General features: G+C 36.5%; 56 protein-coding genes and 5 tRNA genes (1 of these 61 only partly in view). 15 read left to right on the top strand and 46 right to left on the bottom strand.

Features of this window, described 5'->3' with window-relative positions; genetic code table 11:
• The 4 genes in view from C1634_RS03200 to C1634_RS03185 are tightly spaced (at most 1 nt apart) and all read left to right on the top strand, a layout consistent with a single transcriptional unit that may run on beyond the window.
• Positions 1 to 457: the 3' portion of a lanthionine synthetase LanC family protein gene (locus tag C1634_RS03200; protein ID WP_103231565.1), read on the top strand. It extends 701 nt beyond the left edge of the window; the window shows 457 of its 1158 coding nt (coding positions 702–1158); its start codon lies beyond the left edge, outside the window; its stop codon occupies positions 455 to 457.
• Position 458: 1 nt separating this feature from the next.
• Positions 459 to 1406, top strand: coding sequence for an LLM class flavin-dependent oxidoreductase (locus C1634_RS03195; RefSeq protein WP_103231566.1), 948 nt, complete (start codon positions 459 to 461; stop codon positions 1404 to 1406).
• A complete protein-coding gene (locus C1634_RS03190; RefSeq protein WP_103231567.1) occupies positions 1387 to 4488 on the top strand; it encodes a lantibiotic dehydratase in 3102 nt (1033 codons plus the stop codon). Before C1634_RS03195 ends, C1634_RS03190 begins: the two co-directional genes overlap by 20 nt.
• Positions 4485 to 6689, top strand: a complete 2205-nt coding sequence (locus tag C1634_RS03185; RefSeq protein ID WP_109737879.1) for a peptidase domain-containing ABC transporter — start codon at positions 4485 to 4487, stop codon at positions 6687 to 6689. Before C1634_RS03190 ends, C1634_RS03185 begins: the two co-directional genes overlap by 4 nt.
• Before the next feature lie 129 nt (positions 6690 to 6818).
• Here the strand turns inward: C1634_RS03185 and C1634_RS03180 are convergent.
• From C1634_RS03180 to C1634_RS03160, 5 genes are all read right to left on the bottom strand, one after another.
• Positions 6819 to 6902: transfer RNA gene (locus tag C1634_RS03180), tRNA-Leu, on the bottom strand.
• 78 nt (positions 6903 to 6980) lie between these two features.
• A tRNA-Leu gene (locus tag C1634_RS03175) sits at positions 6981 to 7062 on the bottom strand.
• 121 nt (positions 7063 to 7183) lie between these two features.
• Positions 7184 to 7267: transfer RNA gene (locus C1634_RS03170), tRNA-Leu, on the bottom strand.
• 6 nt (positions 7268 to 7273) lie between these two features.
• A tRNA-Gly gene (locus tag C1634_RS03165) sits at positions 7274 to 7349 on the bottom strand.
• A 4-nt stretch (positions 7350 to 7353) separates the two neighbouring features.
• Positions 7354 to 7435, bottom strand: a tRNA-Leu gene (locus C1634_RS03160).
• Between the two features lie 179 nt (positions 7436 to 7614).
• On the opposite strand from C1634_RS03160, the gene C1634_RS03155 reads away from it, so the two are divergent.
• From C1634_RS03155 to C1634_RS03140, 4 genes are all read left to right on the top strand, one after another.
• The gene (locus tag C1634_RS03155) at positions 7615 to 7992 is read left to right on the top strand and encodes a DUF3127 domain-containing protein (RefSeq protein ID WP_103231586.1); all 378 of its coding nucleotides are present in this window, start codon (positions 7615 to 7617) and stop codon (positions 7990 to 7992) included.
• Positions 7993 to 8054: 62 nt separating this feature from the next.
• The gene (gene aat, locus C1634_RS03150; RefSeq protein ID WP_109737878.1) at positions 8055 to 8708 is read left to right on the top strand and encodes a leucyl/phenylalanyl-tRNA--protein transferase; all 654 of its coding nucleotides are present in this window, start codon (positions 8055 to 8057) and stop codon (positions 8706 to 8708) included.
• Positions 8695 to 9573, top strand: a complete 879-nt coding sequence (locus C1634_RS03145) for a DMT family transporter (protein ID WP_109737877.1) — start codon at positions 8695 to 8697, stop codon at positions 9571 to 9573. Before aat ends, C1634_RS03145 begins: the two co-directional genes overlap by 14 nt.
• Positions 9574 to 9620: 47 nt before the next feature.
• Positions 9621 to 10490 (top strand): hypothetical protein, encoded by an 870-nt coding sequence (locus tag C1634_RS03140; RefSeq protein ID WP_103231571.1) that lies wholly within the window; start codon positions 9621 to 9623, stop codon positions 10488 to 10490.
• A 45-nt stretch (positions 10491 to 10535) separates the two neighbouring features.
• On the opposite strand, the gene C1634_RS03135 is transcribed toward C1634_RS03140, so the two are convergent.
• The 9 genes from C1634_RS03135 to C1634_RS03095 all read right to left on the bottom strand — a co-directional run bounded on the left by C1634_RS03135 (position 10536) and on the right by C1634_RS03095 (position 20526).
• The gene (locus C1634_RS03135; RefSeq protein WP_109737876.1) at positions 10536 to 11918 is read right to left on the bottom strand and encodes a tetratricopeptide repeat protein; all 1383 of its coding nucleotides are present in this window, start codon (positions 11916 to 11918) and stop codon (positions 10536 to 10538) included.
• A 207-nt stretch (positions 11919 to 12125) separates the two neighbouring features.
• On the bottom strand, positions 12126 to 13097 hold the full coding sequence (locus C1634_RS03130) for a quinone oxidoreductase family protein (RefSeq protein WP_103231573.1): 972 nt from the start codon (positions 13095 to 13097) through the stop codon (positions 12126 to 12128).
• A 342-nt stretch (positions 13098 to 13439) separates the two neighbouring features.
• Positions 13440 to 14018: a Crp/Fnr family transcriptional regulator gene (locus C1634_RS03125; protein WP_103231574.1), complete on the bottom strand. Its 579-nt coding sequence runs from the start codon at positions 14016 to 14018 to the stop codon at positions 13440 to 13442.
• Between the two features lie 48 nt (positions 14019 to 14066).
• Positions 14067 to 15449, bottom strand: coding sequence for a phosphoglucosamine mutase (gene glmM / locus C1634_RS03120; RefSeq protein ID WP_103231575.1), 1383 nt, complete (start codon positions 15447 to 15449; stop codon positions 14067 to 14069).
• A gap of 63 nt (positions 15450 to 15512) precedes the next feature.
• The gene (locus tag C1634_RS03115) at positions 15513 to 16529 is read right to left on the bottom strand and encodes a DUF4421 family protein (protein ID WP_103231576.1); all 1017 of its coding nucleotides are present in this window, start codon (positions 16527 to 16529) and stop codon (positions 15513 to 15515) included.
• Between the two features lie 218 nt (positions 16530 to 16747).
• On the bottom strand, positions 16748 to 18781 hold the full coding sequence (gene feoB / locus C1634_RS03110) for a ferrous iron transport protein B (RefSeq protein WP_103231577.1): 2034 nt from the start codon (positions 18779 to 18781) through the stop codon (positions 16748 to 16750).
• Positions 18781 to 19035 carry a FeoA family protein gene (locus C1634_RS03105; RefSeq protein WP_034693968.1) on the bottom strand — a complete coding sequence of 85 codons (255 nt, stop codon included), beginning with the start codon at positions 19033 to 19035 and terminating at the stop codon, positions 18781 to 18783. Before C1634_RS03105 ends, feoB begins: the two co-directional genes overlap by 1 nt.
• 135 nt (positions 19036 to 19170) lie before the next feature.
• The gene (locus C1634_RS03100; RefSeq protein WP_103231578.1) at positions 19171 to 19443 is read right to left on the bottom strand and encodes a hypothetical protein; all 273 of its coding nucleotides are present in this window, start codon (positions 19441 to 19443) and stop codon (positions 19171 to 19173) included.
• Positions 19444 to 19626: 183 nt separating this feature from the next.
• Positions 19627 to 20526, bottom strand: a complete 900-nt coding sequence (locus C1634_RS03095) for a GLPGLI family protein (RefSeq protein WP_103231587.1) — start codon at positions 20524 to 20526, stop codon at positions 19627 to 19629.
• 182 nt (positions 20527 to 20708) lie between these two features.
• On the opposite strand from C1634_RS03095, the gene C1634_RS03090 reads away from it, so the two are divergent.
• Positions 20709 to 21206, top strand: coding sequence for a DinB family protein (locus C1634_RS03090; RefSeq protein WP_103231579.1), 498 nt, complete (start codon positions 20709 to 20711; stop codon positions 21204 to 21206).
• Between the two features lie 58 nt (positions 21207 to 21264).
• Here C1634_RS03090 and C1634_RS03085 read toward each other — a convergent pair whose 3' ends face one another.
• Complete coding sequence (locus C1634_RS03085; RefSeq protein WP_103231580.1) at positions 21265 to 23967, bottom strand: Plug and carboxypeptidase regulatory-like domain-containing protein; 2703 nt, start codon at positions 23965 to 23967, stop codon at positions 21265 to 21267.
• A gap of 452 nt (positions 23968 to 24419) precedes the next feature.
• On the opposite strand from C1634_RS03085, the gene C1634_RS03080 reads away from it, so the two are divergent.
• The gene (locus C1634_RS03080) at positions 24420 to 25301 is read left to right on the top strand and encodes a cupin-like domain-containing protein (RefSeq protein ID WP_103231581.1); all 882 of its coding nucleotides are present in this window, start codon (positions 24420 to 24422) and stop codon (positions 25299 to 25301) included.
• Positions 25302 to 25352: 51 nt separating this feature from the next.
• On the opposite strand, the gene C1634_RS03075 is transcribed toward C1634_RS03080, so the two are convergent.
• The 18 genes from C1634_RS03075 to C1634_RS02990 form a co-directional block, all read right to left on the bottom strand.
• Complete coding sequence (locus tag C1634_RS03075; RefSeq protein WP_103231582.1) at positions 25353 to 26141, bottom strand: T9SS-dependent choice-of-anchor J family protein; 789 nt, start codon at positions 26139 to 26141, stop codon at positions 25353 to 25355.
• Positions 26142 to 26237: 96 nt separating this feature from the next.
• A complete protein-coding gene (locus tag C1634_RS03070; protein ID WP_103231588.1) occupies positions 26238 to 27962 on the bottom strand; it encodes a M14 family metallopeptidase in 1725 nt (574 codons plus the stop codon).
• A gap of 161 nt (positions 27963 to 28123) precedes the next feature.
• Positions 28124 to 28852: a metallophosphoesterase family protein gene (locus C1634_RS03065; RefSeq protein ID WP_103231589.1), complete on the bottom strand. Its 729-nt coding sequence runs from the start codon at positions 28850 to 28852 to the stop codon at positions 28124 to 28126.
• A gap of 1 nt (position 28853) precedes the next feature.
• Entirely contained in the window at positions 28854 to 29396 is a 543-nt protein-coding gene (locus C1634_RS03060; RefSeq protein ID WP_103231583.1) for an RNA 2'-phosphotransferase, read from the bottom strand.
• Entirely contained in the window at positions 29393 to 30481 is a 1089-nt protein-coding gene (locus C1634_RS03055; RefSeq protein ID WP_103231584.1) for a hypothetical protein, read from the bottom strand. The genes C1634_RS03060 and C1634_RS03055 overlap by 4 nt, the downstream gene beginning before the upstream one ends.
• On the bottom strand, positions 30465 to 31421 hold the full coding sequence (locus C1634_RS03050) for an ADP-ribosylglycohydrolase family protein (RefSeq protein ID WP_103231585.1): 957 nt from the start codon (positions 31419 to 31421) through the stop codon (positions 30465 to 30467). The genes C1634_RS03055 and C1634_RS03050 overlap by 17 nt, the downstream gene beginning before the upstream one ends.
• Positions 31421 to 32107, bottom strand: coding sequence for a Sir2 family NAD-dependent protein deacetylase (locus C1634_RS03045; RefSeq protein WP_109737875.1), 687 nt, complete (start codon positions 32105 to 32107; stop codon positions 31421 to 31423). The genes C1634_RS03050 and C1634_RS03045 overlap by 1 nt, the downstream gene beginning before the upstream one ends.
• Positions 32104 to 32688 (bottom strand): hypothetical protein, encoded by a 585-nt coding sequence (locus C1634_RS03040; RefSeq protein ID WP_103234839.1) that lies wholly within the window; start codon positions 32686 to 32688, stop codon positions 32104 to 32106. Before C1634_RS03040 ends, C1634_RS03045 begins: the two co-directional genes overlap by 4 nt.
• A 15-nt stretch (positions 32689 to 32703) precedes the next feature.
• Complete coding sequence (locus tag C1634_RS03035) at positions 32704 to 33348, bottom strand: DUF4291 domain-containing protein (protein ID WP_103234838.1); 645 nt, start codon at positions 33346 to 33348, stop codon at positions 32704 to 32706.
• A complete protein-coding gene (locus tag C1634_RS03030) occupies positions 33345 to 34307 on the bottom strand; it encodes a TIGR02452 family protein (RefSeq protein ID WP_228409953.1) in 963 nt (320 codons plus the stop codon). Before C1634_RS03030 ends, C1634_RS03035 begins: the two co-directional genes overlap by 4 nt.
• Positions 34273 to 34866 carry a DUF4291 domain-containing protein gene (locus C1634_RS03025; protein ID WP_109737874.1) on the bottom strand — a complete coding sequence of 198 codons (594 nt, stop codon included), beginning with the start codon at positions 34864 to 34866 and terminating at the stop codon, positions 34273 to 34275. Before C1634_RS03025 ends, C1634_RS03030 begins: the two co-directional genes overlap by 35 nt.
• A gap of 10 nt (positions 34867 to 34876) precedes the next feature.
• Positions 34877 to 35347: a macro domain-containing protein gene (locus tag C1634_RS03020; RefSeq protein WP_103234836.1), complete on the bottom strand. Its 471-nt coding sequence runs from the start codon at positions 35345 to 35347 to the stop codon at positions 34877 to 34879.
• A 69-nt stretch (positions 35348 to 35416) separates the two neighbouring features.
• Positions 35417 to 36487 (bottom strand): adenylosuccinate synthetase, encoded by a 1071-nt coding sequence (locus C1634_RS03015; protein WP_103234841.1) that lies wholly within the window; start codon positions 36485 to 36487, stop codon positions 35417 to 35419.
• Between the two features lie 81 nt (positions 36488 to 36568).
• Positions 36569 to 37423 (bottom strand): hypothetical protein, encoded by an 855-nt coding sequence (locus tag C1634_RS03010; protein WP_103234835.1) that lies wholly within the window; start codon positions 37421 to 37423, stop codon positions 36569 to 36571.
• 2 nt (positions 37424 to 37425) lie between these two features.
• Positions 37426 to 37761, bottom strand: coding sequence for a hypothetical protein (locus tag C1634_RS03005; protein WP_103234834.1), 336 nt, complete (start codon positions 37759 to 37761; stop codon positions 37426 to 37428).
• 78 nt (positions 37762 to 37839) lie between these two features.
• Positions 37840 to 38388, bottom strand: a complete 549-nt coding sequence (locus C1634_RS03000; RefSeq protein WP_103234833.1) for a 2OG-Fe(II) oxygenase — start codon at positions 38386 to 38388, stop codon at positions 37840 to 37842.
• A gap of 29 nt (positions 38389 to 38417) precedes the next feature.
• A complete protein-coding gene (locus C1634_RS02995; RefSeq protein WP_109737873.1) occupies positions 38418 to 38960 on the bottom strand; it encodes an NADAR family protein in 543 nt (180 codons plus the stop codon).
• Between the two features lie 331 nt (positions 38961 to 39291).
• Complete coding sequence (locus C1634_RS02990) at positions 39292 to 39987, bottom strand: NUDIX hydrolase (RefSeq protein WP_109737872.1); 696 nt, start codon at positions 39985 to 39987, stop codon at positions 39292 to 39294.
• A gap of 123 nt (positions 39988 to 40110) precedes the next feature.
• On the opposite strand from C1634_RS02990, the gene C1634_RS02985 reads away from it, so the two are divergent.
• Positions 40111 to 40755, top strand: a complete 645-nt coding sequence (locus tag C1634_RS02985) for a DUF1579 domain-containing protein (RefSeq protein WP_103233404.1) — start codon at positions 40111 to 40113, stop codon at positions 40753 to 40755.
• Positions 40756 to 40803: 48 nt separating this feature from the next.
• Here the strand turns inward: C1634_RS02985 and lepA are convergent, their stop codons facing one another.
• The 5 genes from lepA to C1634_RS02960 form a co-directional block, all read right to left on the bottom strand.
• Positions 40804 to 42600 (bottom strand): translation elongation factor 4, encoded by a 1797-nt coding sequence (gene lepA / locus C1634_RS02980; RefSeq protein WP_103233405.1) that lies wholly within the window; start codon positions 42598 to 42600, stop codon positions 40804 to 40806.
• Positions 42601 to 42726: 126 nt separating this feature from the next.
• On the bottom strand, positions 42727 to 43746 hold the full coding sequence (locus C1634_RS02975; protein ID WP_123921362.1) for a YajG family lipoprotein: 1020 nt from the start codon (positions 43744 to 43746) through the stop codon (positions 42727 to 42729).
• A gap of 100 nt (positions 43747 to 43846) precedes the next feature.
• Positions 43847 to 44356: a hypothetical protein gene (locus C1634_RS02970; RefSeq protein WP_103233407.1), complete on the bottom strand. Its 510-nt coding sequence runs from the start codon at positions 44354 to 44356 to the stop codon at positions 43847 to 43849.
• A gap of 6 nt (positions 44357 to 44362) precedes the next feature.
• Positions 44363 to 44905 carry a hypothetical protein gene (locus tag C1634_RS02965; RefSeq protein WP_103233408.1) on the bottom strand — a complete coding sequence of 181 codons (543 nt, stop codon included), beginning with the start codon at positions 44903 to 44905 and terminating at the stop codon, positions 44363 to 44365.
• A gap of 17 nt (positions 44906 to 44922) precedes the next feature.
• Positions 44923 to 45474, bottom strand: coding sequence for an RNA polymerase sigma factor (locus C1634_RS02960; protein WP_103233409.1), 552 nt, complete (start codon positions 45472 to 45474; stop codon positions 44923 to 44925).
• A gap of 182 nt (positions 45475 to 45656) precedes the next feature.
• Here C1634_RS02960 and C1634_RS02955 point away from each other — a divergent pair, with 182 nt between their 5' ends.
• The 4 genes from C1634_RS02955 to porW all read left to right on the top strand — a co-directional run bounded on the left by C1634_RS02955 (position 45657) and on the right by porW (position 50203).
• Complete coding sequence (locus C1634_RS02955) at positions 45657 to 46406, top strand: Rossmann-like and DUF2520 domain-containing protein (protein WP_103233410.1); 750 nt, start codon at positions 45657 to 45659, stop codon at positions 46404 to 46406.
• On the top strand, positions 46396 to 46914 hold the full coding sequence (locus tag C1634_RS02950) for a KdsC family phosphatase (protein ID WP_109737871.1): 519 nt from the start codon (positions 46396 to 46398) through the stop codon (positions 46912 to 46914). Before C1634_RS02955 ends, C1634_RS02950 begins: the two co-directional genes overlap by 11 nt.
• Before the next feature lie 5 nt (positions 46915 to 46919).
• Entirely contained in the window at positions 46920 to 47483 is a 564-nt protein-coding gene (locus tag C1634_RS02945; protein ID WP_103233411.1) for a Maf family protein, read from the top strand.
• A 149-nt stretch (positions 47484 to 47632) separates the two neighbouring features.
• Complete coding sequence (gene porW / locus C1634_RS02940; RefSeq protein WP_103233412.1) at positions 47633 to 50203, top strand: type IX secretion system periplasmic lipoprotein PorW/SprE; 2571 nt, start codon at positions 47633 to 47635, stop codon at positions 50201 to 50203.
• A gap of 68 nt (positions 50204 to 50271) precedes the next feature.
• On the opposite strand, the gene tsaB is transcribed toward porW, so the two are convergent.
• The 8 genes from tsaB to rpiB form a co-directional block, all read right to left on the bottom strand.
• Positions 50272 to 50946, bottom strand: coding sequence for a tRNA (adenosine(37)-N6)-threonylcarbamoyltransferase complex dimerization subunit type 1 TsaB (tsaB, locus tag C1634_RS02935; protein WP_103233413.1), 675 nt, complete (start codon positions 50944 to 50946; stop codon positions 50272 to 50274).
• 80 nt (positions 50947 to 51026) lie between these two features.
• Positions 51027 to 51776 carry an SDR family NAD(P)-dependent oxidoreductase gene (locus tag C1634_RS02930; RefSeq protein WP_103233414.1) on the bottom strand — a complete coding sequence of 250 codons (750 nt, stop codon included), beginning with the start codon at positions 51774 to 51776 and terminating at the stop codon, positions 51027 to 51029.
• Positions 51777 to 51788: 12 nt separating this feature from the next.
• The gene (locus C1634_RS02925) at positions 51789 to 52160 is read right to left on the bottom strand and encodes a YraN family protein (protein WP_103233415.1); all 372 of its coding nucleotides are present in this window, start codon (positions 52158 to 52160) and stop codon (positions 51789 to 51791) included.
• Between the two features lie 42 nt (positions 52161 to 52202).
• Positions 52203 to 53132: a S66 peptidase family protein gene (locus C1634_RS02920; RefSeq protein ID WP_103233416.1), complete on the bottom strand. Its 930-nt coding sequence runs from the start codon at positions 53130 to 53132 to the stop codon at positions 52203 to 52205.
• Positions 53129 to 53815 (bottom strand): LysE family translocator, encoded by a 687-nt coding sequence (locus tag C1634_RS02915; RefSeq protein WP_103233417.1) that lies wholly within the window; start codon positions 53813 to 53815, stop codon positions 53129 to 53131. The genes C1634_RS02920 and C1634_RS02915 overlap by 4 nt, the downstream gene beginning before the upstream one ends.
• A 282-nt stretch (positions 53816 to 54097) precedes the next feature.
• Positions 54098 to 54466, bottom strand: a complete 369-nt coding sequence (locus C1634_RS02910; protein WP_103235568.1) for a hypothetical protein — start codon at positions 54464 to 54466, stop codon at positions 54098 to 54100.
• 127 nt (positions 54467 to 54593) lie between these two features.
• The gene (gene rnr, locus C1634_RS02905; protein ID WP_109737869.1) at positions 54594 to 56762 is read right to left on the bottom strand and encodes a ribonuclease R; all 2169 of its coding nucleotides are present in this window, start codon (positions 56760 to 56762) and stop codon (positions 54594 to 54596) included.
• Between the two features lie 335 nt (positions 56763 to 57097).
• Complete coding sequence (rpiB, locus tag C1634_RS02900; protein ID WP_103234702.1) at positions 57098 to 57532, bottom strand: ribose 5-phosphate isomerase B; 435 nt, start codon at positions 57530 to 57532, stop codon at positions 57098 to 57100.
• Between the last annotated feature and the right edge of the window lie 139 nt (positions 57533 to 57671).

The following is a 57671-nucleotide window of genomic DNA, read 5'->3' as shown; positions in this document are numbered from 1 at the left end:
ATATAAACCATACAATTACAAAATAGCAGAAAATCTGTTGAAGCCTTTCCACAACAACAGACTTTGCTGGTGCAACAGTGACCTCTCCTTCTCTTATCTTCTTTATAAAACAGGAGAAACACTGCAGGAAACAAGATACAGAGATATGGCCCATGAACTGGGTTTAGAAACTACAAAAAGAAGAGTAATGGCCAATACGGGCGTAGAATTTATCCAGTATTGCCACGGAACTTCTGGACTTGTACAGCTCTATGACGAGATCAATAAAAAAGATGCTCATCCGGACTATAAACAGGCCAAAAACTTCTGGGTGAAAAGATCACTGGAAATCCTGGAAAACGAATTGGATCAACCCCTTACTGAGCAGGACGGCTCTTTGCTCTTTGGGAAAACCGGAGCATTGATTACTCTGAATGATAAAATCGACAAAACTAAATACCTAAAATTTTTACTGTAACATGAAAACAAAAAGCATAGGATTACTAGAACTAGGATACAGAAGCGGCAAAGATTCCATCACAGCTCTTAACGATGTAGTTGATTATGCCCTTCATGCAGAGAGATTAGGATACAGCAGATTCTGGCTGGCAGAGCATCATTATTCTCACCTCAAGAATCTTGCATTTTCAAATCCGGATATTGTGATTGCCATGATCGCCGGAATGACAGAAAAGATAAGAGTAGGATCAGCAGGAACTTCAGTTCCCAGTTATTCTCCTTACGCTGTCGCTACCAATTATAAACTGATCAATAATATATTCAACGGAAGAATAGACCTTGGTTTATCAAAAGGAATTCCTGAAAGCACATACACCAAAAACCTTTTAAATCCGGATATCCTTGAAAGAGGCACCGGGGTGGTTTTCAAAGAAAATGCCCACGAAATTCACGAACTGTTTTATTCTGAAGCCGAAAAGAACGAAAAAGAAGGAATTTTAATCCCTCCGTACGGCGGACTGATCCCCGATCTCTGGTATCTTTCTTCTTCTCTGAACAATCTGGATGACGCCATCAGCTTACACTCAAATTATTGTGTATCAGCATTTCACGGAAGCGGAAAATTCCTTGAAGATCTTGAAGATAAAAAAGAAGAGATCAACAGATACAGAAACTCATTTGTACAGAAAAACGGATTTGTTCCTAAAATATCGCTGGCACTGGCCATCAATCTTTCGGAAGTCAACGAAATAAAATCCGATGCCGATGAATCCGAATCATTCAAAATTCTCAACCTCAATTTTGAAGAGCTTTTTGAGCTGATTGAAAAACTGGATGAAAAACTGTCCGTCGATGAATTCATTTTATATGATACAGAACCCGACAGTGACAAGAAAATAGAAAACGCTGAAACGATAAGCAATCACTACAACTTACAATCTATTCAACATGAAAACGCAGTTAGATAACATCAATATTGGCTTTATGAGGAACTCTTTGTACTCATTCAAACAATATAATAATATACCGAAAAATACGGCAGATCTTGATCATTTCGTACTGGAATTGTGGAATGATGAAGTGTTCAGAGAATCTATCTTTTTAGCCTCTTATGAGCTGTATAACGAATGGGCAAGATTGTGCCAGAACGACCCTTCTTTATCTCTGGTAAAGAGAAACAAAATCAATAATTCTATTCTGAAATACTACATCAGAATTACTACCAGATCTACTCCGTTCGGAACATTTGCTTCCCACTCTGCTTTTGAACTCAATTCAGAAAACAAAAATATTGAAGCAGGAAATATGAATGCTATCCATCGGTATACTACCCTGGATCTATCTTTCCTTTTTCAGGTTATAACATTAATCAACAGAGACTTTCCGGAAGTTCACGAATATGAACTTAATGACTCGATCTATAAGTTAGGTGATTATTACCGATATATCGAAACTACAATACAGAATGAAAAAAGAGTCTACACTTTAAGCTCATTGGAAAAAGATGAACTTCTGGATTTTCTGGTTGATACCATAGCTGACCAATCTTATTCTTTTGATAGCCTGGTTGCCTTGGTGGCAGAAAATGTGGAAGGAGTTTCTGAAGAAGATGCCAAATATTACATTTTCAGCCTGATTGATGCCCAGTTCTTTAAAAGCGGCTTTGACATCTGCTTAAACGAACATTCTCCTTTGTATCAGATCATCCAATATTTAAGTTCAAAAAAAGGGATCCATCCTGAGCTCGATACCTATCTGGAAACCCTCATCAAAATGGATGGCTATATGGAATTGCTGAACTCAGGAATAGGGCAAGCTCAGGAATATTACAACGAGATATTCGCACTTGCTAACCAGTTTTCGATTTTGTATGACAGAAAATATCTGATCAACTCATCTTTAAAAAGAAATCTTGACTTTTCACCTGTTACCAGAGAAGATCTTTCCAAAATCAAAAAGGGAATCAATACCTTAACCTGCTTTTGGGACAAAGGAAGCGAAACGGTGAATGAAAATTTAGAAAAATTTAAATCTGCTTTTTACACAAGATATGAAGAAAGCCTGGTGCCTTTGGTGGAAGTATTGGATAATGAAAGCGGCATCGGATACATTCAGGAGCAAAACAATGAAAATGATTTTTCTTCCCTGTTGGATACTCTAAGCTGGCCTAATTCTAATAATGATTCATTTTCTATCACTTACAATAAAAAAATTCATGAATTCTGGCGAAGACTCATCAACAAAGCCAATATCAATGGAGATACAGCGATAGACCTTAGCCAGCACGATATCGACAGCCTTCAGAATACGGAAGAAGTAAGCCTTGCAAGATCTCTGTCCGTAATGATTGAAAAGGTTTCTGATAAAATCGCAATCTCTTCTGTAGGCGGAACAAGCGGGACCAATCTTATCGCCAGATTTTCCAATGAAGACGAAGAAATCCTGGCTCCAATGAACAGAATTATCAAAGAAGAACAGAATGATGATCATTTTATCTACGCAGAGCTGCTTCATTTACCGGACAACAGAGTCGGAAATATCTTACTGAGACAGGTGAAAAGAGGAAATCAGCTTTCCTTTCTTACCAAACCTTCAGCTTCGGAAAATACAATAGCCCTGACGGATCTTTATATTAAAATGATTGATAAAAGAGTTGTATTATTCCATAAAGGACTGAATAAGGAGGTTAAAATCTTCCATTCTACCGCCCACAATTTTGATTATAATTCGCTTCCGGTCTATCAGTTTTTATGTGACCTTCAGCACCAGGATGTCTCCTCTGCATTGGTTTTAAACATTGGAGATACCAACTATCTGATGTATGATTATATTCCTCGTATCACGTATGGCGAAGACATCATCTTTACTCCGGCATTATGGAGATTATACCAGAACGAAGTATCAGGAGTAAAGACTAAAAATAATACTGAAAGCATTAAAACGATAAAAGAATATCTTTCAGATAAAAAGGTCAACAGATATTTCTTTATTTCTCAGGGAGACAATAAGTTACTGATCGATGCGGAAAATGAAAACCTTTTATTATTCCTGGTTGATGAGCTAAGATCCAAAGAAATGGTAACCCTTACAGAATGTCTTTACGATCTTAAGACCGACGAATTCAACAACGAGATTGTCATCCCAATGATCAACAGAAATTATAAAGCATTTAAAACAGAGCTTGACCATCATCTTTTCAATATCAATATTTCTGATAATAAGTTTATTCCTGGAAACAAGTGGCTGTATTATAAAATCTATTGCGGCAACAAGTTCTCAGACAAAATATTACAGGACGTCTTCCCGGATCTTTTGCCTCAGCTCAGTGAGGAAGAACTGATCAAAAAGTGGTTCTACATCAGATACAGCGACCCTGATAATCACATCAGACTGAGACTGGAAATCAATGACAGTAAACTCACCAATACCGCTCAGATCATTACCACTTTCAACGATTATTTTGATAAATACATCAGCGAAGGAATCATTAATAAAGTGGAAATGGGAACCTATGACAGAGAATATGAAAGATATGAAGGTGAATTTATTGATGCCGCAGAACACATCTTCCATTATGACAGCAAACTGACCGTTAATCTGCTGAAAAACATACCCAATAACGATGATCTTTGGCTGTACACCATCAAAAGTATTGATACCTACTTCAATGTCTTCAACCTGGATCTGGATAAGCGATATGAAGTCATCAACAAACTTTATACTCAGTTTCAGCGGGAGTTTAATGTAGACAGCAACCTTAAGAAGCAACTCGATTTGAAATACAGAAACAACCTGAACATCATCAGCGAGATTGTAGAAACAGACAACAGCCCTTATTTCTCAGAATTTGTCAGTTCCATCAAAGAAAACTGCAGAGAAATAGAGAATCTGAAGACCATTCAAAAAGAAAGATTAGTCAGCAGTTTTATTCATATGCATATCAACAGGCTGATCAGATCCAGACATAGAATGCACGAACTGATCATCTACGGAATTGTAGAGAAGTATTATAAAATGAAAATCGGCAAAAGAAAATATCTAGTATCATGAAGCTAAAATTTATCCCTCAACACGACCAAATGGACTGCGGTCCTGCATGTATCGCAATGGTGGCTTCCTACTTTGGCAAGCAGATTCCGTTACATTTTTTAAAAGAAAATGCCAACTTATCCAGAGAAGGAGTTAGCTTACTGAGTATCAGTGAACTATGTGAAGATATTGGATTTGAAACTTATCCTGCCAAGCTTACATTACAGACTTTGGATGAAAACGGCAGCCTGCCTTGTATCCTTCACTGGAATAAAAACCACTTCGTTGTCCTTCTTGATGTAAAGAAAAGCCTTATCACAGGAAAAAAACGGTATAGAATTGCCGATCCAAGCCATGGAATGATCTGGCTGAACGAAAAAGATTTTCTTAAAAGCTGGTTGTCAGACGGTGAAACAGGGATCGCTCTTTTCGTAAGTCCTACCAACAGTTTTTATCAGCAGACATTCCCGGAAGAAGATAAATTGAGTATTTCTTTTGCTATGAAATATTTCAAAGAGCATAAAAGCAAATTTCTCTTTTTGTCTGGTATGCTTCTTATCGGAAGCTGCCTGAGCCTTGTCTTTCCTTTCCTCACACAAACACTTATAGATAAAGGAGTTAACACGAAAGATGTAGATTTGATTACAATCATTCTTATCTCTCAGGTGGTGTTATATTTAGGAAGCATTACGATAGAAATTCTCAGAAACTGGCTGATGCTTTATATCGGAACCAGAATTAGTATTTCCATTATTTCAGACTTCCTAAAAAAGATGCTTCTCCTTCCGATGGGATTTTTTGATACCAAAATGAAGGGAGATTTTACCCAGAGAATTCAGGATAACGAGAGAATAGAAGATTTCCTTACCTCTCAGAGTCTTATGACTTTCTTCTCTATGGTTACCTTCCTTGTGTTTTTCGGAGTGCTTTGGTATTATAATGTAACAATCGTTCTTATTTACTCATCTCTGACAGCATTATCATTGGTTTGGGCTCAATATTGGCTTAAAAAAAGAGAAATCCTCGATTATTACCGATTCAGAGAAAAAGGACAAAGCCAGGAAAGTGTTTATGAAATTCTGAACGGGGTTTCTGAGATGAAATTGAACCAGTTCGAAGACTATAAAAGACAGGAATGGGAAGGTATTCAAAATAAACTTTTCAAAACAACCCTTCGTATTTTAAAAGTAGATCAGTATCAGTTTTCAGGCTTTGAGTTCCTTAATCAGCTTAAAAACATTTTCGTTACGTTCTTTGCGGCATTGCAGGTTGTAAAAGGAAATATGACTATTGGTGAGCTATTGGCGATATCTTACATCATCGGACAGCTCAACTCTCCTGTCAACCAAATGATTTCTTTCTTCCGTTCTTTACAGGATGCGAAACTGAGCCTTTCAAGATTAAATGAAGTTCAGAATCACGAAGAAGAGGAGAAAGAAGGAATGAAAGCCCTTGAAATCAATAGTCCCTCTTCAGAAGAAGAAAGAGGAATTACCTTAAATAATGTTTCTTTTCAATATGAAGGTCCAAAATCTCAGTTTGTTTTAAAGGATGTCAATCTGTTTATCCCTGAAGGTAAAGTCACTGCTATTGTAGGGGCCAGCGGAAGCGGAAAAACGACATTAATGAAACTGTTATTGAAGTTCTATAATCCAACTCACGGTACCATTCATTACAACGAGGACGATATTCTAACGCTATCTCCAAAAAGTGTCAGAGAAAACTATGGTGTTGTCATGCAGGACGGTTTTATTTTCTCAGACACCATCGAAAGAAATATTGCCACCAGTGAAGTAGAGATCAACACCAGAAAAATGGAAAATGCAGTAAGAGTAGCTAATATTTCCTCTTTCATCGATAATCTGCCATTAGGATACAGTACCAAAATCGGGGCTGCCGGCAACGGAATCTCCGGAGGTCAGAAACAAAGAGTCCTTATTGCAAGAGCGGTCTATAAAAATCCTCATTTTATATTATTTGATGAAGCAACCTCTGCGCTGGATGCCGAAAATGAAAAGATTATTCATGATAACCTGCAGGAATTCTTCAAAGGAAAAACGGTAATTATCGTGGCACACCGTTTAAGTACCGTAAAAAATGCAGACCAGATTATCGTTCTGAAAAACGGAGCCGTTGTTGAAAAAGGAAACCACCAGGAGCTTGTGAACAGAAAAGCAGATTACTACAGTCTTGTAAAAAATCAGCTTGAATTAGGCAACTAATCACCTCTCAATATATTTTTGACCGTTTCACCGCTTGTGAGACGGTTTTTTATTTAAATAAAAACAGGAAGAGAAAATGTATAGGTAGTAAACAAAAAAGTCCTCTGTAATTTCTTACAGAGGACTTTGTACCCCAGACGGGACTTGAACCCGTACGTCCTTGCGGACACAGGATTTTAAGTCCTGCGTGTCTACCAGTTCCACCACCAGGGCATGGTGTGGGCAAAAAAAAAGATCCGAACTAAGTGTTCCAACCTTTTCAGTGACTCTCGAAAGAGTCATTTCGCATAGTGCGGATGAAGGGACTCGAACCCCCACGCCTCACGGCACCAGATCCTAAGTCTGGCATGGCTACCAATTACACCACATCCGCTGATTTTCTGATCTGAATTTACAGATTCAGGCTATATTTCTTACAAATATAAGACTTTTTATTTAAAGAACACTCTCTATTAAAACAAAAAACCCTCCGTAAGATATTACAGAGGGTCTTGTACCCCAGACGGGACTTGAACCCGTACGTCCTTGCGGACACAGGATTTTAAGTCCTGCGTGTCTACCAGTTCCACCACCAGGGCATGGTGTGGAGCGAAAAACGGGATTCGAACCCGCGACCCCAACCTTGGCAAGGTTGTGCTCTACCAGCTGAGCTATTTTCGCATAGTGCGGATGAAGGGACTCGAACCCCCACGCCTCACGGCACCAGATCCTAAGTCTGGCATGGCTACCAATTACACCACATCCGCTGGTTTTTTTATATTGTAAGTTTTAAAGAGCTTGCTTCTTTTTTGTGAGTGCAAATATAGGACAATTTCCTTTACCAGCAAACTTTTCCGAAAAAAAAATTAAAATTTCCACATTTTTTTTTCACGACCCCTTTTATTACATTTCATTTTCTTACTTTTACATCGTTAATATTTACGATATGGAATTACAAGGAACGGTAAAGAAACTTTTTGATGCTCAAACATTTGCGAGCGGATTTCAAAAAAGAGAAATGGTTATTTTGACTCAAGAACAGTATCCACAGCCTATAAACATAGAATTTTTATCTGATAAGATCAGTTTATTAGATAACCTTAAAGAAGGAGAAAACGTAAAAGTAGGAATCAATATCAGAGGGAGAGAATGGGTTTCTCCTCAGGGTGAAACTAAATATTTCAACTCTATTACAGGGTGGAAAATAGAGAAGGTTTTTGACAATGCTTCAGAACCTACTCAGGCAATGCCTCAGCAGTCTGCATCACCGGTTTCTAACGAGAATCCGTTTGCTGGTGACGATGACGATGATTTACCTTTTTAATTAAAAGAATAAAAGATCAAATATAAATCCTGCTTTTTGAAGTAGGATTTTTTTGCTAAAAAATGGTTCGATTAGACGAAAACGAGATTTCATTTCCTGATCCTGAGCTCTATGACGGGCATGACGGGCTGATTGCCTTCGGAGGTGATCTGTCTGTAGAACGTATTTGGTTTGCCTATCAGCTGGGTATTTTTCCCTGGTACAATCCTGATGAAGAGATTCTATGGTGGTGCCCTGATCCGAGGTTCGTTCTTCTTCCCGAAGAAATAAAAGTCTCAAAATCAATGAGAAAGATATTAAATAGGAATGTTTTTACTTTTTCAGAGAATCAGAGTTTCAGGGAAGTGATCAGGAACTGCCAGCAGACCAACAGAAAAGGACAGTCTGGAACATGGCTTTCTGATGAATTAATGAATTCATTTATTACCCTTCATGAGTATGGCTTGGCCAAAAGCATTGAGGTGTGGCAGAATGGAGAACTTGTGGGTGGTTTTTACGGATTGCAGATCGGAAATGTTTTCTGTGGAGAAAGTATGTTTGCTAAAGTAAGCAATGCCTCCAAAGCAGGATTTATACATTTTGTAGAAAGCAACAAAGACACCCTTGAATTAATTGATTGTCAATCTCATACCGAACATCTGGAAAGCTTGGGTGCAAAAATGATTGCTAAAAAAGAATTTCTAAAAATCTTACACGAAAATAATGAACGCAGATAAAGAAAAATGGATTCTTCTGGTTATCCTTAGCATCATCTGGGGATCATCCTTTATTTTGATCAAAAAATCTCTGGAACATTTTAATCCGTTTCAGGTAGGATCTTTAAGGGTTCTTATTGCCGGGATTATTTTACTTCCAATTGCCATCTCCAACTATAAGCTTTTCCCGAAAAAGCATTTGAAATGGTTGATTCTGGCTGCTTTTACAGGAAACTTCATTCCTATGTTTCTCTTTCCCATTGCCGAGACTGAGATAAGCAGCAGTATTGCTGGAATCATCAACTCTATGATGCCTATTTTTGTGATTATTGTAGGGGCACTGGTATGGAAGTTTGAAACCACAAAAAAGCAGATTATAGGAATATTAATAAGCTTCACGGGAGTTTGTATTCTGGCATTTGGAGGGGGTGACAGCGGGGAATTTAAAATGATTCCAATCCTGTTGTTATTATTGGCCACTTTATGCTATGCTTTGAGTACAACTACGGTAAAATCAAAGCTTATGGAGGTTTCTTCTACAGTTTTGTCTGCATTTGTTTTCTCGTTTGTTTTATTATTTCCTTCCGTTATTGCATTGACAAGCACCGGATTCTTCTCAGAATTTAGTTTTTCCAGGGATAATTTGCTTGGGTTGATGTTCGTTGGCCTCCTCTCCATTTTCGGAACCGGGCTGGCGATGATGATGAATTATCGTCTACTGAAAGTTTCTTCTCCACTTTTTGCGTCCACTGTTACTTTAGTAATGCCTATTGTAGCTATTATATGGGGAATTTTAGACGATGAAAAGATGACTTCCCTACAGTTTGCAGGAGCTGGAATTATCATTGCAGGGCTAATATTTTTAAGAACAAATCCCAAAAAGTAAAATCATGTTATAAATTAAATTATATTTGACTGATTTAACTTATAACTATGAAAAAAATTCTACTTTATGGCTCTATAGCCTTATCTACACTTTCCTGTTCTGGTTCTTCTGAGGATACTCCTTTTGACAACAGTGATCCTTCCACTCAAAATGTAATCCTTCCTACAAAAATGAATAAGGATGGTATTGTCATGAAAATCAATTACAACGGAACAAAAATCATCAGCATGATTAACAACATTAATCATGGACAAAGAATTGAGTTCACTTATACTGATGATTACGTTACCGGCATCAAAAACTACGAAAATAACGTTCTTGAAAGTACGGTTGAATACGGATATTCCGGCGGGCGTATGGCCTCAGCAGTTACTAAGGAATATTCTACAACCGGTACCGTACAAAACACGGTTACATTTACCTATACGTATACGAGTACTACAGAGATCAATGTGAAAAGACAAACGAACTCAGGAACTGCAGGTTCTTCTACCATCAACAGTGTGTTTACATACAACAATGGAAACATGGTAAGCAACGTAGGATCGGGAACCGGAATCGTCAATGGAAATACCGTTACTTACACAGAAAAAGAGACCTATACTTATACGGATAAAAACTATCCTTTTAAAAATGTAAAAGGGTTTGACAAAATTATATTCAATGGAAATGAAAGCAGTGATGGGGTAAGCATGTTGTTTTCGAATATAAAGAACAGCTTAAGTACTTATAAAGGACAGTTCACCAATACGACTGCCGGAGGCGGAACTGGAACCGGAACCAGCAGTCATAAGTATACCACAACATTTAATACGGCCGGTTATCCATCTGAAGAAAGCAGACAAACGCTTGACATCAATGGAAACCCAATGACCAGCACTCCTGATCGATTTATGTACGAGTACAATTATCAATAAAAAAAACCTGCATTTCTGCAGGTTTTTTATTGTTTTTAGATTAATCTAGTTCTTTTTTCTCACTCTACTTGCCTTAGCCTTTTTCACCTCATCTTTAATATACGGGTACTTTTTCTGCATATCCTTCACTAAAGAAGGGTCCAGGTCTAATGCTTTCTGAAGTGCATCCATCCCTTTATCCTGGTCTTTCAGGTTAAAAAAACAGTTGCTTAACTGATAAAACAGTTCCGCTCTGTGGTGATTTTTTAACGCTTTATTCAAAACCGTTACCGCATCTTCATACTCTCCTACCAACATCAAAACTTCTGAATAGGCATACCAGTTGTAGAACCTTGTGGGCTCAGCATCTACGAGTTTTTTAAGACAGGAAAGACTTTCTTCAAATTTCCCTGAATCGATGAATAAGAAAGCCAATCTCTTTTGATAATCAAGATTGTTTTCATTCAGCTGGGTGGCTTCTTTGGCATAATGCAATGCTTCAGACATTCCGCCCATTTCTTCGTAAAGATAAGACTGTTCCATCATCGCAAGATAAAACTGAGGGTCTTCTCTCAATGATTTCTGGAATGCGTTTAAAGCTAAAATAGGATTTTTTAATGCCTTATTGCATAGTCCGATCTTATAAAAAGTAAATGCCTTCGTATATTCCAGTTCCAGCATCTCTTCATACGTCTCGATTGCCTTCTGGTATTGTCCCAAAGCTTCATAACAGGCTGCTTTATTGGCATATACCCCTACAGAAGTAGAGTTGATTGCCAGCAAATAATCATAGCCTTTTATCGCTTCATCATAATTTTTTCTGTTGAAATAGAATTGCCCATACTCAAACCATGCGGTTTCAGAATAAGAGAATTCATCTAAATATTCATTAAGAAAGGCAATAGCCTCCTCGTTCTTATTCAGTTCACTGAAACACACCATACAGTTTTCCAGCGAATATTCATCCGTTGGATCTTCTTTAAGTGCCTTTCTGTAGTGTCTAAGAGCGTTAAAAGGATCTCCAAGATTCACATATTCATCCGCAATAAAGTTGTGGAGAAAGTTTTCTTCTTCCTCTAATGTCAAAGCTTTTTTACAAATTTCAATGGATTTTCTAGGATTTCCTAGGTTCGAATAATACTTCGCGTAGCAAACCAAAAAGTCTGTGTTCTCCATAGAAGCACCTTTTAACTCATTGATTAATTCTTTCGCTGCATTATACTCTTCCCACTCCAAAAGGATCTCAAGTCTTTTAATCTTGATATCCAATGAATTGGGATGAAGCTTCAGACCATAAGTAACCGCCATATCAGCGTAATTAAAATCTCCAAGCTCCAAATAATAAACAATAATGTCTTCTAATTCTTCGGTATCGAAGTAGAATTCGTCATTGTTTTCCATCATTTCCTCGAACTTTTTTACAAGCTCATTTCCAAAATACTCTTCCAATAGTGTCCTCTCTGTCGGCCCAATGTCTGAATTTGCTTACAAACCTCGGCAAACTTTTAGTTAATAATACATCTGAAACTGATATTCAAATATTTATGCAAAGTTGCAACTTTTTTTTGAATTTTCCATTTCATTAATTTCTATTATAAAAATAGTAAAAAAAGAAAACCAATAAAAGGATTGTGGATAAAAAAACGCAAATTGGGGTTAAATTCTTATAACAAGCCGCTTTCCGCTTTGTACATACCCATTCCATACAGACTCAACCTCCTTAATATCAACATTTTCCGTCTCCATATTAATTTTTCCGTCTAAAGCTGCCTGAAACATTTCAGGAATAATTTCCGAAAAGAGAAGCGCTGATTCTTCTTTCGTCCAGCTTCCCAATCCTGATCCCGAAATCTGAATATTGGTTCCTCTGAGAATCTGTGAAGACAGCTGAATAGTATCTCCGCTCATTCCGCCTACGGTAACGAGTTTTGAATGGTGAGAAAATGTACCGTCTCCTTTAAGAGCAGTCAGGATCATTTCTATGGAATGCCCCCAGATATAGTCCAGGATAATATCTATAGGGGTCTCGCTATGAATTTCTTTTATTTTTTGTTTAAAATCATGGTCGTCTGCTTTGAGGGAAATCATCTCATCAGCCCCCAGTTCAAGCAAGGCTTGTAAAGCTTCCTCATTTCTTCCGGTAACAATAATTTTTTTTGCCCCATATAATCTGGCAATCTGAACAGCGATCTTCCCAGTGATTCCCGTTGCTCCGTTGATCAGAACTATATTTCCGGGTTGTATGCCTGCCTTACATCTTAATGCCATTGCAGATCCCATCACCGCATTGGGTAATGCTGCTGCTATAGAAAAGTCCAGTTCTGAGGGGATTGGAACAGTCATCTTTTTATCGACCACCACTTTTTCTGCTACGGTCCCTTTTTTGCTGAAAAAATAAACTTTATCTCCGTTTTCAAGATATCCTGCGCCATCTGAACCAATAATGGTGGGCTTATGTTCTTCTTTCTCCGTGGAATAATGATTTCCACTCGCTCTTGCCCTATCAAGATTTTTAATAGATGCTGCTTTTACTGATATTAAAACCTCGTTTTCCGCTACTGCTTCCGGCTCCGGAAAATCTGCATATTGAGGACTCTTTCCTTTTTCGAATATTACCGCTGCTTTCATTGCTCTAAATTTTTATACAAAATTATTACCGGGAACCCCAGCAAAGCAATAACATTTGTTATCAGTTTTAGGAAAGGGAGCTGGAAGAGGGAGGCTGGGAGTTTATAAAGCGGGTAATAAAGTTAAGAAACACAGAGGTTGCTAAGGAATAGGATATTGTGTATTATGTGTTCGTTAAGGCACTTCGTTTAGCAATGAACAATCAACATTGCTGAGTGAAACGCTTTTGCGATCCTCTTCAATTAAGGACATTATTCTTTGCGGACATCGTATTTAAGATGAGTCCGAAGTTATACAGTGTTTTTTTTTACTTCCTGCTTCTGACCTCCCACTTCCCACCTCTTAAGGATTTTCTTTCAGGATTTTACTTTTTATCCTGCTGAGATGTACCGTTGTAATCCCGAGATAAGAAGCGATATAATGCTGGGGAACTCTTCTGATGATCTCCGGCTTGGTTTTGACCAGATTGATATACCGTTGCTGCGGTGTATCTTTAATAAATGAAAAGAAATGCTTCATATAATCGAACACCCTTTCGAAAAGAGCATCCATAAACAGAGTTCTGAGCTCAGGATTTTCATACACTTCTTCTAAGAAAGCTTCCACATCAGGTTTTTTGATTTTGTATAATATACAGGGTTCTATGGTCTCAAATGAAACCATACTTGGTAATCCTTTTCTAAAGCTTTCAAGGGACGAGAACATTGTATTCTCCAGGAAAAACTGAAATGTAACGTCTTTCCCATCATTATTATACCAGGCTCTTACCATGCCTTTTTCAATGTAATAGGCATTATAGGAAACTTCGTCTTCTTTTAAAAGCAAAGTTTTGGCAGGAACTTCCATCCGTTCAAAACTGCCGAGAAACTTCCTCCATTTTTCTTTAGGAAAAGGAAACCTGTTTTTGATATTTTCAAACATTCCTGATATAAAAAAAGAACGGACAATGCGTCCGTTCTTCGTATATTTTTAGATTAAACTCTTGATTTTAGCAATGATGTCATCTCCTAATTTATCTGCTTCTTCCTGAGATTTAGCTTCTGTATAAATTCTGATAATAGGCTCTGTATTAGATTTTCTAAGGTGAACCCAGTTATTTTCAAAGTCTATTTTAACACCGTCTACAACGGAAACTTCTTCATTTTTGTATTCCTGCTCCATTTTGCTTAAGATCGCATCTACATCAATCTCAGGAGTCAGTTCTATTTTCTTTTTCCCCATAAAATAGCTTGGGTATCCTGCTCTTAGCTCAGAAACAGTTTTGTTTTCTTTAGCCAAATGGGTTAAAAATAAAGCGACCCCTACTAAAGAATCTCTTCCGTAATGTAAATCAGGATAGATAATTCCTCCGTTTCCTTCTCCTCCAATGACTGCATTTTTCTCTTTCATCAAAGTAACTACATTTACTTCTCCTACAGCACTTGCAAAATATTCAGAATTGTGGGTATGTGCTACATCTCTCAAGGCACGGCTTGAAGAAAGATTAGAGACTGCTACACCATTTTTATGCTTTAGCAAGTAATCTGCCACGGCTACCAATGTATATTCTTCACCAAACATTTCGCCTTTTTCATCGATCAAAGCTAATCGGTCCACATCCGGATCTACCACGATTCCTAAGTCTGCATTTTCCTTTTTCACCAATTCGCAGATATCTCCCAAATGTTCTTTCAGGGGTTCTGGATTATGTGGGAAATGTCCGGTAGGTTCACAGTATAATTTGACCGTTTCACATCCTAATGTATCCAAAAGCATAGGAATTGCAATACCTCCTGTAGAGTTCACAGCATCCAGAACTACTTTAAAATTCTTAGCCTTGATGGCTTCTGCATCTACCATTGGTAAATCCAGAATCTGCTTAATATGGATATCAAAAGCATCCTCTCTTGTTTCATATTGTCCAAGATCATCTACTTCTGCATAGTTGAAATCTTCACTTTCTGCTAAAGCCAATACTTCAGCTCCATTTTCACCTGTGATGAACTCTCCTTTCTCGTTTAATAACTTAAGGGCATTCCACTGTTTTGGGTTATGAGAAGCGGTAAGGATGATTCCTCCATCTGCATTAAGCTCAGGAACCATTATTTCAACCGTGGGTGTTGTAGAAAGTCCTAAGTCTACAACATTAATTCCTAATCCCTGCAACGTTGCAGTCACCAGGGAAGAAACCATCTGACCAGAAATTCTGGCATCTCTTCCAATGATAAGGGTAAGGTCTTTTTTATTTTTATTATTCTGAAGCCAGGTTCCGAATGCAGAAGCGAATTTTACCACATCAAGCGGTGTCAAGTTATCATTTACTTTTCCACCAATGGTTCCGCGAATTCCGGAAATAGATTTTATTAACGACATTATGTTTTTAATTTATAGTTTTCTAAATTTTACCAGACAAAGATACTTAAAAGACCTTTCAACTTATAGAACCGGAATCTTTTTTTGGATTTTATCGTAGGTATTTTTCACAACTTTCGGTGGTGCAAAACGATATCCCACATACAACAAGCCATAGAGGTTATTATTCTCCACTGCCTGATTGTTTTTCTGATCGTAGGCGTAGGTATTAAAATTCATTTTACCCCCGAATAAAAACCGGTCCGTATTATACCCTACATGCAAACCGCCCTGCATTCTTATGGTGGCATATTGAGCATTTTCTTTTGCTCCTCCATTCTGAAAGTTCCGGTAGCTTGAGAATTTACCTCCTATTCCAATAGCTAAATAAGGTGAAATATTAACATTTTTCCCTATTACCCAGTTATAAAAATACCCCATATTACCTCCAATATTATATTGAGTTTCTTTACTTTTTACTTCGTCAATTTTATTTCTGAAATTAGTAAGATCATAATCTACAAAAGGAACCCAGCTGCCACTGTTTTTCTTCTGCCATTCTCCTTGTGTGTAGATACTTCTTGCTGAAAAATTTTTATTAAGAATATAGGAAGTGGATCCACCAAAGCTTTGCACCCTAAGATCAGGAAACTGAACGTATGGATCCCGACCTTCCTGCCATTGCGGGAACAGGTCTTTCATATTTTCAATATAAAAGCCCGTAACATTTTTATAATACAGATTCTGAATGAATCTCCCGGGGAAGAGTCTGAAGCTAAAATCGGTGTATGAGCTTTCGCCCTTCATGTGATCATCATTATTTCCCTGCAAAAATTTGGATGAAAACGATAGAGTTGCACTTATTATTCTATAATCGACTGAAAGGGATGTTTTGGTTTTGTTGTTGATTGACAGGATTGTCTTATTTGCATTCTTCCCTTCTCCTTCTGAAAAAATATAGCTTTCGATATTGGTATCAAGATTCACGCGAATCATTACCTGATCTGCATAGGACTTTGTATTTGTGGTATCGGATTGTGCTTTTCCCTGCGTGGAAAATGAAGAAAATAATATTAATAATCCTGCTTTTAAGAAATTCAAATCGAATAATTTAAATTAGAAAAATGAATTTACTCTATTTTTTCCAATTATCCGATAAACCCAATATTAAGAACAGCCGCAATCTTTATCACAGTTTGTTCTTTTGGAACTGAATTTCTTAGGGGCAAAATTCTTTTTAAGCACCTTAAATAGAGAATAACAAGCAAATGCTACAATCAATAAGATGAGTATGTACTGAAAAATTAATGATGAATTCATTACTTTAAAATCTGATATGCTATCATCGACACAAAGTATGCCAAACCTGTCATCATGGCAACCTGAAAGCCAGTCCATTTCCAGCTTTTGGTTTCCCTGTAGACTACTGCAAGTGTAGAGACACACTGCATTGCAAATGCATAGAAAAGAAGCACTGAGATTCCTGTTGCAAAGCTGAAGACTTTTTCGCCATTCGGTTTTACATCGCGTCTCATTTTATCAATTACTTTTACTTCCGGAGCATCATCTTCCAAGCTGTATAGTGTAGACATTGTACCTACAAAAACTTCTCTGGCTACGAAACTTGTCAGGATTCCTACCCCCATTTTCCAATCGTAACCCAATGGAGCAATAATAGGTTCTATTCCTTTCCCCATTTTGGCCAGATAAGAATGATCAAGGTGAACATTAGCGGCTACCAATTCATCTGCTTTTTGTTTTGGTCCGAAATAGCTCAGGAACCAGATGATGATACTTACGATGAAAATTATTTTTCCGGCACCGGTAATAAAGTCCCATACTTTTCCTAAAACCATTTTAAGGTCATAGGCAAAAAGTGGTTTTTTATAGGTAGGAAGATCCATTACCAGGTATGTTTTTCCTTTGCTTTTAATAAATCCCTTAAGAATTGCCGCTGAAAATAAAGCGACCAGGAACCCAAGAAGGTACATTCCCATCAGAACCAACGCTTTGTATTTTATTCCTAAAAACGTTCCTTCTGAGATGATTAATCCAATAACGATGCTGTATACCGGAAGTCTTGCAGAACAAGTCATAAACGGTGTTACCAGGATCGTCAGCAATCTCTCTTTAACGTTTTCAATATTTCTTGTAGAAATTACTGCAGGAATGGCACAGGCAGTTCCTGACACCAGCGGAACGATACTTTTACCGTTAAGCCCGAATGGACGAAGCAGTCTGTCCATAAGGAATACCACTCTCGCCATATATCCTGAATCTTCCAGAAGATAAAGGAAATATAACAGAATCCCAATCTGTGGTGCAAAAACCACAATTCCTCCTATTCCCGGAACAATTCCGTTTGAGATCAATGAATTGACAGGACCTTCAGGAAGGTGTTCGCTGGTAAATGCAGCCAGCCACGAGAAGGTCTCTTCAATCCAGTTCATCGGGTATTCTGCAAGGAAGAATACACTTTGGAAAATAACCAATAAGATCAATAAAAAGACGACATATCCCCAGAATTTATGAACCAAAACCTTATCCAGCTTTTCGGTCAGTAATTCTTTAAACTGAGCTTTCTTGGAAATTACATTCTCCAGTATTCTATCTACGTTCTGATATCTCCTAACGGTTTCCTGAACCTGTAATCTTTTTGGAACCAGGCTTTTAGTATCAGCTTCATTCAGCTGCTCCATTACGGATCCTATTCTTCCCAGGTCTGTTCCCAATGAAAGGCTCATCCATGCTTTATATTCGTTGTCGAAACCTTTATGTGCTGCCAGTTTCTGAATAAAATCTTTGTGTTCGTTTGGGGTTTCAAAAGAAACTTTATCTGCTTTTACAAATTCATTTTTGTAAATGGCTTCTCTTACTTCATCAATTCCGATCTGTTCTTTGGCATTGGTCTGGATAATTGTAAGGCCTAATGCATCGGAAAACTTCTCAACATCTATGGTAATACCTCTTCTCTCTGCCTGGTCAATCTGATTGACAATCAAAATCATGGGAATACCAAGGTCCTGGATCTGCTGAAACAGAAGCAGTCCTCTTTTTAAACTTAATGCTTCAAGAATATAAACGACTCCAGCATAGTTTTTCTGCTCATCAATAAGGTATTTGGAAAAAATAGCTTCATCTTCTGAACTCGGATATAAGCTGTAAGAACCTGGAAGGTCGATCACCTCAACATCTTCGTTTTTATAGGCATAGTTCCCAGAATGACTTGCAACGGTAACGCCGGCATAGTTCCCGGTCTTCTGCTTTTTGTTGCAAAGCATGTTAAAAACCGTTGACTTCCCTACATTAGGATTTCCGACTAAAAGTATCTGTTTTTTCTTGTTTTCCTGCATTAATTCAATTCTTCAACAATGATATAATCTCCTTCTTCCTCACGAAGAGCAATCCGGCTTTTTTCTGCTCCAAACTCTACATACATAGGCCCATTGAACGGAGCCTGATACAAAATTCTGAAAGTGGTTTCCGGAAGAAGCCCCATTTCAATAATTTTATTGGGCATTTTCAGATGGTCATTATCATACCCCAATATCTTCCCCATTTTATTCTTAGGGAATCCACTTAATTTATGTAATCCTTTCTCTTTCAAAGCCTAATTTTTAGTCCTGCAAATATACGCTATTTAAATTTAATCTAAATAACGTTTCAATACAAAAGAAATCAACCCAAATACATTGCTGTATCTGGGTTGATTTGAATCTTATTAAGAATTTTCTTCTGAGGATTAAAGTTGTAAGCAGTGGTAAGGAGGACCTGCAATTACAGAACCTAAAGCAAGTTCAATAGCGCATTTTTCTGCTGTAGTCAGTTCTATCTCTTTTGCTGTTGTAGATATTGTAATAGGTTTTTGTTGTTGATCTGCCGTTTGAATCGTTTTTTTAGCGACTAAAACAGTTTCTGTTGCTTTTTTGGACTCCGTATTTTTATTTGGAGATTCATTTTTAGCAAATAACAGAGCTGACGTTGTCAGTAAAACTGTGACAAGAATTTTTTTCATGGTATAATTTTAAAATTAGTTTTAACAAACATAAAAGAATAAAAAACAAAATCAAATTTTTCCTGAATAATTTTTAAAAATTTCCTCTAATCAAGCATAGAATTGATCTACCAAAAAGAAATCAACCCAAACACATTGCTGTATCTGGGTTGATTCAAAATATAATTTAGTTGATATGAATGCTTATTTTTTCTTCTTTTCAGAAGCTTGTTCTTTTTCTATTGGATTATCATTAGAACCAAAGAAATCTTTCACCTGCTTTTCCAGTCTCTTCATAAAATCACCTACCGTTCCGTCTGTACCAGGCATTGGTTTGCTCATGTTTTCTGCAGTCATGTAAGGTCTTGATTCTGCGAATGGATCTGCTTTATATCCTTCATAAGATTTCAGGAATTTTTCTTTGGATGTAGGTGTTATTGTATTGCTCATCATTCCCATCTTGGCATTGATCTTATCTGCGTATGACAATTCATCATAGTTTTCGATCTTTTTATTTCCACTCAGCTGCCATGAGTAATTTTTATCAGCATCTTCAATTTTTACAATCAGACCTGGAAGTCCTTTAAATTTGTACGGCCCATCCTGAAAAGGGATATCTGAACTGAACCATGCCGTCCATTTTCTTCCTCCAAATTCTGTAGTTGCTTTCTGAGCATTGTATGCACCTACCTTTTCTTTATCTGGTAAAATGCTCCATTGCAGTTTCGGATCGTCTTCGTATGAGAATAAATTTCTACTGATTCTGTCCACATACTGAGCCTTCATGTCCGGATAGCTTTTGATAATTTTATAGGAAAATTTAGGCCATTTTATCAGTTTGGTCATATCCTTGAAAGACTTGGTTTTCTCCATCTCTTCTATCTGAATTTTAATGATAGAATCCTGAGCAGGCATTGTATAGTCCTGATAGATGGATTTTTTGGGAGTAATATCAAGGATGGTAATGATCTTATCCAACTTTGCCGAATCTTTCTTCGGTTTAAAAGTCAGTTCGTAAAAGAAACGGTTTGCAGTTTCCTTTGACTCCTGAGCTCCTGCAAAAGCAAAAAGAGCGATAAGAAATACGGAGAATAACTTTTTCATTATTTCAAGTTTTATATAATTAGTACTCATATCTCTACTTTTGTTACAGTTTTTTTGAAATTTTATTTTTGATCAAAAAATAAATCTCCATCAGATTAAGTGATCATTAAAAAATTATGATTCTCTTAAAACAGTTTCTTTTTTAAAACACTTACCTTTAAGTTTCTAAAAAACAAAATATTATGGATACCTTATCTCAATTAAAATCCGAACTGGAGGGAGAATTCCAAACCACAAAAAAATTTATTGAACTATTCCCCGAAGGAAAAAATGACTTCGCCCCCCATGAAAAAAGCATGAAGATGATGCCGCTTGCCACTCACCTTGTAGAAGTTTTTGAATGGCCGAATACTATTTTAAATACTTCAGAACTCGATTTTGGTAAAGGAGATTACAAACCTTCGGTTCTTTCAACGAGAGAAGAGCTTCTGAAAAAACTGGAAGAAGATTTTCAGGCAGGCAAAAAGGCGTTGGAAAACAGCAAGGAAGACGATCTGAACCCAAGCTGGACCATTAAAAACGATGGCCATGAACTGGCAAGCTGGAGCAAATACGGAGCAATCCGCCATGCTTTGAACCAGATCACTCATCACAGAGCTCAACTGGGAGTATATTACAGACTGAACAATATTCCTTTGCCGGGAAGCTATGGGCCTTCAGCAGACCAGCAAAGTTTTTAATTTTACGATCTAAGTATATCTCAACAAAAAACCAATCCGGATGGATTGGTTTTTATTTTTATTTAAAGTTGAATTTTACAGTAAACATGACTTGGCTGGGGCGGAGCTGTATTCTCGTGTAAGAAATACTTTGTGCATTGATATCATACGTTTCAAAAATTTTTTTGTTCGCGATATTCATCCATTTCACTTCGAAATCTATTTTCTTTTTTGCCCAACTGAACTGATAAGACAAATCATAGAATCCGTTATTATATTTCTGAGTTCCGGCACTACTGTTTACCTGATCCCAATTAAATCCTATGGTATGGTTTTCCAATGGATAGAAAAATACGCCTAAGTTATGATTAAATCCATTTCTTGAGTTCTTATTATTCAATTCAGGTGTTACACTTGTATTGGTTTGTTTTGTTTTTGAAATGGTAAAATTATAATCAACGCTCATCCAGCTGAAATAGGTATTATTGAATTTAAATCCTACTGACTGAGAATTATTTTTGCTTTCGTAAGATTGATCATTCTGATAAGCATCTGATGTTGAAGTATTGTTGCTATAGCTTAATGAAGCATTTGTTTTAAATTTTGGGAAATATTTTCCTACTTCTCCGCTAAATCCATTATTTTTTGTGTGATTTTCCTGTTCCAGATATTTCACTGTGATATATCCTGCTTCGTTTCTTACAGGAGAAGAAATAAGGTTTCTTTTGGCATCGGATAATCTATAATTAAGATTAAAGAACAAATTATTCAAAGGATTTCTATATTCTATTCGTGTCCCTCCAGATTTTGTGTTGTTCTGAGGAATCGGGTTGGAGGCATCCATTGCATTAATACCATTGGGTGACGTCATTAAAAACCCTGAATATGCGGTGTTTACTTCCCCGAAGTTATTATTGATATTACCTGTTACTGAAGCTTTCCAGAATGAAGCAAATGAATACTGTGCAAAAATATTTGGCTCAAAGGTTACTTTATTTACCGATTTTGAAACAAGTCTCAATGGATCTTCCGCTTTAATATTGTTTGAGTTTACTGGAAGATTGGCATAGATCATCAATGATTCACTTTTATAATTTACTCCTAAACTTCCATATGGTGTTGCTGTAGTATATTTCAAATCATTATTATATGCTTCATTTGGTCTTAAAAACTTGCTATTCTGAAGGTTTGAAAGGTCCGTAGTAAGATCTGTAGTTTTAAAATTAAAACCTACTTCCGGAGTGAAAGTCCATCCTTTAGCTGAAAAACCTAAATTGGCAGAATGATTGGCTTCGAAAGTTTTAAGCCTCATATTCTGTCTTACAATATCTGTAGGTGCTGTTGCTGTGAAGCCGGGTATCTGCAAATATGAAGCAGGAGAAACCTCCAGTGTCTGTCTATCTGTTTGATAATTAATAAAAGACTGAATATTAACCATTTTCTCTTTCCATGGAATAATGGTACTCAAAGAGTTCTGAAATGAAGTAGTAGGAGATTCTATTGCCTCATCCCCATGTCTGGTGTTGGTTGCATCTGTTCGGTCTACAACACCCCTGTCTGCATTCCAATATTGGGAGAAACTTGTTGTATTTTTAAAGAATCCTTTTTTCGCATTTTTAGTAAAAATCAATTCTCCTTTCGCTTTATCTGTATAGAAATTATTGAAAATATTCTGAGTAACTCTTGAAGCAGGCTGATTAGATGTTGCAAAATAATCCGTCTGGCTATAAGATTCTCTCTCTACAGCATTATTGGTATAGTTTGCGTTAGCTTTAAGCTCCCATTCCTTTTTCTTATCAATATTGGTAAGATAGTTGGCTGATAAGTAATGAACATTATTCATCAGATATCTTTTCACCGGAAGATTAGGGGTACTTGCATTTTCTACATTCAGCCAGTCATTTTGAGAAGCATTGATTCTCTTGCCTTCAAATCTGTTCCCGAATGCCAGAATATTTCCTTCATTTTCCACCTGTTCACCCATGTTGTTGGTTTTATAATTGACCACCCATTGGCTTTTCTGTCCGAAAAACATGGGAGTAAGTTTTACATTCCAAAGCCATGGATCTCCGAAGCCTGTTCCTACTTCTCCTCTCCCTGTCATGGTAACGGAGTTTTTAAGCTTGATATTGATCGCTGCCTGATCTGAAGGCACTTTATCCTGAAGAATTTTTACCGGCTGGTGATTTTCAAGAACTTCTACTTTCTGTACGGCATCTTTCGGAAGTGAGTTATTGATCGTTCCATAACCACCTTCCATAAGGTCTTTTCCGTTCACATAGAATTTATTGATGGCATTTCCCTGATAAAGAATTGTTCCGTCGGTATTCACCTCAATTCCCGGAATCTTTTTCATAACATCTGCCAGGGTTCTGTCGTTTTTGTTGTTGAATGCTTTAAGATCATAGGAAATGGTATCCCCTCTTGCGGTAATCATTTTTGTTTTCAGCTGTACTTCTTTAATTTCTGTGGCTTCAGACTGCATTTTGAAACTTAAGGTCTGATCACTGTTGCTGATTTGCTTCGTAAGGGGCTTCTGATTGAAAGCTTTTACTTTAAGATCCACATTCGATTCACCAGAAGTGAACGTTACTTTGTATTCTCCTTTAGAATTGGTAATTCCATATGCCAGAATAGCATCTTTACCAGGCTCTTCTATGGTCACACTGGCGCTTGGTATCGCTACCCCGTCATCATCAGTGATCTTTCCTGAAACCGTCTTTTGTGCGAAAGTAAGCACAGTAAAGAAAAGCATCAGAAATAAAGAAATATTTTTTTTCATACTTAACATTTGCTCAATTAGTTAATCATTATCGTTTTTTGTTACACTTTTTATAAAGATGAATTTTATAGATAAAGGTTAAATCATTATCACTACAAACATAGTTATATTTTTTAAACCTTTGACTTTTTTTTAAAAAGTGTGCTTATTTTGTATCCATTGTAATTCTGTCTGCTATTTTTATGCAGCTGATTATTTTCCTTGAAAAATTAAATTTGGCCAATAAAATCTTTAAAAATTTTCAATATTTATTTTTAAAAATTCGGTAACAAAATCTGGACAACCATTATCATATTGAGCATAATAAAAGCAATTTTCAGCAGAGGAAAAAAATATTAATATTTTTATTCATTCCAGATAGTAAAATCTTAATTGAATTATAGATTAAAAAAAACTTAAAAATGGGCACATAAATATATATTTAATAATTTTGTAACATTAAATTTACTAAAATGGGAATTATTTTAAAGCCTATAGATATTGTAGAAGACATTTCAAAAGAAGAATTCTACGAAAAATATCTAAAGCCAAGAAGGCCCGTTGTCATCAGGAATATGGCAAAAAACTGGCCTGCTTACCAAAAATGGACGATGGAATATATGAAGGAGGTTGTAGGAGATGTGGAGGTTCCGCTATATGACAGTTCAAAAGCAGATCCCTCTGCCCCTATCAATGCATCGGCCGCAAAAATGAAGTTTGGAGATTATATAGATCTTATACAACGGGAGCCAACTGATCTCAGAATATTTCTTTTCGATCCTATAAAATATGCTCCTAAACTTTTGGAAGATTATATTGCCCCCAAAGAGCTCATGGGAGGGTTTCTTGATAAATATCCTAATATGTTCTTCGGCGGAAAAGGATCTGAAACATTCCTTCATTTTGATATTGATATGGCTCATATTTTCCATACTCATTTCAATGGAAGAAAACATATTCTCCTTTTTGATTATAAATGGAGAGAAAGGCTTTACCAGATTCCTTATGCTACATATGCACTGGAAGATTACGATATAGAAAATCCTGATTTCACAAAATTCCCGGCACTGAATGGTGTAGAAGGTATTGAATGTTACCTGGAGCATGGAGATACTCTGTTTATGCCTACAGGATGGTGGCACTGGATGAAATATCTGGACGGAAGTTTCTCTATTTCCTTAAGAGCCTGGGACAAATCGTGGGCAGTAAAAGCACATTCACTGTGGAATCTTACTGTACAGCGCAAATTTGACGATATAATGAAGGCCAATTTCAAAAAAGATTACATGGAGTGGAAAGAAAAATTGGCGGTTGAAAGAGCAGAAATCGCTTTAAAAAGAGGCTTACCAAGATAAATAAAAAGACGTTTCAAATGAAACGTCTTTTTTAATTCTATTATAAAAATGCTATTTCTTAATCATTTTATAGCCTTTTTCTGTCTCTTTATCTTTGACCTTCACTATATAATTTCCTGATGCCAGTTCACTTACATTTACAGTTCCGTTTTCTGCATTTATCATTTCTTTTTTCACCAGTTTTCCGTTAAAATCATAGATGTTAATCTCAGATATCTTAGTTTTATTTTTGATATATAAGACATCTTTTGCAGGATTTGGATAGATGGATGCACCGTTGTTATCCGCTTTTACATCGGAAACCGATAGACTGTTTGCGGAAATCTGGAAATCGTCTATCCCAATAAACCAGACATCTTCTGTCGTGGAATAGAAAGCAATATAAATTGTTTGTCCTACATAAGGAGTCAGGTCATAAGTATACTGATTCCATGAAGTAGGAGGTTTTACCGCAGCAGCGAGCGTATTGGTAAGGCCTGCGATGGTGGGAGTTGTTGTTGAAACTTTTATATCCACGGTCTCAGCAAGCCCAGCCCCTCTGTTTCTTGCCCAGAAAGTAAGCTTATCTGATACTCCCGCAGTAACCACTATAGCAGGGCTTATGGCATAATCATCATGGGCAGTACTGCCATATTCCAATCCCAGGAAATGGGTTCCTGAATGGGGAGCATTGAATGAAGAGTCATAGGAACTAAAGGTTTCCCAGGTTCCGGGATCTCCTCCATTAATTATCGTCCAGTCGGCAGGCATTGTAGCCGAGTCAAAACTTTGAGAATATTGTGCTAGTAGACCTATTGGTATGAAGCACAGCAATGTTACGAATTGATAAATTTGTCTCATAGTGTTTATTTTGATACTAATTTAATGAAAATCAAAGACATTAGTTAACAAATTACCATGAAAAACAAAAACAATCAGACTTTTATGAAAATAAATCTACAACACCCTGTAAACAGGATACTGTCTGAACGTTTTTTCTTCAAAGTATGGGGAGTGCCTGTACACCCAATCCAGCTGTGCATCTCCATCATCAGACAATTTTTTATCCGATGCTTTAGCTGCTTCAAAAGCTTCTTTCAGTTTGTTGTCTTTTTTCAGGAGTTCTGCAGCGGTATCTTCGAAAATATAGGCGGAATAATATTCTTTCTGAGCCAGAATTCCATCAAAGAAGTTCCAGTTGAAAAATGAGTCTAATGCTTCAGGTTCAAGGGTTTCTATGATATATTTTACACCAGGCTGATTGGTAGGAACCAAATAATCTCCTGCAGAAAATGTCATGCTTTTACGAGAAGTATCTACCGTAGTTTCAAAATGCAGATAATGACCTTCATAAGGGTTTTTAACGGTTTTAAAATCTTTGATCTTATAGGATTCAACCGTCAGAGTACTGTCTTTCTGAATGGATTTCATCTGAATTTTATTTCTTTTAAATTCTTCAATCACACGGTACTGCGACTGCGGAATCACATAATACTTCGGAATGGTAATATATCCCGTAGGAACAGCAGTGGTAAAGAGTTTTATATTCTTGGTAAAGGGCTTGTTTCTGTCATAATACAGCCTTGGCATCCCAGAGACTTCACTTGGTTTGTATTTTCCTTCATAGCCTTTAAAATCCATCGTAGAGAACTTCGTGGAGTCTATTTTCCAACGGATTCCGTATTGTTTTCCTGCCTGGTATTGTTTTAAATTTTCAATGCGGTGCTGTTTTATGGTATGATACTCTTTATCTAAATTCTGCAGGTTGACCAACATATATTTGTAAGTAGCATCTACTCTTTTGTCATACGGTTTCAACATATGGGTTTCGGGAACAGTTCCTAAAGAATTGAAAAGGGAAGCATATCCTGTAGAGTATCTCGGAGAATCTTCAAATGAAGCAAAACCTACTTCCGGAACATCTCCATGGATATTGACGTAAGGAGTGCTTTCGTAACCTAACTTCTTCATGTCCTCAAGGTTTTTAGCCTGATATTCATTGTAGAAATAGTTTCCAAGAGTATTTCCCAGACGTTCTTTAAAGGTAGAAATATAGGTAAATGTATATTGATAATCTGCTCCATTGCTCACATGATTATCTATGAAAACATCCGGTTTCAGCCACTGATAGATTTCCTGAAAGCTTCTTGCATTTTTAGAATCTGCCTTGATAAAATCTCTGTTCAGGTCATAATTCCTTGCATTTCCTCTGAAGCCGTACTGTTCCGGACCATTTTGATTGGCTCTGGAATAAGATCCTCTGTTGAGCATTCCACTCACATTATAGGCTGAAATAGCGGCAATGACAAAATTTTGCGGAGTTTTGATTTTTTTGACGGCAAGATCTCTCATCAGCATCATGGTAGCATCTATTCCATCCGGTTCTCCTGGGTGAATCCCGTTATTGACGAAGAGAATGGCTTTGTCTTTTCTTACTATTTCAAGGTCTTTTTCAGGAAAAGGATTATAAACGACCACATAAATGGGTTTTCCGTTGTCATCTTCTCCTTTTTTAAGGTACTGAATGGTATTGAAGTTCTTAGCCAGATTCTCGTAGTAGCCGTTCATTTCATCGTAAGTAACAGTCTGGTTGCCATTCCCTTTTTCAAAAGGGGTCTGAAATGATTTTTGAGCCAAAAACAAGGTAGAACTCAGCGTGAATAAAAGATATTTCAGTTTCATTGAAGTCATATTTTCAGACTTTAAAATTAATCATCTTTTGTTAAAAAAGAGAATGTGTTGACTAACAGAATTGTTTTGAAAATAGAAACCTCACAGGTTTTGAAGACCTGTGAGGTTTGTTACTAATAGCACTAAAAGCCTGATTTATTTGTTCCATTCTATCAATTTCTTCCTTTTTCATTGGGGTACAGGGAAGGAAGCGGATCGCTTTGCCAGAATTGTTTGGAGTCGATATCCATGATGGATAAAGATCCGGTATAGGCTGCTCCGGTATCCATATTCCAGATATTGGCTTTATTAGCGGGTGTTTTGATTCCGATATCCAGCGTAGGGGTATGCCCAATGAATATTTCTTTGTACAAAAGCAGTCTTTTGGGATATAATTCTGAATTCTTTTCCAGTTTTTTATCCATTGCCACCGCAGTTTCCCAAAGGGTTCTGTCCCAACGGTAATTGCTGGAATACACTTCTCTTTCAGGGCCGTGCATGGAAGCATATCCAGCATGAATAAACAGCCGATTCTGATCGTCAATATGATAGTTTCTCATCCTTTGAAAGAATTCGAGGTGAATATCCAACTCTTCAAGGGAATAATCAACATAGCTTTCTATGGTACTTTTTCCTCCATTAAAAAGCCATACATCAGGATTTTGTCCCAATGCCAACCAATCTTCACACCATGCGTCATGATTTCCTTTGATGAAAATACATTCCTGCTTTTCGGAAAATTCCAGTAAGAACCGTATAATTTGGGAGGATTCGCTCCATCCGTCTACATAATCTCCGAGGAAGATCAGCTGATCATTTTCTGTCACAGCTGCTCTTTCAAGAACCTGTTGTAGAGCTTTAAACCCTCCGTGAATGTCTCCTATTACTAATGTTCTGCTCATTTTACTTCGAAATGTATTTTGCATCTACGAAATCCGTCAGCCATACTCCGTTTGCAGACTGATAGAAAGACAATCCGTCCTGATGCATTGTTCCGGTTCTAATGGTAAGAATGATGGGTTTACCGTGCCTCATCCCTACCTTTGTAGCCGTCTCTTTATCAGCACTTAAGTGTACATGCTGGCGTGTTCTTTTCTCAATTCCTTTTTCTAAAATGGAAGTGATATTGGCTTCTGCTGTTCCATGATATAGGAATTCAGGGGGCTGCTTGGCTTCCAAGGCCAGATCTATATCAATAGAATGTCCCTGGTTTGCCCTGATCATGGTTTTGTCTTCGTTAAAAGCAAAACGCTTTTTATTATTGGTTTCTACCACCTCATCTAATTCTTCGGGGGTAAAATATATTCTTCTTTTGGCTGATTTTGCTCTCAGCTCTTCTATGTCTGCCCAACCGTTTTCATCTAGCTTAAGTCCAATGCTTTCAGGCTGATGTCGGAGAATAAGGCTTAGAAATTTACTTATTTTTTTCTTTTCTATTTCGTTCATGGTTTGTTTTTTAATTTTTCAATAAGATTTCTAATCGTAAAATAATCCTGTTTCATCTGATCATAAACTGATCTTTCCTGTTCGGATATTCCTGTCAGAATTCTTTTCTGTTCAAAATAATAGCGTTCAAAATCTTCATCGCTGGTATCTTTTTTTTCTTCCATATCCAGATATTCCTTAATAATTGCTTCATCAAGATTATACGAAAGCAATTGCTCCTTGATATAGTTTGCCCAAAAAGAATCTTCATCATACTGCTCTTTCCGAAGCTCAGCAATTTTCTTTTTGCTTTCCTCTGTTATCAAATAATCATTGAGTTTCCTCCACAAAAAATCTTCAATAAGCCCTTCCCCAAACTCCCCGCGATCTACCATATACTCCGGATCATAAGTCTTTAGATACTGTATAAAGTTTTCGTTTTTATTGGGGTAAATAAATACGTTCCTAAGATACATTCCTAAACCGAAAAGACCTCCCAGACTGTCAAACTTTGAGGCTAATGACTTATTCTTGATTTCATTGATGTCATCTTCACTCAACTCTTCATTAATCAAAAAACCAACTGCTTCTTCCACTGTATTTATTTTTGACCGCTTCTCATCATAATATTTTGCAGAGGCGTCTTGTTCTTCATCGGTAAGTTCGGATATAGTATCATCAGAGTCAATCTCTCGTTCAAAATAATCATAAGGAATGATTTCTCTGTTATTTGTATCCAAATATGCCTTTAACCTGAATTCAAAAAATTTTTTTTCATTTTCTAAGATCCTCATGATGTTCTGGCTGAGCTCTTTGTTCTTTCCAAAAATTCCGGTGATCTTAATCTTATCTTCAATCAAAGAATTAATATTATCTAAATCTTCAGTTCCTTTAGCAATTATTTCTCCCTCATTAAGCGTAGTAAAGCAAGATATGTCTTTCTTATTTATTTCAAATTTTACAAGAAATAGCAACTGCTCTTCAGAAGTTTCCGGCATCTTTCCAATGTAAAAATGCAGTGGAAAATAAGAAGGAAACTCTTTAAAGTTCTTATTCTTAATTTCCAACAATTCCTTTTCTGAAATAAGGCTATACAGTTCTATCAATGTTGTACAATTTTTTAGCTAATCTTTCACACAATGCTTCAATATCATCCTTCCTCACCAGCTCAGTAATCCATTCCTGTGGAATACTTTCGAATCCATAATAAATTCCTGCAATGCCTCCTGTGATGGCTCCGGTGGTATCGGTATCTTCTCCCAGGTTGACGGCTTTTAAAACCGCTTCAGAGTAACTTTCTGAGTTTAGAAAACACCATAAGGAAGCTTCCAGGCTGTGTAGGACATATCCGCCACTCTTGATTTCATCTTCAGGATAATCAGAAATATTACTTTTTAAAATCTTATGAAAAAGTTCAATTTCATTTGGGTTAAAACCTTGATTTTCTGCATATTCCAACGCAACTTCCCGTGTATGCGCATAAGCTTCTTTTTTGCTCTTCCCTCTCAATAATTGAATGGCAAAAATCACATAGATAAAACAGGCAAAAACAGAACGGAAATGACCGTGCGTTATCGCTGAAACTTCTTTTACTGTAAGATACAGCTTCTGAATATCATTCTCTTTTTCAAGATAAAAAGCCAGGGGAAGAATCCTCATTAAAGAGCCATTCCCATTGTCTTCTTCGAAAATATTTCCTGAAAACTTAGCACTCTCCCCCTTGATTAATCTTGCCAAAGCATGCCTTGTAGTTCCTCCAATATCGAAAAGCCTTCCATGGGCTGTCCAGTGACCGTATTTATTCCATTTTACAAAGCTTCGTCCTATTTTTTCCAGATCATAGCCTTTGGTGAGTTCTTCCGCGAGACAAAGCGTAAGAGAGCTGTCATCACTCCAGGTTCCTTTGGGTTGATTCCAGGACATGTATTCCAGCATTTTTGTGACTGGAAAACGTTTTAAATCTTCTCTTTTTTTAAATTCTACCGGAACACCGAGAGCATCTCCAATGCAAACACCCATAATTCCTGCTTTTACTTTGTTTTCCATCAGGCAAGGTTTACCAGTTTATCGAATAGGAGTTTCATTCCTTGAGTGGCTGTTTCTTTCATGACAACTGCTCTCTGGCCGTATCCGAATCCTGTTTCATTAGGGTTGATAACGATTAAAAGGCAGTCGTCTTTGATATCATGAATCAGCCCGGCTGCCGGATATACCTGCAAAGAAGTTCCGATTACCAGTAGGATATCCGATTCTTTTACGATTTCTCTTGCCGTCTCATACAATGGAACATCTTCCCCAAACCAAACGATAAAAGGTCTTAACTGTGCCCCATCTTCTGCTTTATCTCCGATATTGATATCATCTCTTTGATCATAAATCAGGTTTTTATTGTTACAAGAACATGATTTGAACAATTCTCCGTGAATATGAAGAATGTTGGTAGATCCTGCTCTTTCGTGAAGGTCATCAATATTCTGGGTAATGATCTGAACATCGAAATGTTTTTCCAGCTCTGCCAGTAATTGATGAGCTTCGTTGTACTGTACTTCATGCAGCTGGCGTCTTCTCTGATTGTAAAATTCAAGAACCAGAGCTCTGTCTTTTCTCCATCCTTCCGGACTTGCCACATCCGTTACATTATGATTTTCCCAGAGACCATCTCCGTCTCTGAAGGTTTTTATTCCGCTTTCGGCACTGATTCCTGCGCCGCTTAATATGGTTAGTTTTTTCATTGGTTTTTAATTTTTTCTTTTACATTCTGAAAAATAATAATGATCAAAATGATTATAAAAACAGGAATTAGCAATATCCATACTAAAATATCTCCTAATCCTATGGTTTCTTTTATTCTAAATTTTTCTTTCGTTTTATAGTTGATAAAATCTACAAAATTTTCTTTATTATCAAGCTCTTTATCATATCCCAGCCAGTCAAAATTTGTGATAAAATCTCCAAAAATATACAGATCAGGAGATTTTGGATCTGATAAATTGAAAAAATAAAAGGTTTCAAAATCCTGTCCAACCAGAGGCTCATATTCAATATTGTACTGGAAGCAAAAAAGACTTTCAGTAATCAATAAATTCCTTTCCTTAAGCGCTTCTTTTAGTTGTTTTTGATATTTTTTCAACTTTTCAATATCATTTTCTACTGGAAAAACATTTGATTTTTTCCCTGCATTCTGAAGGTAATAAATATAGGTTTCAGGAAACTGCAGATTTAATCCTTTCTGAAGAAGAGTAATTTCCTCATTTGCCAATCCTACATTAGGATCTTCAGGATGATCTACAAATCTGAAATTATTTTTTTTCACTGCTGTAAAAGGTTTTTATAAAGTTCTTTTTAAGTTGAGTTTTTTATTTAAAACCTCATCATCAAATAATAGTGCCTTTTCTTCAGGAATGATCAGATTATCCAAATCATCATTTAAGACGAATTGGTATTGTTCTTTCACAAAATCTGAAATATTTTCAATGAGAAGAATATCATCTTTAGCAAAAGATCTGGTAAATTCATTCCGCAAGCCAATCTGAATTGCCCTTCGTTCTAATTTATTTCCAAAGGGATCATGATCCGGATCCCATTGCAGTCTTACTGAAGATTCTTTTATCTGATCCTGCCATTCATTTCTGGAGATCCCAAAATTTTTATTGTAAGATGAATATACTGCATTTTCCAGATATTTTATAAAGGCTTCCTTTTTCAGGTGAATAGCCAGAACGCATTCTTGTCCTTCTTTTCTTCCCCAACCATTTCTGTACATCATCCAAAGAAAATTAGGCTTTATCCAAGTCATTCTTTCTAGGCTGAAACCTCCGCCAAAGAACTGATTTTTAACTGCAAATTCTCCTATTTCTTTTTTATAGGACTGATACACTACAATTTTCTCATCATCATATTGAGCCATGATATGATATCCTTGCTGAGGCCAGTCCTGCAGTTGTTCTTTATATTTTTTTAACTTGATGTTCATTGTATTTCTTCAAATGGTTTCAGCATTTCTTCTTTCTTTGTAAGCACTGCGAAAACCACTCTTTTAAATTTATTTTTATACTTCCCTTGGAGATATTTCCTAAACAATCCTGCAATTTCTTTTGGATCATTTTTGAAGACCCCACAGCCCCAGGCTCCTAAGATCAGGACTTCATTTCCTTGCTGTAAAGCCAGTGAAAGCATTTTATCCATTCTAAGATCCATAGCATCGAGAATTTCATGCGCTCTTTCCGGTTCCTGACGTTTTACCACCCCTGCATTGACTGCCGGGGACGTGATGAAATTACACAGAATGGGTTTAGGAAGTAATTCTCCTTTATCTTTTCTAAACACCGGAACTTTCGGACTGTAAATCATTGTATCTGTATAAAAACAGGATTCCATTGCACGGTGAATCGTATAATAATCCCATGCCTGAAGTAAGCTTTCATATAAACCTGAAGTTCTTGCCAGACTTTCTTCCTGTGCTTCTGCTCCATTGATAAATCCTCCTCCGGGGTTTTTTGCTGAAGCAAAGTTCAGACACATGATTTTCTCCTGGTTTTCTTCTTCGGCTAATTGTAAAATTGCTTTTAAAGAACTGCACTTCCATGTTTCAATTTTGGTTTCAAAATTGGTTTCTGATAATGGAGATTCTTTCATTTCAGAAAGCTTCTCCGGAGTGAAAAGAACGGTTCCTTTTTTACAGATTTCCAGTTCGTTTTCTATATTTATTTTTTCGTTATGTTCGTTTATATAATATTTTTTGGCAAGGATATCCAATGTATCTTTTGCCATTCCTTTGTTAGTCATAGTTAGTTTTTTAATATTAGACATCAATTCTTCCAACTCAGTATTTCCTGCTTTTTCAAAATCATCTCCTATAAATACTTTGGTTACTTTGATGTTCCCTACAATGGCCTCATTAAACCTCAGCTCCGATTCTTTGAGCCAGTTCACTTGATAAGGGATAGTTTTTTTCAATGGGCAGCAGCTTCTTTGCTTTATCGAATTCTCCGGATTTGGTAAGGTTCAATATTTTCTTAACCAAAGGGGTATAATCCTCTATTTTAACAATCCATTCTTCATTGAACTCCTCGATCAGCGAACGGCTAATCCCGACCTGAATGGAGCGATAATTAAGTTTAGTTCCCTTGATATTCCTTTCAGGATCCCATTGTACATATACTTCAGCGTTTTCAAACTCTTTTTCCCAATTTCGGGGATCAGGGTAGACTCTTTTTTCAGGTGAAGTAAGAACGGCTTTATATAAGGCTTTTTCCCATGCTTCCCTTTTAATATGTAATGCCAGAGTATGTTCCTGATTGGGTTTCTGTCCATAATTGCTGCGTTCCATCATCCAAAGAAAAGAAGGCTTTATCCAGGTCATCCTGTTGAATGAAAACGGAGCCGTAAATTTCTGATGCTCCAGAGCAGATTTTGCAATTGTCTTATTATAAGCTTGGTATACCACCAAGGTGTCATTTTTATAGTCTGCTCTTATCTCAAATTCTTTCATTGTTGTTCATTTATTCAAAATCATACACATACACTTCCACATCATTTGCAAGCAATGTTCTTTCAATAATAGGTTCTATTTCTTCCCATTTTCCTCCCGCCAGACCACATCCGATTCTCGGCATATGCACTGAAGCATTCTGTTGTGAAGCTTCATGGCTGAGTTTCAATAAACATCCTTCAACGGCCTCATATCGGATAGGTGGAACACTTGAATGGGTTATAATTTTATGCTGAGCAATCATATTGCAGACCCAAATATCTTCTTCTGTTTGAACAATCTGGATTTCTCCAAGGTTAAAATTTTCTCCGTTTTTAAACCATTCCCGGTATTTCAGTTCAGGCTGTTTCCATCTTTTTGAAATGGCAGTTACAAAACCCTTTCCCCAACCTCCAATATCGTTACAGATATGAGCAATTATTTTATTTCCTTCAGCATGAGGACGGGTAGCATCACCCTTTATATATTGTATTGTTTTCATGGTTATTATTTTCTATCATTAAATATAAAATTAATGCTTTTATCCTATGCCTGATATCTTCTTTAGAAATTAAAAAATCTGTTTAAAATCTTTTGAATACGGAGAATAGGATCCGTAAACGGTATTAAATTCAACGTCCAGGTTTTCTATTTTAAATTGTTCGTCCATCTGATCCAGACAAGTGATGACAAGATTCTTTTTAACCGGAAATACATAAGCTCCATCGAGCTTCAAGGCATAATTCAGCAGTTTGTAATCTATTTCTCCAAATCTTAATTCCTTCTGATATTCATTAAATGTACAGGTTTCCTCTTCATTATTTCTCAGATTCATTTCTTTTTCATTACTCATCCAGCCGTTTCCATGGCGCGTTGCATAGCTTCTGGTCACATAATACACTTCTATGTCTTCAATTTTTAAAAGCTGACAGATCTCGTATGCATTTTTTGAAGTGGTATGGGCATAAGTCACATTGGGAAAAACCCCATGATCCATATCGAGTAAAACTCCCTGACTTCCTTCAAAAATAAGGTGATCAAACGAAGCCAAGTGGTTATAATCATTTATATTCCAATCAATGGCTTCAATAGCATCTAAAAAAGGCTGTAAAAGTTTACTGATCTCACTTTCATCTATAAAGCCATAGTAATAAGCGATCCCCTTCAGTTTCTCCAACAACATTTCTTTGGGTGCTATGAGGTCTATTGCAAATAGTTTATAGGGACTTTCGTGTCTTTTCATCGTAGCGCCTACTCCTTTTCCGCAGGTTCCATGCTCCAGATTCCGTGCATTTGTTCTGTTTTGCCATACATCAAAAGGAGTTGTGACCCTTGCTAACGGATGAATATGCAGTTCAATGTTACCGTTCTTTGCTTTCAATTCTTCTCTTTCGTTGAGCAGAAAAACCGGGTGTATGGTGCAATGTTCGGTGAAGTAAGAAGGCAGGCCGCGAAGTGCTCCGCTCGCAAAACTGGAATGTACATGTTTTCTTTCATCAATCATTACGGTATGTGCCGCCTGCTGACCTCCTGAAAATCTGATCACGACAGCCTTCGGATTCTGAGAAGCGAGAAAATCGGTGGTTATTCCTTTCCCTTCATCTCCAAAACCAAGTCCTATTACTATTTGCGCCTTTTTCATGTTGTTATATTTTTTGAGATCCTTTTCCATTGCCATTTTCATTTGTGTTTTTATAATTGTACTGATGGCAATTTATTAGTTCTAAAGCATTTGAAACTGATCTAACCCTTCTGTTCCTGTCGTTCCAAAGGTTTTATTTTTAAACTTATCACAGATAATCCCCTTGATAACGTTGGGAATTTCCCTGTGATCTTCTATGGATATACAGTTTTGGCCTAATAATTCTCTCCAGCCTCTGTCTGCTCTGAGGGCCTGATCGGAATGCAAAACACTGATATGGTATACTTCATATTTTTTCTTTGCTTCTTCCAGCAGTTCAAAATGAGTATAGGTTTGCTGCCCTTTTCCCATAATTTCTCTGATTGCAGAGGCAGAAAGTGTTTTTAAACAAGGTTCATCACCTACGGTAAACAATAATCCTTTTTGTCCTCTTTTTTCAAAAGCATCCGTTCTTGTATGGAAAGCAGCAAAGTACCAGGCTAAAAGATAGCTTTCTCCGGCATTTCCACCTCCTCCGGACTCTATGTAGGTACGGGTAAGCCACATATCCAGTTCTGCATCTCCTGACTCAAACTGACCCACCTGAAGCGGATAGCCATCACATTCATGATCTCCAATTCCCAGAAATAGCAAGGCTGGATCGGGAACTCCTCCCTGAATAATTCCTCCCATCAGTTTTGGCAACCCTTCTCTGATCAGTTCATGGGGAATATGTCCCATGCTTCCGGTAACATCCAATCCTAAAATAATGGGAACGGAGTTAGGATGAATCTCTGAATCTCTGGATTCTCTGAAAGAAATACCATGAGGATTCATGGATTCATGAGCCATTCTTTTGGCATTCTGGGTGAAAATTTCTCCCGCGGATTTTGTTCCGTAACCTGCTTTGCTTGCTCTGTCATAACGAGCGTCTAAATCGTATCTTGTACTTCCCATGACTATAATGTTTTTCCAAATAAATATTCAAATCTCTTTTGAGTTACTTCGAGCTGAATATTCAGATTTCTGATTGTTAATGATAATTCCATGTCTTTCTGAACGAATGCTTCAGGATTAAAATCCGCAAAAGTCAGACTGTTTCTGTCTAAAGGACTGATATCAATAAGCCCTTCCTGCTCCCGCTCGAGTCTTTTGATTTTTAATTCAATATCTTCGACTCTGCGTCTGTAAATCAATTCGGAATCTCCTCCGATAATCCGTGCACGGTCTTCTCTGATCTGATCATTATTTCTTTGTAATGATTCGATAAATCTTGGTTTTAATTCATCTTCCATGACCAAATATTTTTATTTGTGTTAATATTACGCTAATTAAACAAGACATAGTAATGCTATCTCTTTTTACGAATGATTTTATTCCTTTGAGTACATTACATCTGTTCTCAGCACATACTTTAATCCGCTGATAAGGGTTTTCCCTTCATGCCTTAAAGGATGATAAAAAATAAGGGCTGTTCCTTTCTTTGGAGCTACGGTAAATAAGTTTTCAAATTCTGTTTCTCCACCTTCGAAATCATCATTCAGATAGATCATAAAAGTGTAAAAACTTTTCTCTTTCTCATTCCTGATATAACTTCCGTCCCTGTGCATTTTGAACTGCTGTCCGGGAGCATATTTGTAAACCCTTAGCATTTCATTAAAGTTAAGAAGCTGATGTCCATCATATTCCTGGGGTAGAAATACAGCAGCTTTTTTAAAAAGTTCTTCAGCTATTCTTTCATCAAAGATCATCAGCCGGTCATTATTTCTGACTCCTTTGTTCATTTGCTGCCGCCCAAAAACATTGATCTTTGCTTCTTCAAAAACTTTTTCCTGTGAAAGACTGATATAATGATCACATTCTGCTTCGGTCAGAAAATCTTCAATCAGAAATATCTGTGGGTGTAATTCAACTTTTTCCATAATCGTATTTTGTGTTTGGTCTTGTGTTTTTACTTTCTTAATTCATCTCTTACTTCCATTAAAGCAAATCCTAAAAGGTTTTCTCCATTCCAGAGTAAAGGATTTTGTGCTCTCGTATCTGTTTCCAGCATTCCAATCCCCCAAATTCTATCATAAGGACTTGCCTCCACCAGAATTTTATCTCCTGTTGACAAAAGAAAGTCTTTAAATCCTTGATTCTGAGAGAATTTCAAAAGATTTCCTTGGGTTACCATTTCATATTTATGTTCATCCCAAATTCTAGGATCAAAGCTTTTTACTTTCCTTCCCAGGGCTTTTGCCTGATTAGGAGTAACCGCCTTTAAGATTTCCTCTTCCATTTCAGCATCATTAAACAGTCTTGCTTTTCCAGCCATCATATAATGTTCAGCCGTTTTATAAACAATCCCATTTTCTTCAAATTTTCCAGGAAACCACTGGCTAAAACATGATTTGGTAATGATATCTTTTGCTGTGTGTCCCCAGAAAAAAAGAAATTTTATTTTTTCTTTTTTCTGAAAACGTTCTGTAATATTGTGTATGGTGTATTTCATGATTGCGTTATTTTGACACAAATTTAAAATAATATCATTTTACTAACCAAATTTATTTGCGTTAATTTTACACTAATAAATATAACCATTTGATTAGCAGTGATAAAAATTTAATTTTATGAAACACGAGTAACACAAATTCATATCACCAATGACACAAATCTTTACTAAGTTTTGGCTAAAGCCAATGGAATAGGGTAATAAAAAAACGGACTAAAGTCCGTTCCTATTGAATGTATTTTAATAAATATATTAAAGTATATTTCTTAAACTCCAATATATTTGTGACCATTAGTGCCCAATTATTAGTGAAATTTGTGTTTAAAACAAGCTATTTAATTTCAAAATAAAAGCCCTGTTCTTCCAGTTCTTTATATTTTTCTTTATTAAATGTAAAAAGCTTTCCGGGTCTGCCGCTGCCCTCTTTTTTTACGTTGTTGGTTTCGTTAAGGAGTCCATAGCTCATGATTTTTTTACGGAAGTTTCTCCTGTCAATTTCCTGTCCTACAATGGCTTTATAAAGGTTTTCAAGGTCTGAAAAAGGAAATTCTTCATTGAGAAGATTGAAACCGATAGGCTGGTATTGAATTTTTGTACGAAGTCTTTTTAAAGCAGTCTCAATAATTGTTTTGTGGTCAAAAGCCACCAAAGGAAGTTTGTTTACACTAAACCATTGTGCATCTTCAGCATCAGAATCAGCAAATAGTTCATGATAAGATGGGTTCACAAGGCCCAGATAAGCCACAGAAACCACTCTATTCCTTGGATCACGACCCAGATTACCAAATGTATAAAGTTGTTCTAAAAAATCGGGTTTTATGCCCGCCTCTTCATAGAGTTCTCTTTTTACGGCATCATCTACACTTTCATCATCAAGAACAAGACCTCCGGGCAATGCCCAACCTCCTTTAAAAGGTTCAATATTTCTCTTAATCAGAAGAATCTGAAGGTCTTTTTTGTCAAAATATCCGAAAATAACTGCATCTACAGCCACTTTTATATCTTGTAATTTTTTTGGAGACTCCATAAATTGATTTGCGTTACGAATACACAAAGTTACGATTTATGCCCGTAGTAAAAAATAATTTCAGATATAATAAAAGTTCATATCTTTAAGTTACAAATCTAACAATCTTAAAACTAAATCATTATGAAAAATTTATTATCAATTCTTTCTATTGCCTTTTTATTAATGGCTTGTGAGAAAGGAAAAACAACTGCTGCCAATGGTTCCGGTAAAAACGACTCTACGGCAACAAATTCCGAATGGAAACCTGTAGACTCTGCAACGGCTATGAAATCCTGGATGGAGTATGCTACTCCTGGAGAAATGCACAAAATGCTGGCCAAATCTGACGGAACCTGGACCGGAGAAACTACCATGTGGATGGAAAATGGAGCAAAACCTATGATGAGTAAATCCGAGGCTACTAATAAAATGATGTATGGCGGACGTTATCAGATCACTAACCACAAAGGTGACTTTATGGGAATGCCTTTTGAAGGGATGAGCATTGTAGGATATGACAACTCAAAAAAGAAATTTGTCAATACATGGATTGACAATATGGGAACCGGAATGATGCATAGTGAAGGAGACTGGAATGCTTCCACAAAATCGGTTGAGTTTAAAGGAAAAATGACTGATCCTTCAAGACCTGGAAAGGATTGTGATTTCAGAGAAGTTTTCACCTTTGTGGATGACAATACTCAAAAACTGGAAATGTATGGTCCTGATTCCAAGACTGGAAAAGAGTACAAAACAATGGAGATAAAATATACGCGTAAGAAATAAATCAATAAAAAACCGCTTCGTCTGAAGCGGTTTTTATTTTATAATGAATTAATCATTCAGTTTTAATACAGCCATGAACGCTGATTGCGGTACTTCTACTCTACCAATCTGCTTCATTTTCTTCTTACCTTCTTTCTGCTTCTCCAATAGTTTACGTTTTCTGGAGATATCCCCACCGTAACATTTTGCAGTAACGTCTTTTCTTAAGGCTTTAATCGTTTCTCTTGCAATTACTTTCGCTCCTAATGCTGCCTGAACCGCAATATCAAACTGCTGTCTCGGGATCAGTTCACGAAGCTTTTCACACATCCTTTTACCGATATAATACGCATTAGAATCGTGAATCAATGAAGACAATGCATCTACCATATCACCATTGATCAGGATATCCATTTTTACAAGCTTGGAAGCCCTGAATCCGATTGGGTGATAATCGAATGATGCATATCCTTTAGAGATAGACTTCAATCTGTCATAGAAATCGAATACAACCTCAGCAAGAGGCATATTGAAAATTAACTCAACTCTTTCTGATGTCAAGTAACTTTGGTTAACGATCTCTCCTCTCTTTTCGATACATAAAGTCATTACTGCTCCTACAAAGTCGGATTTTGTAATGATAGAAGCCTTAATGAACGGCTCTTCAACTCTATCCATCGTTGAAGGATCCATCATTTCAGACGGGTTATTGATCAGAATAGGAACTTCAGGTTCTTTTTTAGTATATCCAAAATAAGAAACGTTAGGTACCGTTGTGATTACGTTCATATTGAACTCTCTGTCAAGACGTTCCTGAACGATTTCCATGTGAAGCATTCCCAAGAATCCGCAACGGAAACCAAAACCAAGAGCGGCAGAACTTTCCGGTTCAAAAACCAGAGATGCATCATTCAGTCTTAATTTTTCAAGAGAGAATCTTAATTCTTCAAAATCCTCAGAATCAATAGGGTAAATACCGGCAAATACCATTGGCTTTACTTCCTCAAATCCATCAATAGGACCTTCTGCAGGGTTTTCAAAAGAAGTGATGGTATCTCCTACTTTTACTTCACGGGCATCTTTAATCCCGGAAACCAGATATCCTACATCCCCACAATGAATGGTTTTCTTTGGAACCTGCTTCAATTTCAATGTTCCTACTTCATCAGCACCATATTCTTTTCCTGTAGCGAAAAATTTAATCTTTTCGTTTTTAGAAATACTTCCGTTCACGATTTTGAAATAAGCTTCAATTCCTCTGAACGGGTTGTATACAGAGTCAAAAATCAGTGCCTGAAGTGGTCCGTCAGGATTTCCTACCGGTGCAGGAATTCTTTCAACAATCTTCTCTAAAAGATCATGAACACCTTCTCCTGTTTTTCCTGAAACTCTCAATACATCTTCATATTCGCATCCGATCAGATTCATGATTTCATCGGTTACTTCTTCAGGGTTGGCAGATGGAAGGTCAATTTTATTCAAAATCGGAATGATCGTTAAATCATTTTCCAAAGCCAGATATAGATTACTGATGGTTTGCGCCTGAATACTCTGTGCAGCATCCACGATAAGAAGTGCTCCTTCACAGGCAGCAATAGAACGGGATACTTCATAAGAAAAGTCAACGTGCCCCGGTGTATCAATAAGGTTTAGAATATATTTTTCTCCTTTATACTCATAATCCATCTGGATTGCGTGTGATTTGATTGTAATCCCACGTTCTTTCTCCAAATCCATATCATCCAGCGTCTGAGACTGTAATTCTCTTTGGGTAACGGTATTCGTATACTCCAATAGACGGTCTGCCAGGGTACTTTTACCGTGGTCGATATGAGCGATTATGCAAAAATTTCGTATGTTTTTCATTTAAGAATCTTGTAATTTGCAAAGATAAGAAAATGCAAGAGATTTTTTCATTCTTAATTCTTTCTTTTAACTGAAACACAGATAACAATAAGAACAGAAGCAAAAATTTTCCAATTCTTTTTAATATTATTTCATTTTACCAAAGTCCTCCGGAACCAAATAATTTCCTGTAAAAGGATCAAGATAAACTTTATGTCCTGATGTATTCTTCTTTTTATTTGATAAACTGACATCAACAACTGCACCAATAACGCCACCCACCAGACCACCGGCAGCAACACCAATCGTGACACCACTTACAGACGTTTCAGGAAACAATTCTGCCTTTGTTGCCTCAATAAAAACACCATTTTCATCTTTGAAAATCTCAGTGTAACCAAAAGGGATATTCTTGTATGCTATCCCTTTATACACAAAAGCATAAAAATTTCTTATTCCCATCTTCTCCTCTCCTTTTACTGCCTTTGTAACGATTCCTTTATCATTAGCCTGCAAAGTAAACCCAGGTTCAGGATTGTGAGTAAAAAAGCTGTAATAATCTTTGTAAACCCCTTCTTTTAATTCGTTAGCGGTTAAAATACTCAGTTTTTCTTTTAATACAGTGGCATAGTTAGGAAGATCATTTTCAGAAATACTAAATTCCCACGGTGTTTTTTTATAAGATTCTTTAAACAGATCAGTAAGAATCAAAGTCGTTTTTCTTGCTAGATTTTGTCCTAAATAGGGTGTTGTACGTGATGAAACTTTTGTTATCGTATCTTTTCTATCAATAAGATGATAACCATCCTCTTTCTTAATAAACGTACTTGCTCTTAATTCAAGCTTTCCGATAGAGTACTTTTCTTTTTTGTCTTCTGAAATATTCAAATTTTCCAGCAAAAAAACCATGTCATTATTCCCTCTTACCGGATTGTATTTATAAAACCAATCTTGTATGTCTTTGCTGGCATTATTTTCGAAAATAATTTTCACCTCGTCCTTATGATACATGACCATTCCGACTTCCTGATTAGCTCTTTGATCTATCACCGTAAGACTTTTGATAGAATTTTTGCTGTCTTTAATGGATTTTGAAAGATCAATTGTTTCTATTTTCTGACCCAATAATATTATCGAAAACAATAAAAAGAAAAGTGCTTTTTTCATAGGTAAACTTTCCTGTAAAAGTAATTTTTTTTGTTGTAAAAATTAAACGGCTCTCACAGAAATATCCGTAAGAGCCGTCCAACATTAAAAAAATAAACTATTATGGGTTCTGTTTAGGTCCCGAAGCATTATTATTTCCGTGAGGTTTTCTTTCATCCATTTTATCTCTCATCATCTTTTCGGATTGAAACAGCTTCAGAACTTTTTGACAGGGAATAACCAGCTGCATTTTATCAGCGTATTTTTTTCTGTTATCCAAAAGCTTCTGCCCTACTTCAAAGCTTTGCTGCAATTTCGCTTTCGCTTCATCATCCGTCAAAGCTTCAGGGTCAAAACTTGAGTTAAACTGACTTTTTATCTGCTTCTGGCTATCCAGATATTCGTTATACAATTGTGTAAATTCTGCTTTATCACCAGGATCAACATTCAGATTATCCATGATCATATTGTTCCTAAATTTCTTAAGGAGATCTTTCCTCTCTTCCGGAGAAAGATTATTGATGACCTCTTTCCTTTGTTTTGGATCCATCTTTTTCCAATCATAATCTGTCCTTTGGGCATTTAAGCCAAAGCCATAAATAATCAAAAACGTCAATAGTATCTTTTTCATCTTCTTTTAGTTATATATATCCAAATAAACGTCCTGAGTCGAGTTACTTGCTAATTCTGCAATCTCAGAATTAGAAAACGAGTCCAGATAGTCATTCATACGGGTTTCTTCTTTTTTCTTCACAGTTTTCACCGGTTTTGGTGTTTCTGTTGTTTTTCCAGTTTCATTGTCACTTTTGAAAGCGTAATCATCGTTACTTTTTTGATTTTCAACTGTTTGATTATTATTTTCAACAGAAGTTAAATCAGATTTTAAGGTTTCATAAGCGAGTTGGCCTTCTGTTTTGGGTTCTTCATTATGAGCAATATATCCTGTTTTAGCATTCAGTTCTTGTTCAACGGAATCATTATTTGAATTGAAAACATAAGTTGCTCCAAAGATCAAAGCCAGTGATGCCGCTGCTGCATACATCCAGTTCAGCTTAAAGACAGGCGCTTTTTTACTTGTCTTTATATCATTCATAACGTTCTCCTGAATATTATCAAACATATTATCAGGAACTGTGTAAATGTTTTTACGCTCTAGTTTTTCTATGTCGAACTCTTTCATCTTTGTTGAATCAAAAATTATTTTTCGTAATTTTCTTTAATATAATCTTCTATTTTTTGTTTGGCATAATGATAATTTGTTTTCAATGTTCCCACAGACATATCTACAATTTTTGATATTTCTTCGTAGGGTAAATCATCATAATACCGCATCATAAATACCAGTTTCTGCTTTTCGGGCAGGCTTTGTATAGCGTTCTGCAGTAATATCTGTATTTCTTCAGCATCTCCTCCTGCATTATCAGCTACCAGATTCTGCATGTGATACTCCGGGTCCTCATCAGTCTTCTGCATTTTCTTCATTTTGTTGACCTGCTGCAGCGCCTCATTGGTAGCGATTCTGTACAACCAGGTATACAACTGGCTATCATTTTTGAACTGATGAAAATTCTGGTAAGCTTTAATAAAAGTATCCTGCAAAGTATCCTGTGCAAGATCTCCGTCCACAATAATTCTTCTTATGTGCCAGTACAATCTGCTTTGATAGGCATCCATCAAGGCCCGGACTCCTTTATCCTGGGTCCGTGGATTCTGCATCAACGAAATAATCTCCGCGTCCTTAATCTTCATAAGATGCCTTACACTGTTTTGGATTACAAAAATAACTGAAAGTTAAATTAAAAATTCAATTTTCAGTTTAAATATTAAAAATAATATGAGACAGTTACGCAAGAAACGTGCCTATATTGAGGTACAGCATTTCTGAAATCATCATCCTTTCCCGGCTCGGCTTAAAATCTTATATTTGTTATATGCAAATTGTAATCATTGGTTCCGGAAATGTTGCCTATCATATGGCAAAAGCTTTCACTTTGAAAAGTATTCCCCTGGCCCAGATTTTTGGCAGGAACGAAAAAGAATTAAGTAAAATTTCTGAAGAATTGCACATTCCTTATTCCAAAGATCATCTGGAAGAGGCAGATCTTTATATCATCTGTGTGAGTGATAATTCTGTAGAAGAAGTTTCAAAGATCATTACCCAAAAAGACTGTCTGGTTGCCCATACATCGGGATCACTTGCAAAAGAAGTCCTAGCTGGTGACTACAGGAAAGCCAGCTTCTACCCTTTACAGACTTTTTCAAAATCCAAAGAATTGGAATATGAAAAAATTCCGTTTTTTGTAGAAGCAGAGAATGAAGAGGATCAGAAAATATTGCTTGATCTTGCTTCTCAGATTTCAGAAAAGGTAATGGAAAGCAGCCATGAAAAAAGAAAATATATTCATCTGACTGCAGTTTTTGCGTGCAATTTTGTGAATCATCTTTTTTCAAGAGCTAAAGAAATTTCAGATTTACAAGAAATTCCGTTTGATTATTTCTTTCCATTGATTGATGAAACGGTTCAGAAAATCTATGAAATTGAACCAAAAATGGCCCAGACCGGACCTGCAGTAAGAAATGATGTAAGAATTTTACAGCTGCATGAACAGTTATTAAAAGATGAAAGTCTTGAAATTTATAAAACAATGAATCATTCTATTCAGAAAATGTATGAGTTATAAAGAGAAATTAAAAGATATTAAGGCATTTGTATTTGATGTTGACGGTGTTTTTACAGACGGAAGTGTTTATCTTCTTCCGGGTGGAAATATGTGCAGAGTGATGAATGTTCTGGACGGTTATGCCGTAGTGAAAGCATTAAAAAACAATTATTTAATAGGAGTGATTACGGGCGGAAATGATGAAATGGTAAAACACAGAATCAATTATCTTGGTATTCAGGATTACTACCCGAAGTCTCATAATAAAATTGAGGATTTTGAAGATTTTAAGAAAAAATATAATCTTAAAAATGAAGAAATTCTGACCATGGGTGATGATCTTCCGGATATTCATATCATGGAAAATTCAGCTATTGCAGCATGCCCTGAAAATGCCGTTCCTGAGGTAAAAGGAATCTCCGATTATATTTCTCCGAAAAAAGGAGGAACCGGAGCCGTACGTGACGTGATCGAACAGGTAATGAAAGTTCAGGGGAACTGGCATGATGATAACACTCAATCTGTATAACTGATATGAAATTACTTTTAGCATCACAATCACCAAGAAGAAAAGAACTTCTTTCCAGCCTTGGTTTTGAATTTGAAGTGGTCAAAATAGACTGTGAAGAAATTCTTCCGGAACAGATCAAAATAGAAGACGCCGCGGCTTATCTTTCTGATTTAAAAGCAGCTGCTTTCAGAAGCCTGGAGGCAGATGAAGTCCTGCTGACCGCTGATACGGTGGTTGCTGTCGACAATCAGATTCTTGGAAAGCCTAGAGATGAAGCGGATGCCTTTAAGATGCTTCACAGCCTTTCAGGAAGAACTCATCAGGTCTACACCGGAATTACAATCAAAACAGCTGGTCAATCTTTTACAGAAACAGATGTAGCCGATGTGACCCTGAATGTACTTACCGATGAAGAAATAAAGTATTATATTCAAAACTATAAGCCTTTCGATAAAGCCGGAAGCTATGGTATTCAGGAATGGTTGGGAATGGCGAAGATCACAAGTCTTACAGGAAGTTTCTATACGATTATGGGACTCCCTACCCATCTTGTTTACAAAATATTGAAAGAAACCTCACTGATTTAAAAAAATTATTAAGGTTCCAGACCTCCATTAAAGAAGAAATAAATATTTCCGCAAGAAATATAAATATTATTCATTATAAAATTTTATTATTTTTACAAAATCATCAACCTGCTGATAATAAAAAGCAGATTAGCAAGTTATATTGAATAATGAAAAAGAATATATTATTCCTTTTAGTCATATGCCTTATTGCATCCTGTGCTACCAAAACAAAAAAGCCAGAGCAGCGATCAAAGCTATTGAAAGGTTTTTCCACATATTACAACACTCTTTTTAATGCGAAAGATGCATTAAACAGTGAATTTACGACCAGAGACAAAGAGCACAAAGACAATTTCTATGCGCCTTATATTCCTATTCTGACGTACGAAGAACAGCCTTTAGGAAGTGACCTTGGTCAGTCTGAAGCTTTTGCAGAGAACTCTATGAAGATGGCTGAAGTAGCCAACAGACCTTCGGGAAGAGGTGATTCCGGAGCACCCAACAGACCTGGCGGATCTTCTGGAAATGGCCCTGCAAGACCTGATGGCGAACAGAGCAAAGGAGCTACAACGCTTGAAATTGCGGAAGCAAAAGCTTTAAAGGCAATTAATAAATATTCTGTAACCAGAAACGGTGAAGAAAAAAACAAGACGATTTTTGATGCCTATATGATTCTTGCCCAATCGAGAATCTATCGAGGTAAATCCCTGGAAGCGCTGGATGCTCTTAATTATGTCTTCACCCACATGAAAGATGATAAAAGGATAGCACTGGCAAGAATTTATCAGGGGCTTGCGTATGATAAAATCAAGGATTATCACAGGGCCCATGAAACTTTTGCAAAACTGAAAGGAGAAGATATTAATAAAAGCTATGCAAAACTGCTAAGCATCTACTATTCTGAATCTCTGCTGGATGCAGGTAAAAAAGAAGAAGCTGCTCAAGAGCTTGACAATGCTTTTGAACTAAATTCCAACCGAAAACTGAAGAGCAGAATTGCTTACTTGAGAGGACAGGTTCTTGAAAACCTGAACCAAAATGATAAGGCAAGAGAAAGTTATACTTCAGCATACAAATATGCCAATGATTTCGAATTTGAAGTAAAATCTCAGATCGCCATTGCCAAAACTTTTAACGGTAAAGGAGACTATGCAGGAGCAAAAAATTATCTGGAAGGAATCAGTAAAAAAGGAACTTATGGCTCCAGAAAGAATGAGTTTTACTATGCTTTAGGTTTGATGGCCAACAAAGCAGGAAAAAAAGAGGAAGCTCAGCAATTTTTCAGAAAATCTTTGTTTGAAAAGGTTTCTGACCCTCAGATCCGCGGATTGGCTTATTACGAAATAGGGAAAAGCTATCTGGAAAAGAACGATTATATCGGAGCTGGAAGCTACTATGATTCTGCCCTGACTGTGATGACTTATGAGCCTTCAAAGATTTTATTAAAAGATCAGTCTGCTTACATTAAAAAGATATCCAAAAACTACTATCTGATCAAAAAGAATGACAGTATTCTTTCCCTGGCAAAGATGGATAACACCCAGAAAACAGACTATTTCACAAAATATATTGCAAAATTAAAGGTTAAAGAAGAAAGAGAAGAACAAGAAAGAAGGCGTGCAGAAAGAAGCAAAGGATTCGATACCGGAGACTACAGTGCCAATTCTATTTTCGCTAACAGTTCTAATGCCTTTGAGGATTTTGGAGTAACCACCAAAGGATTTTATTTCAATAATACAGGAACAGTAAGCAAAGGAACATCTTCATTTAAGCAAGTCTGGGGAGACCGTGCTCTTGCTGATAACTGGCGTTTTTCCAAAAAAATGGCTTCTATTGAAGATATGAAGAATGAAGCGCTGGGGGTAACTTCAGCTCCAAATCCAAGACGTTTTGAACCGGCTTTTTATATTGAGCAGATTCCTACGGATCAAGGCAAGCTATCTCAGCTAAAAAAGGACAGAGATACTGCTTCTTTAGGTTTAGGAATCATGTATCAGAACTATTTTACCAATACTCCCCTAGCAACCAAAACACTGTATGATCTTGTGGATGTAAAGCCGGAAGAAAAAGTAATGCTGCAGGCATTGTATGAGATTTTTGCCATGAATTATGAAAAAAATCCTCAGGCATCTGAAAAAGCAAAACAAATTCTATTAGCAGATTATCCATACACTTCTTATGCTGAATTTGCAAGAAATCCTAAAAACAAATCCTTCATAAAATCAACGGAAGAAGTTGAGAATGAGTATAAAAAAGCATACGCCTTGTTCGAATCGGAAAAATTTGCAGAAAGTAAGGATATCATCGATCAGACTATTCTGAAATTCCCGAAAGATGCACTTATCCCTAAATTATATCTGTTAAATGCATTCAATGCAGGAAAATCCAGCGGAAAAGAAGTAATGATCCTCCAACTGGAACAGATTGCTCTGAATTATTCTAAAACACAAGAAGGAATAAGGGCTAAAGAAATGCTGAATTACCTGAAAAGTGATCTCAGCTTCCAGGCTACAGATAACAAAGGAAATGCTGTACCTCAACAACCGGGAGGAGCACCTACACAGCCTACTTCCAGTAATCAGGGTACGGGAATTCCACAAATGAATAACGGGAAAGTGGAGAATATACAAAACCTGAATATGGATACTACTCCACAGGTATCAAATCCAGCCCAGCAAAAACCAAAAAAATCAAACGAAACCAAACCAGCGTCAAAGTCACCACCGAGACCTCAATAAAAACAAAAAAGCGAAGATATACTCTTCGCTTTTTTTATGGGTTGTCTTTTTTCTGATTATACAGAATTTTAAGAATTTTTTTTCTTTACTCCATGGAAATCTTTGAGATAAAAAGGCTCGAAATAAGCCATATCTTCAAACTCTTTGCTTTCTATTTTTTCCAGAGTCTTCTTGATAAGATATTGGGAAGAAGGATATACATCGTCTTTAAAAACAGCATCAGGAAGATTCAGTATCTCTTTTGCTTTTTTAGCCCCATCCCCTACAAACAAAACTTTTTTATCTTTGAATTCTTCAAAAGAAGTCTCATCTAAAATTTTAGCTTCTGTCTGAGATAATTCTTTTCCTGTATTACCATCATAAACGGCCGTATACACCTCCATTCTCCTCGCATCAATCAATGGAACCACAAAGTCATAGTTATCTTCTAAAAAAGGCTCTATCATGCTTTCAAGAGAATTGATAGCAATCAGAGGAACTTTGAGTCCGTAACAGAAACCTTTTGCAGATGCTGCACCAATCCTCAAACCGGTATAAGATCCGGGACCTTTTCCCAAAGAAACGGCTTCAATGTCTTTAATTGAAATTCCCGCTCCTTCCAATGCCCATTCTACGTAGGTATGAAGACTTTCAGACTGTTTGTAGTTTTCAGAAACTTCTTCACACAGACATAGCAGCTTTTCATTGTCTGATACGGCTACTGAACAGTTCTTGGAAGATGTTTCCAGATATAGAATTTTCATTTTTTTGTTTTAAGCTAAATGCAAAATTGCGAGAGCAAAATCGCTTTCAATTTTCTGCAAATTTAATCCATTATTTTGGACTATTTTCTATAAATCGTTCTCGGTTCTGCCTGAGCACTTGGGTAAATGGTCATATCTGAAACGGTAACGTGTTTCGGGGCATTCACACAGTAAGCAATGGCATCGGCAATATCTTCAGCTTTCAAAGCATCATACCCTGCATAGACCGTTGAAGCTTTCTCATTATCTCCTTTGAATCTTACCAAAGAGAAGTCGGTTTCTACGGCTCCTGGCTGGATATTGGTTACTTTGATCCCAAACTCGGTAAGCTCTAGTCTCATTCCTTCCGAAATAACATCTACTGCTTTCTTCGTTGCACAGTACACTACCCCATTCGCATACGTCTGCCTTGCTGCCACAGAGCTGATGTTTACTATATGACCTAAATTTTTAGTTTTCATATTTGGGATGATCATTTTAGAAACATAGAGAAGTCCCTTTACATTTCCGTCGATCATAGAATCCCAGTCATCTGTCTTACCAGCCGAAAGAGGGTCTAGCCCATGTGCATTCCCAGCATTATTAATCAGAACATCAATATCTTTCCAGTTTTCAGGAAGAGAATTAACAGCGGTCTCCACTTCTTCAAGATTCCTTACATCAAACAACAAACTAAATATTTCGGTATATTGAGATAACTCTGATTTCACAGCCTCCAACACTTCACTTCTTCTTCCACAAATAATAATTCTGTTTCCTTGTTTTGCAAGAAGTTCAGCAGTGGCTTTTCCTATACCGGAAGTGGCTCCGGTGATTAATATTGTCTTCATAAAATTGTTTTATTAATTTGCATCAAAGGCCTGAAAAGCATCTTTGATATGGTCAATAATTAAGTTCTTATTTTCATCGGGAAGAACGGAGATAATGTCAAATCTGACTTCATTGTCTTTATTAAATTCTTCCATGTAATGATTGGCAGCAGAAACAATTGATTTTATTTTTGTTTTGGTTACCGCTTCGTGGGGCAGCATAAAAGTATCCGTAGATCTCGCCTTTACCTCAGTAATGATAATAAGGTCATTTTTTTCAGCGATAATATCAATCTCAGCTTTCTGAAAACGAAAATTTCTGATAAGAATTTTATAGCCATTTTTCTGAAGATAGTCGGAAGCCAGATCTTCTGCTATTTTTCCAAAATCATTATGATCAGCCATATTTTGTGTTTAAGAGTTTGGAGATAGGAGAGTGGTGCTCTTTTAAAATTCGATCTTTACCTTAGCTCCGATTTTCATTTTAATATTTCCTCCGATTAGAAGTGGTCTGTTGTCTTTAATGTGTCCATTTGGAAAAGCAAATACCACAGGAAATTTATACTTTGAAATTCTTTCAGAGATCAGTTTATAGGCAAACTCATCAAAGCTTTCTTCATAGTTCTTATTTTCTTTTTCATCTCCCATATTGGTCATCCCGCCAACGATAAGTCCTTTGATCTTATTGAAGACTCCTGCCAGCTCGAGACTCATGATCATACGGTCCAGTGCATAGTAGTTTTCTCCGATATCTTCAATAAATAGGATTTTATCTTTAAAGTCGAAAGAATATTTAGTTCCCAGAAGGGCATAGATAAGGGCTAAATTCCCTCCAACCAATTCTCCTTCAATATTGCCTTCTTTATTCAATTGATGGGATCCAAGGGTATATTTGGGAGTTTTGCCTTTTAAAATATCAAAGATCAGGTCATAGCTTTCGTCGGTAACTCCAAAACTTGATGTTTTGATAGTCTGTCCATGGATCGAAACAAAACCTTTTTTCAACAGATAACTTTGTATCACTGTATTATCGGAATAACCAATGTACCATTTTGGATTCTCTATAAAGTTTTTCAACTTAAGATGCTGAATCAGATGCTGGCATCCATAACCTCCTCTGGAAGCCCAAACCGCTTTAATTTCATGGTCATTTAAGGCCCAGTTGATGTCTTTTATTCTTTCCTGTTCTGTTCCGGCATAATTATATCCGTTTGAAAATTTGGTGTAGAGATGTTCCCCGATAATGGGTTCAAAACCTCTGCTTTTAATCATTTCTATTCCCTTTTCCAGTTGAGTGGCATCTACCGCTCCTGCAGGGGAAATAACAGCTATTTTGTCTCCTTTTTTAAGGGACTTTGGAAAGATCATTTTTTTCATTTTGTTTTTTGATATTTTACTTCTTTCTTTTCTGCTTCTTCAAGTTGTCTTTCAAACTGATTGAACTTTTTGAAACTCTGCAGGAAAATAAAGAAACTGAAGACAATAAGAATACAGCCAACAACTCTTCTGATCCGGTTGGCCAGTTTCTGTGTAAGCTTATCGTGAAATTGTTTAGCAAGAAATATTTTGGCAAGATCTATAGAAAGGTATGTTGCCAATACTATGCCTATGTATAAAATAAAACTGCTGGTGTCCGGATATTGATTCCTTACGGAAATTACCGTTACCAGCCAGAAAAGGATAACTCCAACATTTAAAAGATTAAAGAAAAAACCATTGAAAAATGTTTTAATATAATTTTGGCCAATAATCTTTTCTTCGCCCGGCATATGCATTTTCGTCTTGGTCACCAACATCACAATCCCATAAATAAAAATTAGAATAGAAGTGATTCTATAGAACCCGGGATGTTTATCTATTAAAGAGACAATATCTGTACTGGCATAATACGCCGCTACAATGCATAATAAATCTGCAGTAATAACGCCAAGATCCAGTGATAAGGCATGTTTTGGGCCTCTGGAAAAGCTGGTTTCAATTAAGAGGAAAAATATAGGTCCTATAAAAACCAGGCTCAGCATAAATCCTAATATGACGGCAGATAGTACAAGTTCTAGCATTAAGTGGTATTTTAAAATGAATAAAAATTCATTTCGTTTTATACAAAGTTATACTTTATGATTTAATTATTCAATAAAGTTGTGATATATCAACTGGATTTTAAGGAGAGTTTAATCTGAAATTTTTAAGGAAATAGGAGAGGAGTAAGAATGATAAGCCCTGAAACGTGACCAGATCTTAAAATTATTTTGGGTGATTTTTTAACTTCTTAAAAAGAAAGAGGCTGTTCTTTTTGGGAACAACCTCTTTTGCGTTATACTTTGCTGATGATCTCAACAAATTTATTTTTCCAGGCAATTTTCATTAAAAGTAAACTCGAAGTCTTTTCTAATTTTAAGCCCAAAAATACCTCGTTCAAAGGTATAGGTAATCTGATTTTTAAACAACATTCTTTTATAATCAATGAAAAAACTTCTTGTCATATAAGAATATTCATAGGCATTTCCACTCAAATAAACGTATGTTGTCTTTCCTTTCTGATGACTTCGTACACTTCCAACCTCTGAAATCATATTTCTGAAACAATATGTTTCTTTGGTAGGATTCATTCCTGTAAGATAATTGATCAAAAAGAATCCATTAATTATCTGTGGAAATGTAACTCCAAAAAAGTACTTTTTCCCTTGTTTATCAATATTAATAATATTCATTTTGATTAAAATATTACATAGGACTACAAGGACGATCATAGCGAGCACAAACAGATAAAAATTGATAACAGTGTTAAAAATGACTGTTACCAATAATATTGCATTTAAGATACTAAATACAATATACTTATCTATCCTGGTCATTATCCACAATCTTGAAGTCAAGCTGCTTTTGAATCAAATTCGCTTTCACTACTTTGATCTGAACCTGATCTCCCAACTGATATTTATTTCCATGTCTTGACCCATAAACAGCGTGAGTTTTGGCATCATACATATAAGAGTCATCTACCAGGTCTCTTAATTTGATCAGACCTTCGGCACCGTTTTCTGGAATTTCTACCCAGAATCCGAATTCAGCAACCCCTGAAATTACCCCCGTGAAAGTTTCTCCAAGATGCTTTTCCATGAATTTCACCTGCATATATTTGATAGAATCTCTTTCTGCATCAGCTGCTAGTCTTTCCATTGAACTGCAATGTTTAGCTTTTTCCTCAAGCTCAGGTTTGGCCGGAGATTTTCCTCCATCCAGATAATGCTGAAGAAGACGGTGGGCAATCAAATCCGGGTAACGACGGATAGGAGAGGTGAAGTGGCTATAGTATTCAAAACCTAACCCATAGTGGCCAATTGGTTCTGTAGAATACACCGCTTTACTCATACTTCTCATCGCCAGTGTTTCGATCATATTTTCTTCTCCTTTCCCTTTTACATCATGAAGAAGTTTGTTTAAAGATTCTGCAACCTTCTTGGTATTGGCAAGATCCATTTTATATCCGAAAGTAGCTACAAAGTCTCTTAATGACTCTAGTTTTGCCGGATCCGGATCGTCGTGAACCCTATAAATAAATGTATTGTTTGTGATCTCTTTCTTTTTGGTCAGGGATACAAACTCCGATACTTTTTTATTGGCCAGAAGCATAAACTCTTCGATCAGGTGATTAGAATCCTTGCTTATTTTAAAATAAACGCCGATCGGTTGATTATTTTCATCCAGATTGAATCTTACTTCACTTCTGTCAAAAGTAATAGCCCCTCTTCTGATACGCTCATTACGCATGATCTTCGCAAGTCTGTCAAGAACATTGATTTCTTCAGCAAGATCTCCCTGTCCGCTTTCTATACGCTCCTGAGCTTCCTCATAGGTAAATCTTCTGTCGGAATGAGTAACTGTTCTTCCAAACCACTCTTTCTGAATTTCTGCATTGTCATTTAATTCAAAAACAGCTGAAAAAGTATATTTATCTTCGTGTGGACGAAGGGAACAAACATCATTACTTAAAACTTCCGGAAGCATCGGTACCACTCTGTCTACAAGATAAACCGAAGTGGCTCTTTTATATGCTTCATCATCAAGGATAGTCCCCGGAACTACATAATGGGACACATCTGCAATATGAACACCGATTTCCCAGTTTCCATTTTCCAGTTTTCTCATTGATAAGGCGTCATCAAAGTCCTTCGCATCCTTAGGGTCAATGGTAAACGTACAGATGTTACGCATATCCCATCGTTTTGCTGCTTCCTCGTCAGTAATACTTCTGTCAATTTTATCAGCATCTGCTTCCACTTCCTGTGGAAATTCATAAGGCAAACCATATTCTGCAAGGATAGAGTGGATCTCTGTTTCATGTTCTCCCGGAGCACCCAACACCTGAATGATTTCACCTTCTGGATTTTTATCTCCGGGTCTCCACTCAGTCATTTTTACAATTACCTTATCTCCATCTTCAGCATTGTTGAACTTTGCTTTTGAAATAAAGATATCTGTGTTGATTGATTTTTTATCACAAACAACAAAGCCGAAATCCTTATGAGCCACCTTCTGAAATATTCCCACAAATTCAGTTCTGGTTCTTTCCAAAACTTCCAGAACAGAACCTTCCAGCTTCTTTCCTTTATAATGATAAGTTATAATAAGAACCTTATCTCCTTGCAAGGCATCCTTCACATTTTTGGCATGTACAAAGACATCATCTTCCAATCCTTCCACTTTTACGTAAGCATTTCCGCTTTGGTTGAAGTCAATAATTCCAGTTAGGGTTCCTGCAATTTTCAGGTTCACGATATACTTTCCTTTTTCTACTTCTTTGATCTTTTCAGATCCCTGAAGTTTATGCAGCGCCTGGATTACAAGTTCTCTTTGTCTTGGATTTTTGTAATCTATACCGTCGGCGATCTGCTTATAATTATAAATTTTAGATGCATTCGCATTCATAAAACGGAGAATCAATCTTCCGATCTCCATCATTTTTAAATCATTTTTATGACTTATATATTTTCTTTTTTTTGGCATTTTAATTTTCTTTTTAAATGTTTTGGTCTTAGTTCAAATAAAACCTTTTTCTAATCTTCCTACTTTATTCCTTATAAAGGTTATTCAATTTCATCATTAGATTCTTTGTGTAAAATCATCAGAACTTATCTTTCAGTTTACTTACAACGGGAGCTTTAGTTTTGTATAAAATTAATACAATTCTTGAGAAGAAAAGAGAAAAACCTTCTATTAAATATATTTCAAATATAAGAAAGGCTTTGGAGAATAATAGAGTGTAATTTCTATTGGACATTGCAAATGTACGAATAAAAAATAAATAAGGCTTGTAATACGATTTACAAGCCTTAGTATATTTAGCAAACAGCAATTTTATCAACTCTGTTCTGGTGTCTTCCACCTTCGAAGTCAGTTGAAAGAAATTTATCTACAATTTCAAGAGCCAGTTCCTTTGATATAAATCTTGCCGGCATTGAAATCATGTTGGCATCATTATGCAGTCTTGCCAGTGTTGCAATCTCCGGCATCCAGCAAAGTGCGCATCTTATTTTCTGATGTTTGTTCGCAGTGATCTGAACCCCATTTCCGCTTCCGCAGATCAAAATTCCGAGCTCATTTTCTCCGTTTTCCACAGAGGTTGCAGCAGGGTGTACAAAGTCAGGATAATCCACACTGTTTGTGGAAAACGTTCCAAAATCCTGTACTTCAAAACGTTCTGAAAGGTAGTTCTTAACAATCTCCTTATATTCATAGCCTGCATGGTCCGCTGCAATCGCAATTTTTCTTTTCATAATACTCTTATTAAGCTTTATTAGATTCTATTTCCTTACAAAGGTAAGAATAATAACAATTCGTGTTAGTAAACCGTGAGTTAATTGTGAAAAGGTATGTTAATAACTGTGGAAAACTTTTATCAACTTTCTATTTTTA

The organism is Chryseobacterium viscerum (genome assembly GCF_002899945.2).
Classification (GTDB): Bacteria; Bacteroidota; Bacteroidia; order Flavobacteriales; family Weeksellaceae; genus Chryseobacterium; species Chryseobacterium viscerum.
The sequence above is the reverse complement of the archived record's forward strand: the minus strand, read 5'-3'. Positions and strand labels throughout refer to the sequence as shown.

Excerpts from the sequence above, each read along its gene's own strand:
- C1634_RS02975 (WP_123921362.1), bottom strand. The coding sequence starts at position 43,746 with ATGAAAAAAGCACTTTTCTTTTTATTGTTTTCGATAATATTATTGGGT.
- C1634_RS02965 (WP_103233408.1), bottom strand. The coding sequence starts at position 44,905 with ATGAAAGAGTTCGACATAGAAAAACTAGAGCGTAAAAACATTTACACA.
- C1634_RS03005 (WP_103234834.1), bottom strand. The coding sequence starts at position 37,761 with ATGGAAGATGAATTAAAACCAAGATTTATCGAATCATTACAAAGAAAT.
- C1634_RS03125 (WP_103231574.1), bottom strand. The coding sequence starts at position 14,018 with ATGTTTGAAAATATCAAAAACAGGTTTCCTTTTCCTAAAGAAAAATGG.
- C1634_RS02955 (WP_103233410.1), top strand. The coding sequence starts at position 45,657 with ATGCAAATTGTAATCATTGGTTCCGGAAATGTTGCCTATCATATGGCA.
- C1634_RS03045 (WP_109737875.1), bottom strand. The coding sequence starts at position 32,107 with ATGAAAAAACTAACCATATTAAGCGGCGCAGGAATCAGTGCCGAAAGC.
- C1634_RS03085 (WP_103231580.1), bottom strand. The coding sequence starts at position 23,967 with ATGAAAAAAAATATTTCTTTATTTCTGATGCTTTTCTTTACTGTGCTT.
- rnr (WP_109737869.1), bottom strand. The coding sequence starts at position 56,762 with ATGCCAAAAAAAAGAAAATATATAAGTCATAAAAATGATTTAAAAATG.
- C1634_RS03130 (WP_103231573.1), bottom strand. The coding sequence starts at position 13,097 with ATGAAAGCAGCGGTAATATTCGAAAAAGGAAAGAGTCCTCAATATGCA.
- C1634_RS03095 (WP_103231587.1), bottom strand. The coding sequence starts at position 20,526 with ATGAAAAAGTTATTCTCCGTATTTCTTATCGCTCTTTTTGCTTTTGCA.
- C1634_RS02910 (WP_103235568.1), bottom strand. The coding sequence starts at position 54,466 with ATGAATATTATTAATATTGATAAACAAGGGAAAAAGTACTTTTTTGGA.
- porW (WP_103233412.1), top strand. The coding sequence starts at position 47,633 with ATGAAAAAGAATATATTATTCCTTTTAGTCATATGCCTTATTGCATCC.
- C1634_RS02950 (WP_109737871.1), top strand. The coding sequence starts at position 46,396 with ATGAGTTATAAAGAGAAATTAAAAGATATTAAGGCATTTGTATTTGAT.
- C1634_RS02915 (WP_103233417.1), bottom strand. The coding sequence starts at position 53,815 with ATGCTAGAACTTGTACTATCTGCCGTCATATTAGGATTTATGCTGAGC.
- C1634_RS03195 (WP_103231566.1), top strand. The coding sequence starts at position 459 with ATGAAAACAAAAAGCATAGGATTACTAGAACTAGGATACAGAAGCGGC.
- C1634_RS03050 (WP_103231585.1), bottom strand. The coding sequence starts at position 31,421 with ATGGAAAACAAAGTAAAAGCAGGAATTATGGGTGTTTGCATTGGAGAT.
- C1634_RS02930 (WP_103233414.1), bottom strand. The coding sequence starts at position 51,776 with ATGAAGACAATATTAATCACCGGAGCCACTTCCGGTATAGGAAAAGCC.
- C1634_RS03075 (WP_103231582.1), bottom strand. The coding sequence starts at position 26,141 with ATGAGACAAATTTATCAATTCGTAACATTGCTGTGCTTCATACCAATA.
- C1634_RS03190 (WP_103231567.1), top strand. The coding sequence starts at position 1,387 with ATGAAAACGCAGTTAGATAACATCAATATTGGCTTTATGAGGAACTCT.
- C1634_RS03035 (WP_103234838.1), bottom strand. The coding sequence starts at position 33,348 with ATGAACATCAAGTTAAAAAAATATAAAGAACAACTGCAGGACTGGCCT.
- C1634_RS03010 (WP_103234835.1), bottom strand. The coding sequence starts at position 37,423 with ATGGGAAGTACAAGATACGATTTAGACGCTCGTTATGACAGAGCAAGC.
- lepA (WP_103233405.1), bottom strand. The coding sequence starts at position 42,600 with ATGAAAAACATACGAAATTTTTGCATAATCGCTCATATCGACCACGGT.
- C1634_RS03100 (WP_103231578.1), bottom strand. The coding sequence starts at position 19,443 with ATGAAAAAAATTCTTGTCACAGTTTTACTGACAACGTCAGCTCTGTTA.
- C1634_RS02960 (WP_103233409.1), bottom strand. The coding sequence starts at position 45,474 with ATGAAGATTAAGGACGCGGAGATTATTTCGTTGATGCAGAATCCACGG.
- aat (WP_109737878.1), top strand. The coding sequence starts at position 8,055 with ATGGTTCGATTAGACGAAAACGAGATTTCATTTCCTGATCCTGAGCTC.
- C1634_RS03080 (WP_103231581.1), top strand. The coding sequence starts at position 24,420 with ATGGGAATTATTTTAAAGCCTATAGATATTGTAGAAGACATTTCAAAA.
- C1634_RS03070 (WP_103231588.1), bottom strand. The coding sequence starts at position 27,962 with ATGAAACTGAAATATCTTTTATTCACGCTGAGTTCTACCTTGTTTTTG.
- C1634_RS03185 (WP_109737879.1), top strand. The coding sequence starts at position 4,485 with ATGAAGCTAAAATTTATCCCTCAACACGACCAAATGGACTGCGGTCCT.
- C1634_RS02995 (WP_109737873.1), bottom strand. The coding sequence starts at position 38,960 with ATGAAATACACCATACACAATATTACAGAACGTTTTCAGAAAAAAGAA.
- C1634_RS02985 (WP_103233404.1), top strand. The coding sequence starts at position 40,111 with ATGAAAAATTTATTATCAATTCTTTCTATTGCCTTTTTATTAATGGCT.
- C1634_RS02945 (WP_103233411.1), top strand. The coding sequence starts at position 46,920 with ATGAAATTACTTTTAGCATCACAATCACCAAGAAGAAAAGAACTTCTT.
- C1634_RS03060 (WP_103231583.1), bottom strand. The coding sequence starts at position 29,396 with ATGAACGAAATAGAAAAGAAAAAAATAAGTAAATTTCTAAGCCTTATT.
- C1634_RS03140 (WP_103231571.1), top strand. The coding sequence starts at position 9,621 with ATGAAAAAAATTCTACTTTATGGCTCTATAGCCTTATCTACACTTTCC.
- C1634_RS03000 (WP_103234833.1), bottom strand. The coding sequence starts at position 38,388 with ATGGAAAAAGTTGAATTACACCCACAGATATTTCTGATTGAAGATTTT.
- C1634_RS03065 (WP_103231589.1), bottom strand. The coding sequence starts at position 28,852 with ATGAGCAGAACATTAGTAATAGGAGACATTCACGGAGGGTTTAAAGCT.
- C1634_RS02920 (WP_103233416.1), bottom strand. The coding sequence starts at position 53,132 with ATGAAAAAAATGATCTTTCCAAAGTCCCTTAAAAAAGGAGACAAAATA.
- C1634_RS03145 (WP_109737877.1), top strand. The coding sequence starts at position 8,695 with ATGAACGCAGATAAAGAAAAATGGATTCTTCTGGTTATCCTTAGCATC.
- C1634_RS03025 (WP_109737874.1), bottom strand. The coding sequence starts at position 34,866 with ATGAAAGAATTTGAGATAAGAGCAGACTATAAAAATGACACCTTGGTG.
- C1634_RS03020 (WP_103234836.1), bottom strand. The coding sequence starts at position 35,347 with ATGAAAACAATACAATATATAAAGGGTGATGCTACCCGTCCTCATGCT.
- C1634_RS02990 (WP_109737872.1), bottom strand. The coding sequence starts at position 39,987 with ATGGAGTCTCCAAAAAAATTACAAGATATAAAAGTGGCTGTAGATGCA.
- C1634_RS03015 (WP_103234841.1), bottom strand. The coding sequence starts at position 36,487 with ATGAAAAAGGCGCAAATAGTAATAGGACTTGGTTTTGGAGATGAAGGG.
- C1634_RS02925 (WP_103233415.1), bottom strand. The coding sequence starts at position 52,160 with ATGGCTGATCATAATGATTTTGGAAAAATAGCAGAAGATCTGGCTTCC.
- C1634_RS03090 (WP_103231579.1), top strand. The coding sequence starts at position 20,709 with ATGGATACCTTATCTCAATTAAAATCCGAACTGGAGGGAGAATTCCAA.
- rpiB (WP_103234702.1), bottom strand. The coding sequence starts at position 57,532 with ATGAAAAGAAAAATTGCGATTGCAGCGGACCATGCAGGCTATGAATAT.
- feoB (WP_103231577.1), bottom strand. The coding sequence starts at position 18,781 with ATGCAGGAAAACAAGAAAAAACAGATACTTTTAGTCGGAAATCCTAAT.
- C1634_RS03155 (WP_103231586.1), top strand. The coding sequence starts at position 7,615 with ATGGAATTACAAGGAACGGTAAAGAAACTTTTTGATGCTCAAACATTT.
- C1634_RS02970 (WP_103233407.1), bottom strand. The coding sequence starts at position 44,356 with ATGAAAAAGATACTATTGACGTTTTTGATTATTTATGGCTTTGGCTTA.
- tsaB (WP_103233413.1), bottom strand. The coding sequence starts at position 50,946 with ATGAAAATTCTATATCTGGAAACATCTTCCAAGAACTGTTCAGTAGCC.
- glmM (WP_103231575.1), bottom strand. The coding sequence starts at position 15,449 with ATGTCGTTAATAAAATCTATTTCCGGAATTCGCGGAACCATTGGTGGA.